Origin of the sequence: Sphingobacterium sp. xlx-130 (assembly GCF_011007405.1) — a bacterium.
Classification (GTDB): domain Bacteria; phylum Bacteroidota; class Bacteroidia; order Sphingobacteriales; family Sphingobacteriaceae; genus Sphingobacterium; species Sphingobacterium luzhongxinii.
Map to the genome: position 1 here is coordinate 230687 of NZ_WFKN01000003.1, position 57671 is coordinate 288357.

55 protein-coding genes, 3 tRNA genes and 1 pseudogene (2 of these 59 running past the window's edge) are annotated in these 57671 nt (G+C 37.8%); 30 read left to right on the forward strand and 29 right to left on the reverse strand.

From position 1 onward, the window contains the following. The 3 genes from G7B18_RS04265 to G7B18_RS04275 all read left to right on the forward strand — a co-directional run. A protein-coding gene (locus G7B18_RS04265; RefSeq protein ID WP_164108195.1) for a GNAT family N-acetyltransferase crosses the window boundary here: on the forward strand, window positions 1–277 show its 3' end. It extends 335 nt beyond the left edge of the window; the window shows 277 of its 612 coding nt (coding positions 336–612); its start codon lies beyond the left edge, outside the window; the stop codon is at window positions 275–277. A 146-nt stretch (window positions 278–423) separates the two neighbouring features. Further along, window positions 424–954, forward strand: coding sequence for a hypothetical protein (locus G7B18_RS04270; RefSeq protein ID WP_164108194.1), 531 nt, complete (start codon window positions 424–426; stop codon window positions 952–954). 78 nt (window positions 955–1032) lie between these two features. Then, window positions 1033–2064: a threonine aldolase family protein gene (locus tag G7B18_RS04275; protein ID WP_164122119.1), complete on the forward strand. Its 1032-nt coding sequence runs from the start codon at window positions 1033–1035 to the stop codon at window positions 2062–2064. Between the two features lie 116 nt (window positions 2065–2180). On the opposite strand, the gene G7B18_RS04280 is transcribed toward G7B18_RS04275, so the two are convergent. After that, window positions 2181–2438 carry a VOC family protein gene (locus tag G7B18_RS04280; RefSeq protein ID WP_240452768.1) on the reverse strand — a complete coding sequence of 86 codons (258 nt, stop codon included), beginning with the start codon at window positions 2436–2438 and terminating at the stop codon, window positions 2181–2183. Between the two features lie 44 nt (window positions 2439–2482). Next, window positions 2483–3457, reverse strand: a complete 975-nt coding sequence (locus tag G7B18_RS04285) for a YeiH family protein (RefSeq protein ID WP_205600161.1) — start codon at window positions 3455–3457, stop codon at window positions 2483–2485. Between the two features lie 472 nt (window positions 3458–3929). Between G7B18_RS04285 and gndA the strand changes: the two genes are divergently transcribed. Genes gndA through pgl form a run of 3 tightly spaced genes read left to right on the forward strand, consistent with a single transcriptional unit; the run spans window position 3930 to window position 7641 of the window. Continuing rightward, on the forward strand, window positions 3930–5333 hold the full coding sequence (gene gndA, locus G7B18_RS04290; protein WP_164108192.1) for an NADP-dependent phosphogluconate dehydrogenase: 1404 nt from the start codon (window positions 3930–3932) through the stop codon (window positions 5331–5333). Window positions 5334–5362: 29 nt separating this feature from the next. After that, window positions 5363–6874: a glucose-6-phosphate dehydrogenase gene (gene zwf / locus G7B18_RS04295; protein ID WP_164108191.1), complete on the forward strand. Its 1512-nt coding sequence runs from the start codon at window positions 5363–5365 to the stop codon at window positions 6872–6874. Window positions 6875–6906: 32 nt separating this feature from the next. Continuing rightward, window positions 6907–7641, forward strand: a complete 735-nt coding sequence (pgl, locus tag G7B18_RS04300) for a 6-phosphogluconolactonase (protein WP_164122120.1) — start codon at window positions 6907–6909, stop codon at window positions 7639–7641. A gap of 217 nt (window positions 7642–7858) precedes the next feature. Here pgl and G7B18_RS04305 read toward each other — a convergent pair whose 3' ends face one another. The 5 genes from G7B18_RS04305 to G7B18_RS19200 form a co-directional block, all read right to left on the reverse strand. Then, on the reverse strand, window positions 7859–8050 hold the full coding sequence (locus G7B18_RS04305) for a hypothetical protein (protein ID WP_164108189.1): 192 nt from the start codon (window positions 8048–8050) through the stop codon (window positions 7859–7861). Window positions 8051–8086: 36 nt separating this feature from the next. After that, window positions 8087–8704, reverse strand: coding sequence for a hypothetical protein (locus tag G7B18_RS04310; RefSeq protein WP_164122121.1), 618 nt, complete (start codon window positions 8702–8704; stop codon window positions 8087–8089). Then, window positions 8701–9006: a hypothetical protein gene (locus tag G7B18_RS04315; protein ID WP_164108187.1), complete on the reverse strand. Its 306-nt coding sequence runs from the start codon at window positions 9004–9006 to the stop codon at window positions 8701–8703. Before G7B18_RS04315 ends, G7B18_RS04310 begins: the two co-directional genes overlap by 4 nt. A gap of 85 nt (window positions 9007–9091) precedes the next feature. Beyond that, a complete protein-coding gene (locus G7B18_RS04320) occupies window positions 9092–9517 on the reverse strand; it encodes an OmpA family protein (protein ID WP_164108186.1) in 426 nt (141 codons plus the stop codon). Window positions 9518–9943: 426 nt separating this feature from the next. Further along, entirely contained in the window at window positions 9944–10075 is a 132-nt protein-coding gene (locus tag G7B18_RS19200) for a hypothetical protein (protein ID WP_262886611.1), read from the reverse strand. A gap of 65 nt (window positions 10076–10140) precedes the next feature. Here G7B18_RS19200 and G7B18_RS04325 point away from each other — a divergent pair, with 65 nt between their 5' ends. From G7B18_RS04325 to G7B18_RS04340, 4 genes and pseudogenes are all read left to right on the forward strand, one after another. Continuing rightward, on the forward strand, window positions 10141–10860 hold the full coding sequence (locus tag G7B18_RS04325) for a DDE-type integrase/transposase/recombinase (RefSeq protein WP_164122122.1): 720 nt from the start codon (window positions 10141–10143) through the stop codon (window positions 10858–10860). A 262-nt stretch (window positions 10861–11122) separates the two neighbouring features. Beyond that, window positions 11123–12445, forward strand: coding sequence for a hypothetical protein (locus tag G7B18_RS04330; protein WP_164122123.1), 1323 nt, complete (start codon window positions 11123–11125; stop codon window positions 12443–12445). After that, entirely contained in the window at window positions 12445–13047 is a 603-nt protein-coding gene (locus G7B18_RS04335; protein WP_164108183.1) for a hypothetical protein, read from the forward strand. Before G7B18_RS04330 ends, G7B18_RS04335 begins: the two co-directional genes overlap by 1 nt. A gap of 426 nt (window positions 13048–13473) precedes the next feature. Further along, window positions 13474–13837 (forward strand): annotated as a pseudogene (locus G7B18_RS04340) (transposase). 149 nt (window positions 13838–13986) lie between these two features. On the opposite strand, the gene G7B18_RS04350 reads toward G7B18_RS04340, so the two are convergent. From G7B18_RS04350 to G7B18_RS04395, 10 genes are all read right to left on the reverse strand, one after another. After that, window positions 13987–14059 (reverse strand) — tRNA-Lys (locus G7B18_RS04350). Window positions 14060–14876: 817 nt separating this feature from the next. Next, window positions 14877–14949: transfer RNA gene (locus tag G7B18_RS04355), tRNA-Lys, on the reverse strand. Between the two features lie 132 nt (window positions 14950–15081). Continuing rightward, a complete protein-coding gene (gene obgE / locus G7B18_RS04360) occupies window positions 15082–16083 on the reverse strand; it encodes a GTPase ObgE (protein ID WP_164108181.1) in 1002 nt (333 codons plus the stop codon). A gap of 21 nt (window positions 16084–16104) precedes the next feature. Beyond that, window positions 16105–16680: an adenylate kinase gene (locus G7B18_RS04365; protein ID WP_164108180.1), complete on the reverse strand. Its 576-nt coding sequence runs from the start codon at window positions 16678–16680 to the stop codon at window positions 16105–16107. Window positions 16681–16755: 75 nt separating this feature from the next. Beyond that, window positions 16756–16829: transfer RNA gene (locus G7B18_RS04370), tRNA-Arg, on the reverse strand. A gap of 188 nt (window positions 16830–17017) precedes the next feature. Then, window positions 17018–20224 carry an efflux RND transporter permease subunit gene (locus G7B18_RS04375; protein WP_164122124.1) on the reverse strand — a complete coding sequence of 1069 codons (3207 nt, stop codon included), beginning with the start codon at window positions 20222–20224 and terminating at the stop codon, window positions 17018–17020. A gap of 23 nt (window positions 20225–20247) precedes the next feature. Next, window positions 20248–21303, reverse strand: coding sequence for an efflux RND transporter periplasmic adaptor subunit (locus G7B18_RS04380; protein WP_164122125.1), 1056 nt, complete (start codon window positions 21301–21303; stop codon window positions 20248–20250). Window positions 21304–21317: 14 nt separating this feature from the next. Beyond that, window positions 21318–22640, reverse strand: a complete 1323-nt coding sequence (locus tag G7B18_RS04385) for a TolC family protein (protein ID WP_164108177.1) — start codon at window positions 22638–22640, stop codon at window positions 21318–21320. Continuing rightward, entirely contained in the window at window positions 22641–23249 is a 609-nt protein-coding gene (locus G7B18_RS04390) for a TetR/AcrR family transcriptional regulator (protein ID WP_164108176.1), read from the reverse strand. Between the two features lie 131 nt (window positions 23250–23380). Continuing rightward, window positions 23381–24037, reverse strand: coding sequence for an NUDIX hydrolase (locus G7B18_RS04395; RefSeq protein ID WP_164108175.1), 657 nt, complete (start codon window positions 24035–24037; stop codon window positions 23381–23383). Between the two features lie 141 nt (window positions 24038–24178). Here G7B18_RS04395 and pfkA point away from each other — a divergent pair, with 141 nt between their 5' ends. From pfkA to gap, 3 genes are read left to right on the forward strand one after another with little or no spacing between them, the layout of a single operon-like run. After that, window positions 24179–25162 carry a 6-phosphofructokinase gene (pfkA, locus tag G7B18_RS04400; protein WP_164108174.1) on the forward strand — a complete coding sequence of 328 codons (984 nt, stop codon included), beginning with the start codon at window positions 24179–24181 and terminating at the stop codon, window positions 25160–25162. 7 nt (window positions 25163–25169) lie between these two features. Then, on the forward strand, window positions 25170–26018 hold the full coding sequence (locus G7B18_RS04405; RefSeq protein ID WP_164108173.1) for a hypothetical protein: 849 nt from the start codon (window positions 25170–25172) through the stop codon (window positions 26016–26018). A 5-nt stretch (window positions 26019–26023) separates the two neighbouring features. Further along, on the forward strand, window positions 26024–27022 hold the full coding sequence (gene gap, locus G7B18_RS04410; protein ID WP_205600162.1) for a type I glyceraldehyde-3-phosphate dehydrogenase: 999 nt from the start codon (window positions 26024–26026) through the stop codon (window positions 27020–27022). A gap of 58 nt (window positions 27023–27080) precedes the next feature. On the opposite strand, the gene radC is transcribed toward gap, so the two are convergent. Further along, a complete protein-coding gene (radC, locus tag G7B18_RS04415; RefSeq protein WP_164108171.1) occupies window positions 27081–27767 on the reverse strand; it encodes a RadC family protein in 687 nt (228 codons plus the stop codon). A gap of 147 nt (window positions 27768–27914) precedes the next feature. Between radC and G7B18_RS04420 the strand changes: the two genes are divergently transcribed. Further along, a complete protein-coding gene (locus G7B18_RS04420; protein WP_164108170.1) occupies window positions 27915–28373 on the forward strand; it encodes a peptidylprolyl isomerase in 459 nt (152 codons plus the stop codon). A gap of 18 nt (window positions 28374–28391) precedes the next feature. Further along, window positions 28392–28796 (forward strand): DUF5606 domain-containing protein, encoded by a 405-nt coding sequence (locus tag G7B18_RS04425; RefSeq protein WP_164108169.1) that lies wholly within the window; start codon window positions 28392–28394, stop codon window positions 28794–28796. 530 nt (window positions 28797–29326) lie between these two features. Here G7B18_RS04425 and leuS read toward each other — a convergent pair. Continuing rightward, window positions 29327–32110 carry a leucine--tRNA ligase gene (gene leuS / locus G7B18_RS04430; RefSeq protein ID WP_164122126.1) on the reverse strand — a complete coding sequence of 928 codons (2784 nt, stop codon included), beginning with the start codon at window positions 32108–32110 and terminating at the stop codon, window positions 29327–29329. Between the two features lie 230 nt (window positions 32111–32340). On the opposite strand from leuS, the gene G7B18_RS04435 reads away from it, so the two are divergent. The 5 genes from G7B18_RS04435 (at window position 32341) to G7B18_RS04455 (ending at window position 36043) form a co-directional block, all read left to right on the forward strand. Then, on the forward strand, window positions 32341–33219 hold the full coding sequence (locus G7B18_RS04435; RefSeq protein WP_164108167.1) for a cell division protein FtsX: 879 nt from the start codon (window positions 32341–32343) through the stop codon (window positions 33217–33219). A gap of 68 nt (window positions 33220–33287) precedes the next feature. After that, the gene (locus G7B18_RS04440; protein WP_164108166.1) at window positions 33288–33521 is read left to right on the forward strand and encodes a DUF3098 domain-containing protein; all 234 of its coding nucleotides are present in this window, start codon (window positions 33288–33290) and stop codon (window positions 33519–33521) included. 12 nt (window positions 33522–33533) lie between these two features. Further along, the gene (locus G7B18_RS04445; protein WP_164108165.1) at window positions 33534–34328 is read left to right on the forward strand and encodes an undecaprenyl-diphosphate phosphatase; all 795 of its coding nucleotides are present in this window, start codon (window positions 33534–33536) and stop codon (window positions 34326–34328) included. Further along, window positions 34328–35059, forward strand: a complete 732-nt coding sequence (gene truB, locus G7B18_RS04450; protein ID WP_164108164.1) for a tRNA pseudouridine(55) synthase TruB — start codon at window positions 34328–34330, stop codon at window positions 35057–35059. The genes G7B18_RS04445 and truB overlap by 1 nt, the downstream gene beginning before the upstream one ends. Before the next feature lie 6 nt (window positions 35060–35065). Beyond that, window positions 35066–36043, forward strand: coding sequence for a bifunctional riboflavin kinase/FAD synthetase (locus tag G7B18_RS04455; protein WP_164108163.1), 978 nt, complete (start codon window positions 35066–35068; stop codon window positions 36041–36043). An 11-nt stretch (window positions 36044–36054) separates the two neighbouring features. Here the strand turns inward: G7B18_RS04455 and bshB1 are convergent, their stop codons facing one another. From bshB1 to G7B18_RS04470, 3 genes are all read right to left on the reverse strand, one after another. Beyond that, a complete protein-coding gene (bshB1, locus tag G7B18_RS04460; RefSeq protein WP_164108162.1) occupies window positions 36055–36774 on the reverse strand; it encodes a bacillithiol biosynthesis deacetylase BshB1 in 720 nt (239 codons plus the stop codon). Between the two features lie 366 nt (window positions 36775–37140). Next, window positions 37141–37644: a glutathione peroxidase gene (locus G7B18_RS04465; RefSeq protein ID WP_164108161.1), complete on the reverse strand. Its 504-nt coding sequence runs from the start codon at window positions 37642–37644 to the stop codon at window positions 37141–37143. Window positions 37645–37655: 11 nt separating this feature from the next. After that, entirely contained in the window at window positions 37656–38270 is a 615-nt protein-coding gene (locus G7B18_RS04470) for a DUF4294 domain-containing protein (RefSeq protein ID WP_164108160.1), read from the reverse strand. 185 nt (window positions 38271–38455) lie between these two features. Here G7B18_RS04470 and G7B18_RS04475 point away from each other — a divergent pair, with 185 nt between their 5' ends. The 8 genes from G7B18_RS04475 (at window position 38456) to coaA (ending at window position 47180) form a co-directional block, all read left to right on the forward strand. Continuing rightward, window positions 38456–40663: a RelA/SpoT family protein gene (locus G7B18_RS04475; RefSeq protein ID WP_164108159.1), complete on the forward strand. Its 2208-nt coding sequence runs from the start codon at window positions 38456–38458 to the stop codon at window positions 40661–40663. Window positions 40664–40740: 77 nt separating this feature from the next. Then, window positions 40741–41235 (forward strand): Fur family transcriptional regulator, encoded by a 495-nt coding sequence (locus tag G7B18_RS04480; protein ID WP_164108158.1) that lies wholly within the window; start codon window positions 40741–40743, stop codon window positions 41233–41235. A 244-nt stretch (window positions 41236–41479) separates the two neighbouring features. Further along, entirely contained in the window at window positions 41480–42754 is a 1275-nt protein-coding gene (locus G7B18_RS04485) for an adenylosuccinate synthase (RefSeq protein WP_164108157.1), read from the forward strand. A gap of 3 nt (window positions 42755–42757) precedes the next feature. After that, entirely contained in the window at window positions 42758–44044 is a 1287-nt protein-coding gene (locus G7B18_RS04490; RefSeq protein ID WP_164108156.1) for an anthranilate synthase component I family protein, read from the forward strand. 95 nt (window positions 44045–44139) lie between these two features. Further along, a complete protein-coding gene (locus G7B18_RS04495) occupies window positions 44140–45369 on the forward strand; it encodes a nucleoside recognition domain-containing protein (protein WP_164122127.1) in 1230 nt (409 codons plus the stop codon). A gap of 17 nt (window positions 45370–45386) precedes the next feature. Then, window positions 45387–45755, forward strand: coding sequence for a methylglyoxal synthase (locus G7B18_RS04500; protein WP_164108154.1), 369 nt, complete (start codon window positions 45387–45389; stop codon window positions 45753–45755). A gap of 6 nt (window positions 45756–45761) precedes the next feature. Beyond that, on the forward strand, window positions 45762–46166 hold the full coding sequence (locus G7B18_RS04505) for an OsmC family protein (RefSeq protein WP_164122128.1): 405 nt from the start codon (window positions 45762–45764) through the stop codon (window positions 46164–46166). A 57-nt stretch (window positions 46167–46223) separates the two neighbouring features. Continuing rightward, window positions 46224–47180: a type I pantothenate kinase gene (gene coaA / locus G7B18_RS04510; protein WP_164108152.1), complete on the forward strand. Its 957-nt coding sequence runs from the start codon at window positions 46224–46226 to the stop codon at window positions 47178–47180. Here the strand turns inward: coaA and G7B18_RS04515 are convergent. Next, the gene (locus G7B18_RS04515; RefSeq protein WP_164108151.1) at window positions 47167–48036 is read right to left on the reverse strand and encodes a mechanosensitive ion channel family protein; all 870 of its coding nucleotides are present in this window, start codon (window positions 48034–48036) and stop codon (window positions 47167–47169) included. The two genes, coaA and G7B18_RS04515, sit on opposite strands and share 14 nt — an antisense overlap. A 134-nt stretch (window positions 48037–48170) precedes the next feature. Between G7B18_RS04515 and G7B18_RS04520 the strand changes: the two genes are divergently transcribed. Then, complete coding sequence (locus G7B18_RS04520) at window positions 48171–49124, forward strand: acetyl-CoA carboxylase carboxyltransferase subunit alpha (protein WP_164108150.1); 954 nt, start codon at window positions 48171–48173, stop codon at window positions 49122–49124. Window positions 49125–49167: 43 nt separating this feature from the next. Here the strand turns inward: G7B18_RS04520 and G7B18_RS04525 are convergent, their stop codons facing one another. Together G7B18_RS04525 and G7B18_RS04530 are read right to left on the reverse strand one after the other, a co-directional pair. Then, complete coding sequence (locus tag G7B18_RS04525; protein WP_164108149.1) at window positions 49168–50418, reverse strand: thioredoxin family protein; 1251 nt, start codon at window positions 50416–50418, stop codon at window positions 49168–49170. 123 nt (window positions 50419–50541) lie between these two features. Then, complete coding sequence (locus G7B18_RS04530; protein ID WP_164108148.1) at window positions 50542–51258, reverse strand: class I SAM-dependent methyltransferase; 717 nt, start codon at window positions 51256–51258, stop codon at window positions 50542–50544. A 91-nt stretch (window positions 51259–51349) separates the two neighbouring features. Here G7B18_RS04530 and G7B18_RS04535 point away from each other — a divergent pair, with 91 nt between their 5' ends. Then, window positions 51350–52231, forward strand: a complete 882-nt coding sequence (locus G7B18_RS04535; RefSeq protein ID WP_164108147.1) for a LysR family transcriptional regulator — start codon at window positions 51350–51352, stop codon at window positions 52229–52231. A 55-nt stretch (window positions 52232–52286) separates the two neighbouring features. Here the strand turns inward: G7B18_RS04535 and rseP are convergent, their stop codons facing one another. The 4 genes from rseP to G7B18_RS04555 form a co-directional block, all read right to left on the reverse strand. Continuing rightward, on the reverse strand, window positions 52287–53594 hold the full coding sequence (gene rseP, locus G7B18_RS04540) for an RIP metalloprotease RseP (RefSeq protein WP_164108146.1): 1308 nt from the start codon (window positions 53592–53594) through the stop codon (window positions 52287–52289). Window positions 53595–53604: 10 nt separating this feature from the next. Next, complete coding sequence (locus tag G7B18_RS04545) at window positions 53605–54771, reverse strand: 1-deoxy-D-xylulose-5-phosphate reductoisomerase (RefSeq protein WP_164122129.1); 1167 nt, start codon at window positions 54769–54771, stop codon at window positions 53605–53607. A gap of 12 nt (window positions 54772–54783) precedes the next feature. Beyond that, window positions 54784–55575, reverse strand: coding sequence for a hypothetical protein (locus tag G7B18_RS04550; RefSeq protein WP_164122130.1), 792 nt, complete (start codon window positions 55573–55575; stop codon window positions 54784–54786). 418 nt (window positions 55576–55993) lie between these two features. Continuing rightward, window positions 55994–57671, reverse strand: partial view of a S9 family peptidase gene (locus G7B18_RS04555; protein WP_164108143.1) — the 3' portion only. It continues 449 nt past the right edge of the window; 1678 of the gene's 2127 nt are visible here — the last part of the coding sequence; its start codon lies beyond the right edge, outside the window; it ends in the stop codon at window positions 55994–55996.

Consider the following 57671-nt stretch of genomic DNA (forward strand, 5'->3'; position numbering starts at 1 on the left):
GAAATTTCAGGGAACAGGTCTGAACAAACATGCTAAATATCTATTGTTAAAATTTGCTTTTGATACACTCCACATGGAACGCATACAATTTAAAGCCGATAATGAAAACAAACGTAGTATACAAGCCCTATTGAGTCTAGGCTGCACCTTTGAAGGTTTGCTCCGAAGCAATATGTACAGAGCAGATCATACCCGGAGGGACAGTGCTGTTTTCAGTTCGCTACGAGCTGAATGGTACGATCACGCTGAAAACAAGTTATTCTTGAAATTAACATAGATCAACCGCATGAAATCACATTGTTTCAATTTCAACAGAACGAAATACGGATTCCCGTAAATTTTATTTAAAATAAAGCGTCACTTTTGTATTGGGGAAAATTATAAGAGATACAAAAGATTAGACACAAAGATTAATTTACAACTATGACGGCAAAAGAATTTGTGCTTAACATCAGAGCAAACCAGCCTCAAATTTCAAATCTGCAAGACAAATTTGAGACCGAATTATTAAATAACATTTTAAGTGATGCTCAAATTTCAGATTTAAAAACTAACTACAAAGACTATGGAAATGAAATATTAAATCTTATTTACAATTTCGATGTCTCCAGGTTAAACATTTTTGATATCACTTTTGATCCAGAACCTGAAGTATATGGAGATTATATATTCTTCGGTTGGGATACTATAGGTGATCGTTTGGGGTATCATATCCCGTCAGGAGAAGTTGTTATATATTATGTATATGGTGATTGTATCAACCTGAAATGTGCAAAAACAGACCAACAGTTTTTACAACTTTTTTTTGAACTGTATCTATTATTAAAAGGTAATTTTGAAAATAAAGATCAGGAATCAAAAACTAAAATCAGAGAACAATTTTGGTTAAAAACGACCTCTACCCTTCCAGAAGCATATTGGGATCACTATAAAAGATTCTTAACGATATCCTAGTTTATTTCTATTCTGGACTAGACAACTGTAAAGCTATCTTTCTATATTTGTGCTTATCCGGTCAAAGCGAATTCTAACATGTATAACTTTAAGAACGACTATTCAGAAGGAACGCACCCAAATATTTTAAATAAACTTGCCTCAACCAACCTTGTACAACAACTGGGCTATGGAGACGATGCATTTAGTTTAGAAGCTAAAGAAATTCTTAAAAAAGAGATTGAAAATCCCAATGCTGAAGTTTATTTCTTATCTGGAGGTACACAGACGAATCTGTTGGTATTATCTTGTCTGTTGAAATCTCATGAAGCAGTCATCAGCGCACTATCGGGACATATTTTTGCTCATGAAGCTGGAGCTATCGAGGCTACTGGACACCGAGTTATTACAGTAACAACAGAGGATGGCAAGCTTAAACCAACTGATATCAAAGTTATCATAGAAAACCATACCTTAAGACCGCATGTTGTTAAACCAAGAGTAGTTTATATTTCCAATTCGACAGAGATCGGAACAATATATTATAAAGATGAATTAGAGACATTATCACGCTATTGCCGACAAGAGGGACTTCTCTTATTCCTAGATGGTGCACGGATAGGAAATGCACTCATGGCATCAGATAATGACCTAACAATGGTTGACATCAGTCGATTGACCGATGTATTCTATATCGGAGCAACGAAAAACGGGGCTTTATTGGGTGAGGCGGTAATCTTCAATGATCCTATGCTCTATCCTGATTTTGACTACGCATTAAAACAAAAGGGTGCCTTATTGGCAAAAGGAAGAATATTAGGTATTCAGTTTCTCGAATTATTTCGGGAGGGGCTTTACTTTGAATTGGCAGATCATGCTAACAAAATGGCGATGAAAATCGTAAAGGCCGCGACAGAAGAAGAATTCATTTTTTTGACCCCTTCGACGACAAATCAGATCTTCCCAATTCTACCTAGACACATTATTGATGAACTACTTAAGAAATACCTATTTTTTGAATGGAAGAGAGTCGATAATCAACATTCCGCCGTACGTTTGATAACTTCTTGGGCTACCCCAGAAAAGGTAGTTGATGAATTTATTTCAGATCTAAGATCCATTAGACGTTAAAACTCTTGATGCAAAGCAATTCTGTTTCCTTCTGAATCTTCAATTTCGGCAACGAAGAAACCGTATTTATCTTTGGCCGTCTTGGTATACAATACACTTGCCCCTGTTCCTCTGCTTTACGAATCCCTATCATCAATATCTTTCGTCTTAAAATAGAGGATAGCCCGGTTTTTACTCGGTACAGATACATGTCCTTTAGCCAAAGAACCTGATACTCCTCCCTTCGAGTCTGTAAAAGGAAATAATGCCATCTCATAATCATCTATCAGCTCCCTTTCAAAGATAAAACCAAAGACATTGGAATAGAAAGATTCGACACGATCTAAATCCTTTATCGGTATTTCGAAAAATACTACAGGATTTGTTACTGACATTTTTTGTACATGTAAAAGAGTATATAAATATACAATATCTACATCTAACATTTAGCAAAAAAACAAAGGATAAATAACAAGGATGGTATAGCTATCAGTCCCCATAGTACAAGTCCCAAAATAAATGGTTTAGGACCTACAGACTTTATCACTTTGGCAGAAAGCCCAGCTCCGATTAAAAACAATACTGCTGTAAGTCCACTTTTGGACATGTACACGATATAAGGAGCGATCTTGTGTAGAGGAGCGACATAAGTATTGCCAATAATAGCTAATACAAAGAGGCCGATAAAGTAAGGGACCTGTATACGGTTTCCCTTGCTTTTAAAAACCAAAGCGCTAAAAAATGTAACAGGTATGATCCACAGTGCACGTGTCAACTTGACTGAGGTAGCAATCTGCAGCGCCTCCTCGCCATATTTGCTCGCTGCACCGACAACAGAACTGGTATCCTGAATAGCCACTGCACTCCAAAGACCAAACTGTTCTTGTGAAAGGTTAAAGAAATGTCCAACTATAGGGAAAACAAATAACGCAATGGAATTTAAAATAAAAATAGTAGCCAATGCTACACTAATCTGTCCTTCCTTGGCCTTTATCACGGGAGACATTGCAGCAATAGCACTCCCCCCGCATATTGCTGTCCCTACGGTAATCAAAAAAGCTATTTTCCTATCTATACGTAACAACCGACCTATAAAATAACCTAGAAACAGTATGGCGAACAAGGAAATAACCGTTAAAATAAAACCACTTTTGCTGGCATGAATTGCCGACTCTACGTCCATACCAAACCCCAGTCCTACGACAGATACCTGTAATAAAATATGGGTAAGTTTGTGTGTAAAATCTGGAAATGGATTGCCCAGCCATTGCGCTGTAAGAATTCCGATCAATAATGCTATTGGCGGCGATATTAGCGGCGATAAACACAAAAAGCCTAAACTGACAAAAATAAGCTCGTGAACAGATAGACTCTTCTTAAATATATCCTTTCGGAAAAACATGCGATTATTCATTAGTATATATTTTTTTTAAAACGGCCATATGGAATATCCAAACCGAGTATAACGAGCTCAGGAAGTAATTACATTATACACGAATTTATTACTGTTGGTGTGCATACTGCTCCGCGGTCATTGGTGTTTGTGCAGTTCTGCTACATGGATATTTCATATAGCAACTATTTTTATACAAAGTACAGGGCTATACAGCTGAAAAGAAAACGATAAAATCCCATAGGGTATAACGTTTAGTTATAACAAAACACGATGTTGATTCAGGAAAGGTATACAGAAATGATTTCTGCCTCAAGAAACAAAAACATTATAGTCGATCCCCCGACCTCGAAAGGAGTAAAAAACAGGTATTTTCAACGAAAAGATTTATATCTTTGATGATTAATTAGAGGGAGCTATCTGATGCAAATTCTCTCTCATTAAGTTAGTACGATCGAAACGATAAAAATCTGCATCAACAGATAAAAATTTTATGGAATTATATGATTTTGGTATAGTCGGTCTAGGTGTTATGGGAAGAAATCTCCTTCTAAACATGGCCGACAACAAATTTGCCGTAGCAGGACTGGACCTAGACTCTGCTAAAGTACAATCCTTACAAGAAGAAATTAATGACAACCAACGCGTAAAAGCAACAACTCAGGTAGAGGAATTCACGCAGTTGATCCGCAGACCTCGGGCAATCATGCTTTTGGTTCCCGCTGGCAAACCTGTTGATGGTGCAATAGCAAGTCTACTTCCTCATCTTGAAAAGGGTGATATTATCATCGATGGCGGTAACTCTTATTTTCCAGACACAGATCGTCGTTTCTTAGAGTTATCTCAAAAGAACATACACTTCTTCGGAATGGGTATATCAGGAGGTGAGAAGGGTGCACGTTTCGGTCCTAGCTTAATGCCAGGAGGGGACAAAAATGCCTACGAGCGTTTACGCCCAATTTTCGAAGCAGTAACGGCCAAAGTAAATGGTGAACCTTGTGTTGCTTACTTAGGGAATGGTTCTGCTGGAAACTATGTCAAAATGGTTCATAATGGGATCGAGTATGGTATCATGCAATTAATTGCAGAGACTTATGATCTTATGAAGCGGGGCTTGGGTATCAGTGATGCTAAAATCCAACAAACATTCGCAGATTGGAATAGTACCGAATTACAGTCCTTCTTAGTTGAAATTACCGGAGAGATCCTGAACAAATTTGATGAAGATGGTCAGCGTTTAGTTAATGTGATTTCGGACTGGGCCAAATCCAAAGGTACCGGTAAATGGACATCACAAAATGCTATGGATCTACAGGCTCCGATACCAGTGATCGATGCCGCTGTCACTATGCGTGATATGTCAAAATTAAAACCTGAACGTATACAAGCAGCGAAAAAATTAAATTGGACGGCAACCGGAAAAAGCATAGACGAAAATCTAGTTATCGAGCAATTAAAAGATGCTTTCTATTTTGCCATGTTAAATACCTATGCACAGGGACTGGCTCAACTTACTATCGCTTCAGAAACCTATAGCTACGGATTGAACTTAGAACAGGTTGCGAAAATATGGCGCGGAGGATGTATTATCCGTGCTGCAGCTTTAGAAGACTTTAGACAGGCCTATGATCGCAATCCTTCTTTACGAAACATTCTTCTGGATGACACTATAGCGCAAAACGTATCTTCGAAACAAGCAAACGCAAGGGACATTGTTAAATATGCGGTAGACTGCGGTATTCCATTTGCAGCGTATATGAATGCTTTGGCTTATTTCGATTCGTACCGTTCGGAGCGTATGCCTACAAATATTATACAAGCTCAACGGGATTACTTTGGCGCACATACGTATGAACGTATCGATCGTGAAGGTTCGTTTCATACGCAATGGGACTAAGATAAATTGATTACCTTTTTAATATTACAATGAAAACTAGTAAAAAAGCCAGACCTTCCATTATTGTTATTTTCGGAGGAACGGGAGATTTGGCGAAGCGTAAATTGATACCTGCTTTTTACAATTTGTTTTTGGACGATTGGATGCCTGAAAAATTCGCAATTATCGGATTAGGTCGGACGGAACTTGACAATGCATCTTACAGGCAGCATCTGCAAGAAGGGTTGACCGAGTTTTCAAGAACTGGAGCACCGGAGCAACAAAAGTGGGAAACATTCAATCCTAATATTTCCTATTTTCAATCAAATATCGAAGATATCAATTCCTACAAAGATTTAGCTGCCCAATTGGATGCTTTAGATGAATTGTGGGGCGAACGGGCAAATAGATTATTTTATCTATCAGTCGCTCCTCGCTATATTGAAGCCGCGACACTACATATCAATGAATCCGGTCTAGCTAGCCTACCTGATAAGGATCGTATCGTCATCGAAAAGCCATTCGGAAACGATAAAGAGACGGCAGTTGCCTTGAATAAATTATTGAGGCAGACCTTTCAGGAGAAACAGATCTATAGAATAGATCATTACTTAGGTAAGGAAACAGTACAGAATATCCTAGCTTTCCGATTTGGAAATGCATTATTTGAACCCCTATGGAATAGAAACTTTATTGATTCCGTTCAGATAACTGTTGCTGAGCAAGTTGGTGTAGAAAATCGTGGCGGGTTTTACGAAAGTGCGGGAGCACTTAAAGATATGGTTCAAAACCACCTCTTGCAGATATTATGTATGGTGGCTATGGAAGCTCCTGCTTCATTCAAATCTGAAGAGATACGTAACCGTAAAGTTGATGTATTAAGAGCGATACGACGTATCAAACCAGAGGAGGTACAACGTTATGCGGTAAGAGGCCAGTATGGCGAAGGTTGGTTACAAGGTAAAAAAGTACCAGGATACCGGGATGAAGAAGGTGTAAACCCAAAATCAAACACGGAAACTTTTGTTGCTGTCAAGTTCTTTTTGGATAATTGGCGTTGGCAAGGTGTACCTTTCTACTTACGTACGGGAAAACGTATGCAGGAGAAACACTCTTCGATCACCATACAATTTAAGCCTGTTCCTCACTCGACCTTCTCCAATGGTCAGGTTGATAATTTGATGCCAAACAAACTAACTATCAATATTCAACCTCAGATGGATATCCGTTTACGCTTTATGACCAAGCGTCCAGGCTTGACCATGGCATTGAACCCTTCGGAGATGGTTTTCGATTACGATACGTGTTCGACCCAATCGCCAGAGGCCTACGAGACATTACTGCTTGATGCTCTTAATGGTGATGCGACATTATTCATGCGTTCGGATCAGGTCGAAGAGGCTTGGGATGTGATCACACCGATACAGGAAGCATGGGAAAGTAGAAATACCCTTGACTTTCCGAACTATGCATCAGGCACTTGGGGGCCTGAAAATGCAGAAGCCTTGGTTGCTCAAAACGGTCATGTATGGGCTGTAAACGCACACCATAAAAATTCTTAGTTTCACTAGTCGTATATTAAAAGTTTGAAGAATTGATACAGATATTTGACAATACACAACAACTTATTGAAGCCGCTGCTACATTATTCATTGCAACCGCAAAACAGGCTATAGCTGAAAAAGATAAATTTACAGTAGCACTTACTGGAGGTTCATCTCCTATAGCTCTTCATAAAATACTTGCCTCCTCGGAATATCAAGCTTTGATAGATTGGCAAAAGGTTTTCGTATTTTGGGGTGATGAGCGTTGGGTACCATTTGACGATGAGCGTAGCAACACCAAGATGGCTTTTGACACCCTCTTAAATTATGTGCCAATCCCAAAGGATCATATCTACAAGATGTATTCTGAGACATTATCACCAGAGGAGCATGCTGTACAATACGAGGCAGAAATAAAAGCTATTGTGGGTGAAGATGGAGTTTTTGATCTCATCTTATTGGGTATGGGAGACGATGGTCACACTGCCTCCTTATTTCCGCACACAGATGTGCTTAATGAAGACAAAAAGTGGGTAGATGCCTATTATCTAGAACCTCAAAGTATGTATCGTATCACCTTAACCGCACCGCTCATTAATAAAGCCAAGAATATTGCCGTACTTACATTCGGTAAGAAGAAAACCGATGCTTTGTATGAGGTATTAGAGGGTGAACGCAATCCACAGGAATACCCGTCGCAACTATTGGCTCCGATCAATGGGACACTGGTATTTTTGACTGATAAAGCCGCTGCGAGTAGATTGAAAATTACATCTTCGAATTAAACGATTTTTTATAGCACAGATGGTCCCATAACTCATAGTTTTGGGACCATTTTCATATGTAAATAATTTGACTTTTAATTGTCATCCGCCAGCTGGCGGATCCAAACTATTTTCATTCGTGTTTGTGCAGTTATGCTACATGGATATTTCATATTTAACCACATTTGTATTTTTTCATGACCTCAATAGTCTCCTGCATTATCCTTCGCTGTTCTTCCTAGAGACTTGCATTATTATTTCGATAACCGGCTTTTGCTGTCTCCCATTTTGCTTCTAACTTTTCGAGATCGATGACTTTACCTTCAAGACAGCTTTTTTTCTCGAATGCCTTAGCTTTTTCTGCATCATTTTTATAAGCATCCTTCCTGATCGACTCCTGCAATTCACAGAGCTTGTATGCTGCTTCCATCCGGAGCTTTTTAAACGTAGCATATGCCTCGTATTTTCAGAAAGAAGCCTGCTTATCCTGCTTTTTCTGATAATCTACCTTTTCGTTTTTCAAATATTGCATTTGCTCTTTCTGCTGATCGTTTTGCCGCTTTTCTTCATCATGAAATTTCAACTTTAAAGACGCACAATCGCTTTTACTTGTTTCAGCAACCCTTTTAGCTTTACTGATCCTCTTCTGGATTTCATCTGATTCGGTTTCATTCTCTTCAAGATAAGTGATCATCGTGGTGTGCTCATCTTTTCTAAACTGTGTCGCATGAAAACATTTGCTCCCTGCTACTTTCTGGAAAGAAACCGTTTCCGATCCAATTTTACCGTCTGCATCATAACCCAAAATGAGGAAATTGCCCTTCGATATTTCAAGAAACCCGATTCCATAGGCGTCTAGAAATTGAAAAGACTCAAAAGTTTCCGGAAAATTATCGTTATCAAGTAGGTAGATTGCAAAGCCATCATCCGCTACATATTTTCTTCCCTTAAACTCGCCACCTGCAAACTCCCGAAATTCATCCTTATATAGAAATTTCTTTCCAGTAAGAATTCTTCCGTTACTTCCCGGCTCCGTATTGGAGGTTCGTACATGATACTTGATCCGACCAATTCCATTTTTCACGGAATTTTCTCACTACCATTGTAATAATAGTACAGATTTCCTTTAAGTGTCTGCAGAGAAGCATTAAAATTGGGGCTGTTAAGATCATAATTGTAACCGGACTTCCCATAGATATCAAAGCCAAAACCCAAGATTGCACCTATTTCTGTATTGATTAAAAAACATACAGTTGCATCTCTTCCGATAAAGTTCCCTTTAAAGCTAACTTTGTAATCAAAACAGATCTTATCGTCTGGTTCAAAAGGTTTCGCTTTCTCAGGCTGTTCAAAAACCTCTACTTTCTTTTTTTCCTGTGCGTACATGGATTGAATAAGCAATAGAAAGTAGGCTACTATGAAATATCGCGTAATTGACGTTTTTTAAGTTAAACTGTTGTGTATGTTGCATTCACAAGGTTAGAAATTCCACCCGTCGATTTTGAGCTTCTCCCTCGGCAGTCGCATTGCTTACAGCCAGCTCAATGGCTCCTTTTCCCGACGTCGATATCCTGTTCCTGTCGATATTAAAAGTCTCGTTCAGATACGTTTTTACCGCTATGGCACGTTGTTCCGAAAGCTTTTGGTTAGCAACAGCGTTCCCTAGATTATCCGTATGTCCTATAATTTCAATTTTCACAGAATTGTTCTTCTTCATATCGGCTATTTCCTTAAATACACCGTGCGATTCAGGCTCTATCCTTGCCGAAGCCGTAGCAAAGTAAATTCCCGAGGTAACATATTTCCCTTCTTTCAATAGCGTACTTCTGGCATCCATTCCTGCTTCAGCAATACGAAGGTTGCTTATGTAAAAAGCATCTGTGGGTTTCGGTATCAAAGGTGATGCCCTAAAATAAAAGTTGTTGCGATAGCTGCTATTGTCAAATCACTTTGGCAGATCAAACATCTTCTGATCATTCAAATACAAGCGAAGACGATTTCCGTTTACGTCAATACTCACCCTAATTTTATTACCTGCCATTTTATTAACTGCACATTCCTGAGTCGTTCCCCGTCCCGAATATAAACTGGTGGAATAACCGACGAACTCCTTCACGGATGGTGGAATTAGAAAGTAAAAAACACTTTTGTGTTGGATCGTGTTTTTTGCAGGATTGACCACTTCCGAAAACCCAAACGTAACAGGTGGTCTTTCTCCCGATACGGGATAAAGTAAATCAAATTCTATGGTAAATTTTTGCAGCAGCTTTCCATCTAATTCTAGGAAGCTGGTCGAATTATCTGGTACTTTCAGCCATTTTCCCTACTGGTTTTTAAGCGTAACGATTTCACCGCCTCCATTGGTGTTCCAGCGTACCGGGAAATCGCCGATGGCATCCTGCGCGAAATCATCGTAAAAAAGAATTTTTTCACCGGGACTGTAAATCGTCAGCATAATTTGGACATAATTTATTAAAAACTAAGAGAGTGTTTTCCTAAAAAACATTAACTTTATTCAGGATGGGAAGACCGAAAAAAACAATCCCGGAGAATTTTATCAAGGATGTACGTCGTAGTACCCGCAGAATCATTACAGCCGAGCAGATTAAAGAATTCGTTGTCAAGGTTGCCCTGGATAAGGTTGATTTATCGGCACTTGAGTTGGCTCGTCACATTACAGACGAACATCAGATTTTTATTTCTGAATCCTCTGTCTACAGAATCCTTAAAAACAAGGGACTGATAAGCGCTCCATACCATATTTTGATCAGTGCATCCGATGAATTCAAGGGTAAGACCAGTATTGTACATGAAATGTGGCAGACAGATTTTACCTATTTCAGGATAAAAGGCTGGGGAGATTATTATTTAAGCACCATATTGGACGACTACAGCCCCTACATTGTACATTGGGAGCTCTGTCCATCAATGAAACATGAGGACGTGATACGCAATGTAGACACAGCGATTGAAAAGGCGAAGTTAAAGACAAAGGTTAAGCCTAAATTATTGTCAGATAATGGATCGTGCTATATCTCTAAGGATCTTGGCAGGTATCTGACCGAAGAACAGGAAATGAAGCAGATCCATGGCAGAACCGCTCATCCACAGACCCAGGGAAAAATTGAAAGATACAACAGAACAATGAAAAATGTGGTCAAATTGAACAATTACTATTCACCAGAAGAGCTAAAAGAAGCCCTCCAAGAGTTTGGAACGTTATCACGAGGCCTTAAATAACCTAACTCCTGCTGACGTATATTATGGTCGTGGAGAACTGATATTAAAACAGAGAGAACGATTGAAAAAAATCGCCATTAGTAACAGATAAGCACAATATCTAAAACAAAAATTAATAGATTTATAAATAAGAAACACGCCTTAACAGTTTGTCCTGATTTGTTTGAAGACATACAGTTAACGATCTTTATTTTGCGGCAACAGGGGAAGTTGATTGGAATAGGAAAAATACATATACCTTAAATAATTTAGAAGTATTGAAGTGCCTTATCTGACTATTAATAATAATATAAACTTATACAACATTGTAAAAAGGTTTGTTGAAGATACAGATCAAACCAAAGAACTTCGAGTTGCTTACTCTTATAGTAATTTAATTTACTTTGAGAAGGAAAAAAGTGAAGTTAAGACCGATATAAATACTCGTATCATAACTTATATTCCAGAAGCAGGTTGTATAGAAGATTTAAATTACTATAAAACAGGCGAAAGAATGACACTAAACACTCTTGACAAGGCTTTTGTTGGTTATATTGAATATAAGAAACTTAACGGGGAGGTGATAGGCCTAGAATATTATATGAATGTTAGGATGATTGCTCGATATTCATTATCTAGATCAAGTAAAAATAATAAAATGGCTTTAGCAAATGTAAAGTCATCGGATTTGATAACAAGCTCAAGTTCAACCGGTACTTATCAACAATGTACTACCGTCTGTACACCGATATATGGTCAAGTCTGTACTTCTGTACCTGAGCACTCAGAAGGAGGAGAATCCTGCGTTACTAAAGTAATAGGGCAAAGTTGTAATGAGGTTTGTGTTGAAGTATCAAATCCAGAAAACCCTACACCTGGGGACGGTACTCCGACGCCCCCTACACCAAGTCCGCAGATAGTTGGATATATTAACGATATCTTTGATCCCTGCCCTGATATGGAAGTTGGCTCAGAAAATCATAATAAGTTCATTTCAGAAGTCCAAGAATTAGTAAGTAGACCCCCCTTTGATTGTTTTACAGAAAAAATGCTCCAATTTTTAGCTAGCAGGGCTAGCAGTAACGGAAAGATAAGTTTATGTATTAATAGCAATATAGGTGGAGGGACTTATAATGCGGGGTCCAAATCCCTGCAGTTTAAGAATATTTACGTGATTAATAGACAAATCATTTTTCACGAGCTCTTTCATGCGTGTCAGGATAAGATTTACCCGAATGGAATAAATCAATATACGGCATCTAACGGTAAAGTAGAAATAGAGTTTGAAACTCACTTATTTATAGATTTAGTTGGACGAATTGGTTCTGAGATTCCCACGGCGTCTAAATCCGAAGAATATAGGGGATTTTTAAATGGATTAACTACCGACAACAATGGTAATAGAAATTTATTTAATGCTAATAATTTTTTTGCTGATCCTACCGTTGCATCGAATAGTCAGTATAAAAAATACAAAGAAGAGTTTAGACAATATAAATCAATATATAATCCGGAGGCGATGGTGCCCTCTTTACCATATAATAATCTAAATATTATTCCCGCTACTATACAGCACTTTTTAGAAAACACTAATTGTTATCAATAATGAAAATTCTTCAACTTCTCTTACTTATTATCCTGTGCACTTCATGTGCTGATTACAAATATTTTTACAACCCCCTAAATACAAAAAATAAGAAATCGGAGGATAAAGAGTTGGAGGCACTTAAAAAAAAGCTAAGACAAGATTTTAAAATCATTGGTAAACGTTCAAATAAACTTTTCGAGAATGATAAAGATTATAGTTATGATCCGAATATCCTAAAAACAACTTATAAAGAGATGGTTGCATCTATTTTAATAGCGAATATTCCTGAAAATATAGATGATGAAAAACTAGATCCTAAACAGACTATTTTTGTTCGCTTGTATTTTAGTTCTAAAAATCTTAGACCGGTAGAAGTATATTTCGGAACACATATTATGAACCTTTTTTCTGTTTTCCCGAAGAAAAACATTGAAAACATTGAAAATGAACTAAAAAAAAGAGTTATAGCAGAAAAGAATTATGAAGCATTTGGGGAAAGCGAAGTCGAAAGACAGTTGGCCAGTACAAACTATGTCCAACATATTGCTGCTTTTAGAGCTAAGGAGCTAGCTCAAGTAAAACAAGGAAAGCTTGAATTTGATAAAATAACTTATTTATGACTTTTTATCGTTTAAAAAGTGATTCTATCTTCTCTTTAATGTGTTAGTCAAAGCTTTTTTCATTTTACATTAGATTATTACTGACATCCCTCCTTATCACCTAGAGGTATACACCCTTATTTTCCTCCGACCTTAAATCCGATCTCACCTTTTGAGATCTGCTTCGTCTTCTCTTCCTCCGCCTGCAGGCGGTCGATGTATTCAAATAGCTATTCGATATTTTGGTCGAGACCTTTTTGTTTCTTGACGATTTGTTCGACAGCATATTTGATTTCGGCAATTTCCAATTTTTACTTCTGTATCACTAGAAAGAAGTTATCTCATACGCGGGTACGCAAAGCAACACACACTTCCCCGGAGCAAAAGAGACCTTCTTCGTGGTATAAATGCCTTATCAGACTTTGTAGAGACCGGAGAAATCAGGAAATGCAAAAAGAGAGTAAACATCCTGGTCGATGGACAGAAAGTCAAAGACAGCTCGCGGAACTTCTGTTAATCCGCTTTCCAAAACTAAAGAAAGCCTACGACCTGGGAATTGCATTGGGAGATATCTTCAACAAGTGCAAGGATAAGAAAATAGCGTTTACAAAACTTGGGCTGTGGCACAATCAAGTGGGGAGCTCAAGAATACTATCGTTCGAGAGTGTAGCAAGATCCATACTTCGACAATAGAAGTACAAACGCGTCCACAGAGTCCTTCAATGCAAAACTTAAGGCGTTCAGGAGTATCTTTCGAGGTGTAAGAGATACTACCTTTTTCCTATATCGTGTAATGAAATTGTATGCTTAATAAAGATACCTCCCAAACTTTCGGTATGATCCTGGGTTCTCATCCCCGCATGGCCCGAACTCAAAATCCTGAACCTTCTTGAATCGAACCCTTGGGTTCGCCCCGAAAGGGCACAAAAAAAGCTCAATCTTTCGATTGAGCCTTTTTTGTGATCCCGCTGGGATTCGAACCCAGGACCCATACATTAAAAGTGTATTGCTCTACCAGCTGAGCTACGGAATCCTAATTCTTTATTTGAATTATCCTTCGTTTGAAGTGATGCAAAGGTAGAAAAAATATTTGTAATTGCAATGGTTTGGTAAAGATAAATCCAACAATTATTGCACTTATTTAAAACTAAATCATAAAAAAACAGCTATTAATCTGATACAAAATCACTTAAACCTATAAGCTACCCCTAGCCGAAAACATCTATTTTTAGGATTAAATGAACCAAGCGAATTGTAGATACGATAAGGTGTTAATGCTTGATAGCTTCCTCCTAAATCAAATCTCTTGAAATGAACGTTAATACAACTTGAAAAAACGAAATTTATCCGATTTACGTTCGTGTTTGCTAAATCTAATGCCTATCCCCCAAATCGAACAAAAAAACACAAAAGGGCTTACTGTAGGGGATGCTTCGAAAGCTCAATCTGCTGTGATTATTATAGAACCTCAGGATCCCATATCAAAAATGCCTTTCCTGCTCTTCTTGAGTAATCTTTAAGGCACATTTCCAATGTGTCTTACGCAAGGTATGGAAAATCAGATTTATTACGAACCCGTATCTAGTATATTTAAAACAACACCCGACAACAATACAATCAACTCCCTAAAGAAAAATGGTTATCGGCTGGTGTATATACCTGAAAATCCTTGCTTAAAGTGAGTAAAATCAAAAAAGCACAAAGAGATTTGTGCCTTTTTGTGATCCCGTTGGGATTGGATCAGCCCCGCATGGCCCGAACACAAAATTCTGAATCTTTCTTGAATCAAACCCTTGGGTTCGCCCCCAAACGGCACAAAAAAAGCCCAATCTTTCGATTGAGCTTTTTTGTGATCCCGCTGGGATTCGAACCCAGGACCCATACATTAAAAGTGTATTGCTCTACCAGCTGAGCTACGGAATCCTAATTCTTTATTTGAATTATCCTTCGTTGTTTGAAGTGTTGCAAAAGTAGGCATTTTCATCGTTTTTGCAAACATTTATCTACTTTTTTTATCAAATCCACTAAAAAGAACTCATTACTAAGCTTTTATTTTTAACCTTCATTAATAGCTTTCCACAACATATCCTTTAAAGGAAGAATATTCTTATTGGCTACGGAAGATATAAAAATATAGGGAACATCTTTCGGCAATTGAGCCTTCATTTCTTCCTCTAATTCTTCATCCAACATATCTGACTTAGTTATTGCCAATAATCTTGGCTTCACCAAAAGTTCGTCGTTATAAGAAGTTAATTCATTTAGAAGAATATTATATTCCTCTTCGATAGTACGATCGGTATCTGCAGGAACCATAAATAGAAGTACAGAATTACGTTCTATATGTCTTAGAAATCTAATTCCTAACCCTTTTCCCTCTGACGCTCCTTCAATTATCCCAGGAATATCTGCCATAACGAAAGACTTATTATCCCTATAACCAACAATCCCTAAATTAGGAACAAGCGTGGTAAATGGATAATTTGCGATTTCAGGCTTTGCTGCCGAAACAACAGATAATAAGGTCGATTTACCTGCATTTGGAAATCCAACTAAACCAACATCTGCTAAGACTTTGAGTTCGAGGATCACCCATTGTTCTATCCCAGGCAGTCCGGGTTGTGAAAATCGAGGTGTCTGTTGTGTAGAAGACTTAAAATGCCAATTTCCCAAACCGCCTTTTCCTCCTGCCGTCAGAATTCTAGTCTCTCCTTCTTCTGTGATTTCGAAAAGTATCTCACCTGTCTCCGCATCTTTTGCTACTGTACCCAAAGGAACTTCGAGAATCTCGTCATTTCCATTAGCACCGGTCCGCAATGCCGACCCGCCTGGCCCACCTGATTCGGCAATAATATGCTTTCTAAACTTAAGGTGTAATAACGTCCAGTGTTGTGTCGATCCTTTAAGGATAATATGCCCGCCTCGTCCGCCATCGCCACCGTCTGGACCGCCCTTGGCCGTGAATTTGTCCCGATGCAAATGCGAAGAACCAGCCCCTCCATGCCCTGACCTACAACACACCTTAACATAGTCAACAAAATTAGAACCCTGAGCCATAAAATTATTTATAATAACAAATTAAGCAATATAACTATCGATCACGTGAGATAATTCTGTGAAAATAGTGTCAATATCACCGATACCATTTACTTTAGATAGCTTATTTTGAGCCTCATAATAAGGTAGAACATGTATTGTCTTTCCGAAATATTCTTCAATACGCTTTTTCAACTTATCAGCAGCATCATCGGCACGACCGGAAATCTCCTGCCGCTTGGCAATGCGTTGTGTTAGCTCTTCTTCATTAACATCTAATGCTATAACTCCAGATATAGCGCTATCGTTATCTACTAAAAATTGATCTAATGCTTCAGCTTGCGCAACTGTACGTGGAAAACCATCAAAGATAAATCCTTTTGCTTCTGGATTCTTTTTAATCTCTTCTTCTAACATCGCAATCGTGATCGAATCAGGAACTAAATTTCCGTCGGCAATAATCTGACTTACCTGTTTACCTAAATCAGTCTGATTTTTAATATGTGCACGAAAAAGATCTCCTGTAGAAATATGCACAAGGTTATATTTACTGATTAGTTTTTCTGATTGTGTACCCTTTCCTGCTCCTGGAGGACCGAATAATACAAGGTTTAGCATAGTGTTGAGTAATTTTTGGTGACAAAAATAAAAGCCTAATTCGTTAAGAGAATTAGGCTTTTCAGTTAACTAATGTGCGCACCAAGGGAGTCGAACCCCTAACCTTCTGATTCGTAGTCAGATGCTCTATCCAATTGAGCTAGGAGCGCAGCGACCATCACTTCTTTAGGTATTACCTATTCCGTTTTGGTGATGCAAATATAGAAATTTAAAAACTTTATACAAACATTTTTCTTTGGTTATTCTAAAAAAGAGAGATAGTTTTATTCTACACCGCTAAAAAAATAGCGCGAAAGAACTTGAACTCCTCCCGCGCTATACACGAAACAAATGAATACTAGTGCTTTACATCCATTTCATCGACATAATCTTCATTCGGCACATAATCTGCAACGATTAATTCTTTATAATTAACATCTTGACCTTTGCTAAAACGTCGTTGTAAACTATCAAAAATTGAATAAACTACCGGTACAACAACCAATGTCAGGAACATCGAAGATAATAAACCTCCAATAATTACAATAGCTAAACCTCTATTGGTATCGGCAATCCCTCCTGTCGCCATAGCAATAGGAATCATACCAAACACCATGGCAATGGTAGTCATCAAAATCGGACGAAGACGGGCATGGTTTGCTGCAACCAAGGCATCATGCGTCGTCGCTCCAGCCGCCTTCTTATGATTTGCAAAATCAACCAATAAAATGGCATTCTTTGCAACCAAACCAATCAACATGATAATACCTAAAATTGTAAAGATATTCAAAGTTTGATTCGTCAGTGCTAGCAACAATAAGGCACCAATAAATGATAGTGGTATCGAGAATAAAACGACAAATGGTGTTGCAAAGTTATCATATAAGGCCACCATAACAAGATAAACCAATATAATAGAAGCTAATAACGCAACTCCCAATGTACCAAAACCTTCTTCCTGATTTTCCATATTACCACCCCACATCGTATCTACACCTGTTTTCTTCTCTAATTTATCAAACTCTCTTTTCCATTCTTCAGATACAGTGCCCGCTGGACGCCCAATCACCTGCGCTTTGACAGCTACTGATGGCGTTTTATCACGACGTTCCAACAAAGTAGGTCCCGAACCGTAGGAAATATCTGCAAATTGTTCCAACGTAATAGAAGCACCCTGATTGTTGATAAACTTCAATTTACGCACATCGTCTATACTGGCCCGTCCTTTATCATCGAACTGTATATTGATATCGTACTCGTTATCACCCGCACGGAACTTATTATCGGTATTCCCAGAGAATGCAATCTGCATCGTACTACCTACCGTAGCAACATTCAGCCCCAAAGAAGTCATCTTATCACGATCCACTTTGACATTAATTTCAGGGTTACCAGCTTCAGAAGACAACCTTACCTGGGACGATCCTGGTATTTTCTTCAAAATATCAGCAGCTTTGTTAGCAAAATCCAACGCATCTTCCATCGAAGTACCAATCACGGTTAAGTGCACCGGTGCCTGCTCTGCCCCCATAAGTCCCATATTGACGGTACGTACGATTGCACCGATTAATTCATTCTCCAATTCACGCTTCAACTCGGCAGAGTATACTTTAGAATTTAAAACTCCAACATATTCATCTTTTAAGATCACGTGAATCTCCGATTTGTACCGAGACCCTGATACCCCTCCCATACCACCATCGCTCGATTGTCCTACCGTAGTAATCAATCTCTTAACTTCGGGTTTTGATGCGATGAGGTTTTCTGCGCGTTGTGTTAACTGATTGGTTGTCTCTAATGAAGCGTCTTTTTCTAACTCAAGCTGTATCATAAATTCCCCTTTGTCATTTGCAGGAAAAAAGTCTCCCCCAATATAACCTAAGATAGGCAATGATAATGATGCAAAAAACAAGGTAACAGCAATAACCAACGTTATAATTTTATTCCCTCGAGTTCGTAAAGACCATTTTAAGATATCTGAGATCCAATGTGTGAATTTAGAAAGACCTCTTTCAAACCCTAAAATAATACGACCAAAGAAAGAACTTGAATTGATGTGCTCTAATCGACCAAAGCGAGAATATAACCAAGGCACTACCGTAAATGAAACCAGTAAAGATAGTCCTGTAGCAATAATAACAGTAACACAGAATTGTGCTAGAATATTAGCCACCAAACCTGTAGACATCGCTATTGGCAAAAACACTACTACAATTACTAATGTAATAGCCGTAACCGTAAATCCGATCTCCGCAGCACCATCATACGCTGCGCGTACCCTATTTTTACCCATCTCCATATGACGGTGAACATTTTCGATGACAACGATAGCATCATCAACCAAAATCCCAACCACGAGAGACAATCCCAATAAAGACATCAAATTTAAGGTGTACCCCATAAAGTAAAACCCAATAAAGGTCGCCACAAGAGACAAAGGAATCGCCACCATCGTAATAGCGGCATTACGCAAACTATGCAAGAAGAATAGCATAATAAAACCTACCAATATAACGGCTACTACTAAATCTTTCATCACATGATTGGCCGAATCCAAAGTATACTCACTGGAATCATTCGCAACTAGGACTTGTATACCTTCCTTGACATAATCTTTTTCAATCCCCTTAATGATATTCCCGTCTTTATCTTTTGTTGCTATCGTCGCCTGAACCAACTTAGATACAGCTACAGCATTTGCATCCGATTGCTTATACACTTGCATTAAGATCGTGTTTTTACGATCTAACCTTGCTACTTTTTCTAGCTCGGCTACCCCATCCTGAATATCTGCTATATCACGAAGAAAAACAGTCACTCCTGCAGGAGTAGTAATAGGTAAATTACGCAATTCTTCAACAGAACTGATCTTACCAGCAAGACGAATGGTGTTACGTTTCTCACTAGATTGTACACTACCTGTAGGAAAATCCATATTGGAAGCTCCGATAACCTGTTGAATCTGCGAAATACTCAAGCCGTAACCTTCGAGCTTCTCTGGATCAACCTTCACTTGTATCTCACGTTCTTCGCCACCGATCATATCAACCTTCGCTACACCATTAATACGAGCAAAAACTGGTTGTATTTTTTTATCCAACAGATCATACAATTCCTTTTCAGATAAATTAGAAGTAACTGCTAAACTCATGATTGGCATATCGTCCAGCGAGAACTTATTCAAGATCGGAGGATCGACGTCGTCTGGCAAATCGTTCAAAATAGAATTGATCTTCCGCTGTGCATCCGTAAGCAAAAAGTTAACATCCGCCTCATCGTTCAATGTCACAGCTACTACTGAGACACTTTCCATAGAGGTAGCCTCAATTTTTTTCACCATTTCAAGTGAAGATATCGCATCTTCAATCTTTTTGGTAACAGTATTTTCCACCTCAGTGGGAGATGCACCTGGATATACTGTTTGAATCAAAATAACTTTGATATCAAACTTAGGAATCAGTTCATACCCGAGTCGGGTATAAGAAAATATACCACCAAGGATCAAGATGATAAACATCACGATGATCAAACTTGGTCTTTTTATCGAAATTTCTGAAATCTTCATATTATTTAACGTCTGTTCAGATTTTATTTAATAATAGAGATTGGAGCCTGATCGAATACATTGATTTGACCAGAGATAATAACTTGATCGCCTGCATTTACCCCTCCTAACACTTCAATATAATCACCAAAACTTCTTCCTGATTTAACCGTCGTAGCTACGGCTTTACCATTTTTCACGACAAAAATCTTATTGTCACTTACAGAACCAAGAAAGGCAGTACGTGGTATCACAAGAACGTTTGCAGTAGCAGTATCACCGAATCGTGCTGTTCCGTACATACCTGCTCGTAATTCATTATTAGGGTTAGAAACTTCAATCTCTACTGGAAAATTCAAACTACCGTCTGACTTAGGTGCTATAAATATTATTTTACCGGTATAAGTCTTATCAGGGTACACACTAACTCCTACGTTTACAATCTGACCTACAGCTAATGTTGCTACATTTTTCTCATCTACATTTACACGTAGCTTTAGCGTACTCACATTCACAATATCGAAAGCCGCAGCGCCCGTATTCACATAAGTACCCGGCTCGATCTTGCGCGAATTTATAATACCTGAAACAGCAGTTTTTATCGTCACATCCCCAGCAGTTAATTTCGCGCTGCGCAAGTTATTTTTAGCATTTTCAAATTGAAGCTTAGCCTGGTCTAGTTGTTGTTGAGTGACTCCTCCTGTACTAAATGCACTTTCAAATCGCTGTACATTTTGTAATGCATTATCATAGTTGGCTTGAGCATTTGCAACATTAACATTCAACTTATCACCTTCTACGATAGCAAGTGTTTGCCCAGCGCTAACTCTTGATCCTTCACTTACTAAAACTTTCACAACACGTCCTGGTGTCTCAGCAGATACAGTAACTTCTTGCTTGGGCATAAAATTACCATTTACGACATATGCTAAATCCACCATTTGTATACGGGCAGTATCCACACGTACCGCAACTTTTTCATTTGTTACAGCAGCAGCAGCAGTTATCTCCTCGTTCTTTTTTTTATTCTTATTTAGCAAATAAATAATACCTACCAACAGAATTGCAATACTTATTATGGTTATTATAACGCGTTTCATATTATATTTTTAGATTACTTTTCGTTTACTAATGATTTTAATTTCCCTTTTGCTTTGATTAACTGAATTTCAGCAACTTTAAAATTCAGCAAAGAAGTATTGAGATTATTTTGAGCATCGGCAAGTGCTTTCTCACCATCCAATAATTCTGTCAAGGTAGCTAGTCCATTCTTGTAATTATTCTCTGTATCAGACAACACCTCTTTTGCTAAAACAACATTAGCCCTGTTGGTGTTGACTGTTAATAAGGAATTTTTAATCTGCGCTTTGGCATTTTCATTTGCTAAAGACAATCCCAATTTGGTGTCATCCAAAGCAACTTTAGCTTGTCGTATTTCAATATCAGCTTGGTTGATCTTTGCTTTTGTAGCTCCCCCCGTAAATATCGGAATAGAAAGGTTTAAACCTATGCTAGACGTTTTTGGCCACATAAAATTTCCTCCGACAGGAAACCCTTGACCGAAACCATTCCAACCGAAATCTGCCCCCAAAGACAATGTCGGATATAAACCAGCTACTTTTGACTTCTTCTGCAATTCGTAAAGCTCAATCTGTTTATTCATTAATAAGACCTCTGATCTAGATTCAACATCCATAGATTCCATGGTAATAGCCCCATTTATATCAAAGGTTTCTTCTGGCAATTCAATATCGTTTTCGATAGGCATACCTATAGCAAACTTGAGTGCATTTTCTTTCAGTTGAAGTGCGTTTAAAATTTGTTGCTTTTGTGACTCCAAATTATTTACTGCAACAACCAAACGATCTAAATCAATTTTCTTTTGTAATCCCGCTTTCACTAACCCATCCACAACATTTTTAGTTTTTGTGGTATTATCAAGATTAGTTTGAATAGTCTCAAGCTGTAATTGTGTTTGAAAAATATCGTAATATGCAATAGACACCTTCTCGATCAGCTGTTCCTCTGTCAACTGGGAATTCACCAAGTAAAACTCCTTAGTCGTTTTTGCGGCCTTTAAACCTGTAAAGACCGCTTGATTAAACAGCTGTTGATTTAAAGAGACCATAGCTGTAGAATTCCAAGGCTGCCCCATTTTTACAGTAGTCACTTGTCCACCCATATCAATCGGAATTTCTGGAATAATAACGTTGTATTTTAAAGCTCCTATACCATTTATCTGAGGCAGAGCAGCACCACGTACTTCATCAATTTGATATTCCGCATTTTCAAGTTCCAAAGCGGATTTTTTAGCATCTGCTTTGTTCTCCAGTGCATACTTTATAGCTTGTTGCAGAGTCAAAACCTCTTGTGCATCTGCATACCTACCAGCAAAAACACCTGCTAATAAAACCGCAATAATTCGTATCCTTTTCATTTAGTTGTTATTTGTGACGATTCTTTCCTCGAAAATTAATCTGATAGCTCTCTTTTGACTTTCTAGTATATGACCTACATTAGCTCTATTTGGAATTCCGGACATAATATCTTGTACATTATGCATAATACCAACAGATTTCATGATCTCGACAAAAGAAACACTAGCCTCTTCCACATCTCGGATCTGAACACCTCCCATTTTAACGGCTTTCGAAAAAAGCTCCCTAATAGCAGATATATCCCGTTTATATAAATTATCAATTACGGATCTTATTTCGACCCCCTTTATCCATTCTAGATTTTCATCGATATGAAGCATATAATATTTACTAAGATACGTCGCACGGAGTTCCACAATATCATATAAGGTCTGGATCAGATTTCCATTATACTTTTCTATAAGAACCCATTCCTTTTCATAAAGCTCATCCGCAACCACCGCTATCGCATCTGTAATCAAGGCGGACTTATCTTGGTAATAATAGTAAAGATTTGCTTTAGTAATTTTCATATCCTCAGCAATTTCGTTCATTGTGGTTTTATTAAATCCATAATGACAAAATCTTCTTAAAGCAACATCAACAATTTCCTCTTTACGTTTATCCATTTTTCAGTTTTACCTTCTGACTTTTGTTAAAAATTGTTCAAAAGTACAGAAAGAGCACCTGGAAACCTTAAGAATAGTAAAAAAAAACAATTCTCTGACAAAACAAAAAAGCTATAATTCGGGAATTTTATTTACACAAAAAGCTTATTAAACTTTTTCTTATCGATTTTGTAAAGACGAGCTGCTCGATAAGATACCCCAGTCTGATATTCATCAAGTTCTTTCAAATAACCTAAATTACTCATTTTTTTACGGAAGTTGCGCTTATCCAAAGACTCTCCTAATATAGATTCATAAATCTGCTGCAATTGCGTAAGAGTAAATTTTTCCGGGAGAAGTTCAAACGGAGCAAAAGAAAACGTAAGATTCGCTTTCAATTTATGCAAACCGATACGTAATATATCTTTGTGGTCAAACGCCAATTCAGGTACATTATTTACATCAAACCATTTGGCTTGCCGCATATAGTTCGTGACAGGTTTTACCTTATTTTTCACATCCTCGTAACGGACCAAGGCCATAAAAGCGACTGTCAGAATACGTCCTTCAGGGTGTCTTTTGACTCCCGCAAAGGCCGCTAACTGTTCTAAATAAATATCTTTTAGACCTGTATTTTCGTACGAAATTCTTTTCACAGCATCTTCCATCTCCTCTTCTTTGTCCACAAAGTAACCAGGAACAGCCCACCAATCTTTATAGGGATATTCGTTTCTTTCAGTAAGAAGAACTTTTAATTGTCCTTCATGAAAAGTCAGGATCAGACAGTCTACAGTAAAAAAGGAAAGCACAAACTCTTTATTTTAAGTAACAAATCAGCTAAATATTAGGCAATATTGCTTAAAAATTACAAAAGAAGCAAAAAAAATCGTTAAAAATTTAATAGTGTAAGAAATACACACTATATTCGTATTGCCTAAAATTAGTTTGATTTGAAAAAAATAACGAACATCGGTGTCTTTACTTCAGGTGGTGATGCACCAGGAATGAATGCAGCTATTCGCGCTGTTGTGAGAACCGCAATATACGAAAATATACAGGTCACTGGTATCTACAGAGGCTATCAAGGAATGATCGATGCAGAATTTATCGACATGAATCGTCGTTCGGTAAGCTCTATTATCCAAAAAGGAGGAACTGTGTTAAAATCAGCTCGCTGCCTGGAGTTCAAAACGAAGGAAGGTCGGCAACAGGCTTACGACAACATCCATACTCAGGGCATAGATGCGCTGGTGGCTATCGGGGGTGATGGTACCTTTACCGGTGCCGATATATTCTCCAAAGAGTTTGATATTCCTGTTATGTGTATTCCAGGAACTATCGACAATGACTTATATGGTTCGGATTACACCTTAGGATACGACACGGCCAACAATACCGTAATCGAAGCTATAGACAAGATACGTGACACCGCATCTTCCCATAGCCGGGTATTTTTTGTCGAGGTAATGGGACGGGACTCAGGATGTATAGCACTGAACGCTGGCGTAGGCGGTGGTGCAGAAGCCATCTTAATGCCAGAAGTCGACAGTGGTATTACGGAGCTTTTTGGTGAGCTTGAACTGGCTGAAAGTAGAAATAAAAGCTCCATGATTGTCATTATAGCAGAGGGAGATAAAAATGGTGGCGCTTATAATGTTGCAAAAATTGTTAAAGAAAAATTCAATCATCTTGACATCAAAGTTAGTATATTAGGGCATCTTCAACGCGGCGGTTCACCAAGCAGTTTTGACCGTGTTTTAGCAACAAGAATGGGATTCAAAGCAGTAAAAGAACTTCTTAACGGCAACAGTAGAGCTACAGTAGGTTTAAGAGGAACAGCAATTGTAACCACACCTCTAGAGGAAGCTTTAAGCAAAAAGGAATTCAAACTGGACGAAGAACTGCTGGCCATTGCTAACATAATGAACAAATAGTAGAGTCATGATTTTAATAATTTTCACTGGATCAAGATACGCAGATTGGCGCCTAGTCGACAAAGGTAAAGTTCTTCACGGATTTCGAACTGCAGGAATAAACTCGTATATTCAGGATGAAAATTTCATCAACCAGCTTTTAAATAAAAACACAGATCTGCTTTATAACGCAGAAAAAGTTCGCAAAATATTCTTTTTCGGAGCAGGTGCCTCATCAAAAGATCGTCAGGAAAAAATTGTACAGGTATTTTCTTCTTTTTTTAAAAATGCAAGAGTAAAAGCTTCACACGACCTTGATGCTGCTGCAATTTCTACGTTTGGTGATGAGAAAGGTATTGTGGGGATCATCGGGTCAGGCTCAAATGCAGCTTATTTTACAGGGAAAAAGATCGTAGAAAATAACTACGGCTTGGGCTATATACTGGCTGACGAAGGTTCGACGAACTGGTTAAGCAAACAGATATTACAGGATTTCCTTACAGAAGCTATGCCCAATGGATTCCGGGAGAAACTGCTGGAAAGACACAATATTGACCGCAAGACAATCCTGGAAAAAATATACAACACCCCGAATCCAAATATATTCCTCACCTCTTTTGCTGACTTCATACAGGAAAATAAAAACGACCCTTATATGATGCCTATTATAAAAAAAGGATTGGATTTATACATCAAAACCTACCTTATCCCACTAGCAGACAATTATCCGGACTCACCGATATCGCTCACTGGATCAGTGGCATACAACTATAAGGACTGGTTGATTGAATTGGGGAATGAATATCATTTAGGCATCGAAAAAATCGTCAAAGAGCCTATTCAAAATTTAACAAAGTATTATATAAATAAAAATTGAAAAAAATGAAAATTGGAATTAACGGATTTGGCCGTATCGGTCGTTTAGCATTCAGAGCAGCTGTAGGTCGTAAAGATATCGAAGTTGTTGGGATCAATGACCTGGTAGAGCCTGATTACATGGCTTACATGTTAAAATACGACTCAACTCACGGAAGATTTGATGGTACCGTTGAAGTAAAAGATGGTAACCTAATTGTTAACGGAAAAACAATCCGCGTTACAGCAGAGAAAGATCCGGCAAACTTAAAATGGAATGAAGTCGGCGCTGAAATTATTATCGAATCAACAGGCTTATTCTTAACACAAGAAACTGCGCAAAAACATATCGATGCTGGTGCTAAAAAAGTAATCATGTCTGCTCCTGCAAAAGACGACACACCAACCTTTGTAATGGGTGTAAATCATAACGAGTTGAAAGCAGAGCAAAATATCGTTTCTAATGCATCTTGTACAACAAACTGTCTAGCTCCTATCGCCAAAGTATTGAACGACAAGTTTGGTATCGTCGAGGGACTTATGACTACTGTACATGCGGTAACAGCTACACAAAAGACCGTAGATGGCCCTTCAATAAAAGACTGGAGAGGAGGACGTGGTGCATATCAAAACATCATCCCTTCTTCTACTGGAGCGGCAAAAGCTGTAGGTCTAGTACTACCTGAATTGAAAGGTAAATTAACAGGAATGTCTTTCCGTGTACCTACAGCGGATGTTTCTGTAGTGGATTTAACTGTGCGATTAGATAAGGCGGCTTCTTACGAAGAAATCAAAGCCGCGATGAAAGAAGCTTCCGAAGGCGAATTAAAAGGTATACTAGGCTATACTGAAGACGATGTAGTATCTACAGATTTCTTGGGTGATGCACGCACTTCTATCTTTGATGCAAAAGCCGGTATATCATTAAATGATAACTTTGCTAAAGTCGTATCATGGTACGATAACGAGTGGGGATATTCAAACAAGATCATTGATTTAGCTGAAGAGACAGCAAAATTCATTTAAGATTATTATAAAATAACAACCAAAACAGGGAGCTCCATATAAGCTTCCTGTTTTTGCATCAAAGCAATCCCTCATCCCTAAAACTATAATAACTACTATCCGTAAAAATCAAATGGTCATTGACGCGAATATCCATTACTCGAGCTGCTTCACTTACTTTTTGGGTCAGCACTTTATCTGCCTGACTGGGAGACAATGTACCCGACGGATGATTATGAATTAAAATAATCGAGTTGGAGTTACTTTGTAGGGCATAACGTAATATAATCCGTACATCGACAGGCGTAAAGTCATTCCCTCCTCTACCAATTAACTGCTCACTCAACACTTTACAGGCTGTATTCAGGTAAATAACCCAAAACTCTTCGTGTGGTAAATCCTGTAGATAGGGCCTAAAATAGGTAAAAACCTTCTTACTGCTATTCAATATAGCGGCATCTTGTTGATTTTCACTTTTGCGACGTCGGCCTAATTCCAAAGCAGCAACGATAGCAATAGCTTTGGCTTCGCCTATTCCTTTATAGCCACACAATTGTGGAACTTCCTTTTTGGATAAGTCGCCAAGATTATTTTTTGAATCGCTTAAAATCCGCCTGCACAATTCTACAGCTGTCTCTCCTCTTGACCCCGAGCCAATAAGAATAGCTAACAACTCAGCATCTGTCAGGGCACGTCTCCCCTGTTCTAATAATTTTTCCCTTGGGCGGTCCGATTCTGCCCATTCACGAATAACAAGTTTACTCATAGTTTATAAAAGTAAATAACTGATTTCCTTAAAATTACAAAAATAGAACAACTTAACAAACTTTAACTCGTCCAGATCAAACGGACAGGCACTTTCTTTGGCGAAAAAAGCCTATCTTTGTACCTCGAAAACAAAATTTATTTAGTAATGAGTAAAGCAATTATCAAGACAGAGAAAGGCGATATGACTGTAGAATTCTATACAGCAGACGCTCCGAATACCGTTGCAAATTTCGTTAAGTTGGCTAAATCTGGTTTTTACGACGGACTTGCTTTTCACCGTGTGATCCCCGATTTCGTTATTCAAGGAGGATGTCCTAACTCGAAAGAAGGTGCTGCAGGTGTACCTGGAACAGGCGGTCCTGGCTACAAAATAGACTGTGAGTTGACAGGAGAAAATCAATATCATGACCGTGGTGTTTTATCGATGGCACATGCAGGTCGTAATACAGGTGGTTCTCAATTTTTCATATGTCACAGCCGTAATAACACAGCTCACCTAGACCGTAACCATACTTGCTTCGGTAAAGTGATAGAAAATCTAGATATAGTAGATGATATCCGCCAAGGAGACCGTATTTTAGCTATTGAAGTAATAGAAGATTAATAACCTTAAACCCAAAAGATGAATTTAAGAGCTTTAGTATCAGTAACAGGTAAACCAGGTTTGTTTAAACTTATCGGTCAAAATAAAGGTGGTTTTATTCTAGAATCTCTAGATAGCGCAAAAATTAAATCTGTAGTCAATCTTAATACAACAAAAATGGCTACATTAGAAGATATAACCATCTATGGTGAAGAAGAAGAAATCCGCCTATTAGATGTTCTTGAGAGAATTAAAGCTGAAGGAGTAAACACACCCGATACAAAATCTGGCAGTGACATACTGCGAGATTTTTTTAGAAATGTAGCTCCTGGACACGATGAATCACGCGTGTATACCTCTGATATCAAAAAAATAATCACTTGGTATAATATCATAAAGGAATTTCCTTTATTTGAAGAAGAAGCTCCGGCTCCTATCCAATAAAAAATAAAAGGTCTGATATTCAAACATCAGACTTTTTTTTGAATCAATGGCACAAAAAAAATGCTTCGTATGGAAAGCATTGCATGTTAGACATTAAAGTCTTTAATAAAGGTACACTTATATTAACTTTTTTTAGTGTTATTTGCCTTGGTATCGGTGGGTCTTTCTACAAAACCCCAATTTGTCATATAAAACATAAGTGGATTCCGCTGTAAACTTGTTTTCTTTTCCTTTCTTTTTTTAATCATATTTTATCCTTTCATTTTGTTATGTATTAAACATCCCTCAATAAGCAGGCCAAATTTATAAAGTTGGCTACTTTTCTCTACTAAGATAGAAACCAAATAAAACTTTCAGGATCGTGAGGTGGTGATCAAAAACAGAAATGAAGCGAAGCCGATCCTAACGGGTGAGATCTTAAATACCAATACTAAAACAAACTCATGACAAAGATTCTTGATGACCACTTAGCATACACGCTTAAAAAAAGGGACAATTTTACGGTTGCCCCTTTTTTGTATTTAACTTGATTACACCACGATATTTATAATCTTGCCCTTGACAAAAATCATCTTTTTCACAGCTTTACCATCCAAATAACGCATGACATCAGCATTTGATAACACTATTTCCTCTACAGTCCTTTGATCTAAATCGAGGGATAGAGACAAGTTCATCTTCATCTTACCATTTATAGAAACTGGATAAGCAAATTCTGACTCAACCAAATACGTTGGATTAAATACCGGATAAACGGCGGAAGAAATTGATCCCGGCTCATTACCTAACAGAGCCCATAATTCTTCGGTGATGTGTGGTGCATAAGAAGATAACACAATAACAAAATCCTGTAATATTGTCTTTTTATTACACTTGAGCTCTGTCAATTCATTTACACAAATCATAAAAGCTGACACCGAGGTATTAAAAGAAAAACGTTCAATATCATCTTCCGCTTTCTTAATAATCTTATGCAACGCTTTATACTCTGCTTTACATGGTTCTTCAGTAGATACATTCAGATTACCTTCTGCATCGTGAAAGAGTCTCCATACTTTTTTTAAAAACTTATAAACCCCTTCAATACCGTTTGTGTTCCATGGTTTAGCCTGTTCTAATGGTCCTAAGAACATCTCATAGAGGCGCAAAGTATCCGCACCATAAAGAGCTATAATATCATCAGGATTAACAACGTTAAACTTGGATTTAGACATTTTCTCTACCTCAGTGCCACAGATGTATTTGCCGTCCTCTAAAATAAATTCAGCTTCGGCATAGTCTGGACGGGAAGCCTTAAACTTATCCGTATTCAGAACGTCATTATGAACAATATTCACATCTACGTGCAATGGAATCGTATTATAGGAATCCTTTAACCCTAACGAAACATACGTATTTGTCCCTCTACCTTCGTCATCTAATAAACGGTATACAAAACTGGAACGTCCTTGAATCATACCTTGGTTGATAAGCTTCTTAAAAGGCTCTTCTTCATTATGAAAACCAAGGTCTTTCAAAATCTTATTCCAAAAACGAGAATATAATAAGTGGCCTGTGGCGTGCTCTGACCCTCCTATATACAAATCAACAGCTTTCCAATAATCAACAGCATTCTTTGACACAAAAGCTGATCTATTTTGAGGGTCCATATACCTAAACCAATACCAAGAAGATCCTGCCCACCCCGGCATGGTACTCAATTCATACTCATATTGATCCTGATACTTCCACCCTTCGGCGCGCGCCAATGGTGGCTCTCCCGATTCCGTAGGCAAGTATTTATCGACCTCGGGAAGCAATAGAGGCAACTCTTCCTCCTTAATTAGATAAGGTATGCTGTCTTTAAAAAAAACAGGAACAGGCTCTCCCCAGTAACGCTGGCGACCAAAGATAGCATCACGCATGCGGAAATTAACTTTTGCTCTACCTAAACCTAACTCTGAAAGCTTAGCTATAAGTGCAGCTGTGGCTTCTGTATAGTTCATCCCATTTACAAAGCCTGAATTAATGTACAAGCCGTCCTTATTGGGATCCGCGGCTTCTTCGATATTCTGACTGTCTGAAATAGCAACTATCGGCAGATTAAAGTGCTTCGCAAATACGTAATCACGTTGATCACCTGATGGAACTGCCATGACAGCCCCAGTGCCATAACCTGCTAATACGTAGTCCGCGATCCAGATCTGCACGTCTTCACCTGTTATCGGATGCTTAGCATATGATCCCGTAAACACACCTGAAACGGTCTTTGTATCTGCCATCCGATCTAACTCAGACTTTTTAGAGGTCTTGTCGATGTAAGCTTCAACTTCGAATCGTTGTCCATCTGTAGTAAGTGAAGCTACCAAATCATGTTCTGGTGCCAACACGATAAAACTAACACCAAAAATAGTATCTACTCGTGTAGTAAACACCTCAATATCCGAATCAAGCTGTGGTACAGGGAATTTGACCAATGCTCCTACCGACTTACCAATCCAGTTGCGCTGCATCTCGATCAAAGGTTCTGGCCAATCAATCGTATCTAACCCTTTAAGCAATCGATCCGCGTATGCTGTGATTCGCATAGACCATTGCATCATTTTCTTCTGTTCCACGGGAAAGCCTCCTCTTTCAGAAAGGCCGTTAATGACTTCATCATTGGCCAAAACGGTTCCTAGAGCTGCGCACCAATTAACAGTACTCTCTCTTAAAAAAGCTAATCTATATTTTAACAATTCTTTTTGCTGCTCTTGCTCCGTAAACGATATCCATTCTCCGGCAGTAAAAACACGCACATCCTCATCACACTCAGCATAAACGCCTTGAGACCCTTTGGTCTCAAAATGAACAACAAGCTTTTCGATAGGCACGGCACGATCTTCATTCTTATCATACCAAGCATTAAAGGCTTGCATAAATATCCATTGCGTCCATTTGTAATAATCAGGCTCTGAAGTGCGTATTTCGCGCGACCAATCAAACGAGAATCCAATATTATCCATCTGCTCACGGTACCGTTTAATATTTGCTTCAGTAGTGATGGCAGGATGCTGCCCCGTCTGTATAGCATATTGCTCAGCCGGTAAACCAAATGAATCATAGCCCATTGGATGCAACACATTAAATCCTTTAGTACGCTTGTAGCGGGAAAAAATATCAGAAGCAATATACCCAAGTGGATGGCCTACATGTAGCCCCGCTCCTGATGGATAAGGAAACATGTCTAACACATAGTACTTTGGTTTTTCGGTTGATTCTGATGTTTTAAAAGTTGCGTTTTCTGCCCAAAAGGCTTGCCACTTCTGTTCTATTGATTTATGATTATAATCCATTTCGTACAAAAAAAGAATTTTACAGGAGTTGCGAAAATAGCGATTTAAAGTCACTTTTAATACAAAATTTTTTATTGTCCATAATAATTTCAGATATTAGTTGTAATTATTAAGTGAGGATAGGACGATAAAAAATGTTAAATATATACTCCTTCAATTAGGTTATTATATTATTTATTCCTAAAATCATCTTAATTCTTTACTTTCGCATCAAATAATAAAAAAGGCTTATGTCAATAGTAGATCAAGGCTCGTCTCATAAAAGAACTAAATCTGTATATATTTCAACCGTTATCAGTATCGCATTGGTATTGTTAATGACAGGTCTTTTGGGCCTAATACTGGTTCATGCTAAAAACCTCTCCAAGTACGTAAAAGAGAATATCGTTCTTAATGTCATCGTCAATGACAAGATAAATGAGGGGGATGTCTTATCGCTTCAAAAAGATATTGAAAAAGATGGATATGTGTTACGCACTGAATATGTAAGTAAAGAACTTGCCGCTAAAAACCTCAAAGAAGATCTTGGTGAAGATTTTATAGAATATCTAGGCCATAACCCACTCCTACCTTCTATTGATATCTATTTAAAGGAACAATATGCCAATTCGGACAGTATACAACCTTTCATACAAAAACTGGCAAAAAATAGCCGTGTAAAGGAAGTCGTGTACCAAGAGTCACTGATCGACATGGTAAATAAGAACATACGGATCATCTCTATAATCGTGCTTGCTTTCACCGTAATTCTATTGGTTATTGCCGTAGCATTGATTAACAACACAATACGATTAGCAATCTACTCACAAAGATTCCTGATAAAAAGCATGCAGTTGATCGGTGCGACGAAAAACTTCATCCGTAAACCTTATATTATGTATGGGGTCGTTCACGGCTTGATTGGCTCCCTAATAGCGATACTTTTACTTATATTTACACTACAATTTGCGCAAAAGCAAGTACCAGAATTAGTTTTCTTACGCAACTGGTATGAATTTGGAGCTATATTTTTAATTGTTGTTATCTTAGGTATATTGATTTCCGGATTGAGTACTTATTTTGCAGTAACCAAGTATCTACGTGCTAAGTCACATAGTTTATACCGTTAATTTGTAGCAACAACCAACTTTAAGAATAAGATTTGTAAGTCATTACTTCATCACATAACTAAAAAAGAATGTCACAAAAAAATCCTATAGCAAATAATGAAAAACAGCAGAGTTCGTTTGTCTTTCAAAAAGTAAACTATCAACTTTTCATTGTCAGCATTGTTATCGTAGCCATTGGTTTTTTATTGATGATGGGCACTGAAGATATTTATAGTTTTGCAAAGATCACGCTAGCACCTTTAGTTGTAATTCTAGGTTTTGCAATGGGTTTTGTTGCAATACTCTATAAGCCTAAAAAATAAAAGAAGCTAAGAATGAGTTATTTTGAGGCTATTATTTTAGCCATTATTGAAGGACTTACGGAATTCCTACCCGTATCTTCTACAGGTCATATGATTATTGGCTCAGCTTTAATGGGGATCGAACCTTCTCCATTTGTCAAACTGTTTACCATAGTCATTCAACTTGGCACTATCCTATCCGTACTTGTACTCTATTGGAAACGCTTCTTTAAATCGTCAGATTTTTACTATAAATTAGTTGTTGCAGCCATCCCAGCCTCTATTCTAGGTATTGTACTGAATGATGTGATTGACTCATTATTAGAGAGTCCGCTGATGGTTGGCGTAATGCTCGTTATCGGAGGTATTGTGCTCTTGTTTGTTGACAAGTGGTTTAATAAACCAACAGTTGAAAACTCAGACAACATCAGTTTTAAGCAGGCTTTCTTAATCGGGTGTTATCAGTGTTTAGCACTTATCCCGGGAACATCTCGATCGGCGAGTACTATCGTTGGGGGGATGACACAACAACTTACGAGAAAAGCAGCAGCAGAATTCTCTTTCTTTTTGGCTATACCAATGATGCTAGGCGCTTCTTTGGTAAAGCTATTAAAATTCTTTAAAGAAGGTCATACTTTTACTGGCGATGAGATCAATCTCTTAATTGTAGGAAACATCGTAGGATTTATAGTCGCTATAATTGCGATTAAAACATTTATTGATATCTTGACGAAACATGGTTTCAAAGCCTTTGGCTGGTACAGGATTATTGTAGGTGCGATTATTATAGCTATGCTATTGAGTGGCCATAGTTTACAGATTATTTAATGGAAGATATTCAGCAATCAAACACACACTTTTCCTTTGCAGAAGGAGAAGTATTACTTGTAGATAAACCACTTACTTGGACGAGTTTTGATGTCGTAGGTAAGTTAAGAAATACCATGAAACCGCTTAAACTTAAAGTAGGTCATGCGGGAACCTTGGATCCGTTGGCATCCGGTTTATTGATTATCTGTACGGGCAAGTTGACAAAAAAAATAGACTCCTTTCAGGCCGAAGACAAAGAATATACAGGCACTATAACTTTGGGAGCCACAACTCCCTCTTATGACTTGGAAACCGAAGTCGATCAAACATTTGATATTTCAGGAATTACAGAAGACGAAATCCTAACAGCTGCAAAAAGCTTCTTGGGCGAAATAAGTCAGTATCCTCCAGCACACTCTGCTTTAAAGATAAATGGTGAAAGGGTCTACGAAAAAGCCAGACGAGGAGAAGAAGTAGAGCTAAAGCCTAGGACTGTAGTTATACATGCGTTTGACATTGAAAAAATAGAATTACCCCTTGTATATTTTCGTATAAAATGTTCTAAAGGCACTTATATACGTTCTATAGCAAATGACCTTGGAAAATTATTAAATAACGGTTCTCACCTTTCGTCTTTAAGACGAACGATGAGCGGTGAATACCATGTCGATAAGGCGTGGGATCTAGAGGAATTAATACAAACCATTAGAGCTCAAAAAGCATCAATGGAACTAGAAAATCGACTATAATTTCTAATGAAAATCTATAGAAACCTTGATGAATTTGCTCCTCTTGAAAATGCAATAGTTACTATTGGTACATTTGACGGAGTACATATCGGACATCAAAAAATATTAAAGAAGCTCGTTAATTGTGCAAAAGAGTTTGGTGGAGAATCCGTGTTATTAACATTCTTTCCTCATCCGAGACTTATTATCAATCCTGATGATGAAGGACTTCGTCTTATTAATGATATTGAGGAGAAAACACATCAGCTGGCATTAGCCGGCATAGACCATCTCATTATAACACCATTCACCAGAGACTTTTCTAATCAGAGTGCCGAAGAATACATTCGAAATGTATTGGTCAATAAGCTAGGTACTAAGTCTATAATCCTAGGCTATGACCATCATTTTGGAAAAGACAGAAAGGGATCGATCAAAGATTTAATCCATTTTTCGACTATTTTTGACTTTCAGGTTCAAGAAATCCCAAAACAAGATATTGATGATGTAGCCGTCTCCTCTACGCGTATACGTGAATCATTGATTAAGGGAGATATCCTCACTGCTAATAAATATCTGGGTTATCCATTTGAACTAACAGGGACGGTGATTCGGGGCGATCAAATCGGAAGACAAATAGGATTCCCAACCGCTAACATTCATGTTCACGAGGCACACAAGCTTATTCCAGCATACGGGATTTATGCTGTAGAAGTCGAGATTTACCCAAAAGTACCTTCTATTGACCTAGGAACCTATCAAGAACCGAAGCCAGAAAAAACAGCGCAAGGAATGTGCTATATTGGCACAAGGCCTACGGTAGATGGGATGAATAGGAAAATTGAAGTCAACCTATTGGACTTCACAGAAAACTTATATACAAAAACTATCCGCATCAAATTCATGGAGTTTATCCGACATGACGAACGCTTTGATTCATTGGATGAAATGCAGCAACAGATTAAAGTTGATGAAAAGAATATCAGAGCCTATTTCAAAAAATAGGCTCTGATCATTTAAATCAATTCAAAAAGATCATTTACACCAAGTAGTTTACGCGACGTAAATCCTTCTCCATAGGATACCTGTATATTCCGGCCAAACTCTCGTGCTCGAGCTTTTGTGTACTCCATAAAATCGGGTTTCGAGATATAGGTCTGTGGTCCATCCTCTTCCGTGAGTGAATTAAATTGAGTTTTGTAGGCTAAAATCGATTTTTCTTTTAATTCCCAATAGCTACTGATATCTAAAATAATATCAGGTTGTAAATATTTATCTTGAATCAACTGAAGTTGCAACCGAGGTCTAAATGCCTTTTGATTTACGCCATCTAGCTGCGTCTCAACACGTCGAAGGCCGGATAAGAATAACGAATCATTAACAAGCTTACTTGCGCGTCCATGATCTGGATGTCGATCATCAATCGCATTGGTAATAATAATCTCTGGCCTATATTTGCGAATAATACTGATAATAACACGCTGAGAATCTTCCTCATTGGCAAAAAAACCGTCCCGAAGACCTAGATTTTCGCGTACCGCTACACCCAATATCCGTGCAGCTTCTGCGGCCTCCTCTGCCCTGGTCTCCGCCGTACCACGAGTACCTAACTCACCTCTAGTCAAATCAATAATACCAACCGTCTTTCCTTCAGCCACATATTTAGCGATCGTCCCCCCAGCACCCAATTCGGCATCATCTGGGTGCACGCTCATAACCATTAAATCTAATTTCATATGTGTATAACTTGCTTTTAATAATCATATGGAATACTCATGGGTGTTTGTGCTTCGCTAAACATGAGTATTTCATATGTATATAACTTGATTTTCAACTGCCATTAACTTATCCCAAATAGTCGGGATGGAATATCCAAAATATATTCATTCGTGTTTGCGTAGTTTCCGATACATGGACATTTCATCTGTTTGTATTTTTTAGTTGTCAGCCAAAACTTATAACCGACACGATGTACATTATTTGCCTTACCCTTATTATGTTTTTAGCATTTAGAGCAAACTTAGGTAAATTATATTTTTTATTGATAGGCTTAATGAAATAGACGTATTGTCTTAGTTCTTTTATGACAAAGCCATGAAAGATTAATCTTGTTTCACTGCTAACAATTCCTGGATTTTACGTTGCACCCGAGCAGACATTGGACTGGTCACTGTATAATAAAAATCGACCACCCTTCCATTGCGATCAACAAGATATTTATGAAAGTTCCACAGGGGCTTATTATGTAATACCCCATTCAGATCTTTATTGGATAAGAATTGATACAACGGGTGAATGTAATCACCTTTAACGTGTATTCGTTTAAACACAGGAAATGTAACTCTCTCTTTTATTTTACAATAGGTTTCTAAATTAACCCCTGTGCGAGGTTCTTGATTTCTAAAATCATTGGATGGAAAAGCCAATATCTCAAAACCTTGGTCTTTATACCTTTGATACAACTGCTCCAACGTTTTAAACTGCCTACGAAAATAACATCCACTAGCCGTATTAACGATGAGGACAACCTTACCAGAAAAATCCTCTAGTGATCGCTCTTTTCCCGAAAATTCAAGAACTTTAAAGCTGTAAATATTGTTCTCCATATAAAACATCTTTATTGATAGGGTTTGTTAATAGGTCTTACTCGTTCATATTCACGAATGATGTTTTCCACTTCAAAATCCTCAGCAGGATCATAGGTACTTTTCAGATTATGGCCAAAAACACGAGCTACCCCTTGATATACGAAAGCCGTGATACTTCCTTTCATATCTTTGACCAAGTCATAACTGGTATTACCAGTTTGTCTTTCGATGAGTTTAATTAAAATCTTTCCTTGTGAGACCGAAAGGTTCTTTACTTCATTCGTAATTTTCTCTTTTATCTCTTGCTCACAAGCCTTTATCAGAGCTTTCTCTTCCTTCTTACTGTCTACCAATGCCAAATCTCTATCCAACTGCTCATATCTCTTTTGTGCATATATAGCATAAGGCAGTACCCGAAGAACATTTCTTTTCAACCTTAAATACCTATTTTTTTCCTCTTCACTCTTCCATTCTCTCCTAGCACGAATCACCACCTCTTCGATTGGAAACCAAGGAGCCTCTTCTCCCGATTGCAGTCTAGTGGTTAAATAGTAGCCAACTATTTCCGGAGTGCCCGCACCATAATGCGGTAATGTCAAAAGTGGCCTTTGCTCTTGCGCCATAGCAAAACCTCCCCATACCATAAGGAAAATTAAAATCCTTGTAAATCCACAGCTACACATTGCTTTTTTGACCATTGACTAATTAAAAAATTCTTCTTTTTTTGTATATTTATATAAATAAAAACAAAAACAAATAGGGCATATCAAACCCTAACTATAAAATTACAATTTTTGATTGAAATTACGAAAATAATTAAAAGGTTCTTATGGCAGATTATGTGATTGATATTGAGGCGGAAAACAAAGAAATAAGAAAACGGTATAGGGCTCTATTGCGGGCTTGTAAACCTACCTTACAAAAAGGCGACAAGCAGGAAATACGGAAAGCATTTGATTTGGCGCTAGAGAGTCACAAAGACATGCGTAGAAAATCAGGAGAGCCTTACATCTATCACCCTATTGCAGTAGCTCAAATCGCCGCAGAGGAAATCGGATTAGGCACCACTTCCATTGTCTGTTCGTTATTACACGACGTAGTTGAAGATACAAGTCTAACATTAGAAGATATAGAAGCGTTATTTGGAAAAAAAGTCACCAAGATCATTGATGGCCTCACCAAGATATCGGGCGTCTTTGACCCAAACAGTTCAATGCAGGCTGAAAACTTCCGAAAAATGTTGTTAACGCTAGCGGACGATGTGCGGGTTATTCTGATTAAATTAGCAGATAGGTTACATAATATGCGTACGATGGAATTTATGGCGCGCCATAAGCAGCTTAAAATAGCTTCTGAAACAAGCTACCTTTATGCACCATTGGCGCACCGCTTAGGCCTCTATGCGATCAAATCTGAACTGGAAGATCTCTCGATGAAATATACCGATCCAGATACCTATAAGTTTATCGCCAAAAAACTGAACGAAAAGAAAGCGGAACGGGAGCGATTCATTTCAAACTTCGTAGCACCGATCGAAGAAATCCTGAGGGAACAGGGGATTAAAGCCGAAGTGTATGGCCGACCGAAGTCCATACATTCGATATGGAATAAGATGCGTAAAAAATCAATTCCTTTTGAGGAAGTCTATGACTTATTTGCTATTCGGGTGATTATAGATTCGGAATACGAGAAAGAGAAGACTGAATGCTGGAAGGTATACTCCATCATTACTGATTTGTATAGACCCAATCCTGATCGCTTGCGAGATTGGGTATCAACACCGAAAGGAAATGGCTACGAATCGCTCCATACCACAGTAATGGGACCAAAAGGTCAATGGGTAGAAGTGCAGATACGTACTAAACGGATGAATGAAATAGCCGAAAAAGGATTTGCGGCACATTGGAAGTACAAAGAATCCAACTCGGATAATGGACTCGATCAATGGATTCAAAAAGTAAGGGATGTTTTAGGAAGTCCGGAGCAAAATGCATTAGACTTTTTGGATGATTTCAAAATGAATCTATTTTCGGATGAGATTTTTATTTTTACACCGAAGGGAGCATTAATACAACTTCCAAACGGAGCAACAGCACTCGATTTTGCTTTTGAAATACACTCTGATATCGGTGCTACATGTATCGGCGCCAAGGTAAATCACAAATTGGTACCGCTAAGTCACCCCCTTCAAAACGGAGATCAGGTAGAAATAATAACCTCGAACAAGCAAACTCCAAAAGAAGATTGGCTTAATTTTGTGGTAACAGCAAAAGCTAAATCTAAAATTCGTTCTTCCTTAAAAGAAGAAAAAAGAAGAGTAGCCGAGGAAGGAAAAGAGATATTGGAAAGAAAGCTCAAGTCACTGAAAATAACCTACAACACAGATAATATTAATAAGATAGCTAATTTCTTTAAATACCCGAGTTCGCAAGAACTATTTTATAATGTGGCTAAAGGAAATATCGATATCAAAAACCTGAGAGAATATGCTGCCAGTGAAAAAATACACGAGAGCAACACCAATCAATTCTCTTCCCATATATCAGGGTTAGTTGATAAGATCAATAAAAAAGAAAACGACACCATTTTAATCGGTGATGATCTACAAAAAGTGGACTATACATTAGCTCCTTGTTGTAATCCTATCCCAGGCGATGATATATTTGGCTTCCTGACAGTAAACGACGGAATAAAAATACACCGTACCTCCTGCCCTAACGCCTCCAAATTGATGGCCAATTATGGTTATAGAATCCTGAAGGCACAATGGGCATCATCGCAGATAGAAACATCCTTTCTGACAGGAATCCGTATTATAGGGATCGATGATGTCGGACTTGTCAATAAACTAACCACAGTCATATCGCAAGAATTTAAGGTAAATATACGGTCGCTGTCTATATCGAGTAATGAAGGCATATTTGAAGGAAATATCATGGTTAACATCAACAACCTAGATCAATTAGACAATCTAATTAACCACCTGAAACTAGTTAGTGGTATAACTAGCGTAACGAGATACGAATTTGAAAATTGATCATATCAGTATCAGAATTTTTTAATATGCTAGAATTAGAACAGAAATTGGTAAATTTGTTTAAGTGTTAAAAGAAGATGAATCAAGCTGAAAACTACAGTACAGTTAAAAAAATATTTGAGGCTTACTTAGAGAATAAAAATCTGAGAAAAACTCCAGAGCGTTATGCAATTTTAGAGGAGATCTACTCCCGTACAGATCATTTTGATGTAGAATCGCTCTATATTCATATGAAAAACAAAAAATACCGGGTCAGTCGAGCCACAGTTTACAATACCCTAGAACTCTTGGTATCTTGCGATCTAGTGACCAAACATCAGTTTGGTCGTAATATGGCTCAGTTTGAAAAGTCCTATGGCTACAAACAACACGACCATGTTATTTGTATAGAATGCAACAAAGTGGTTGAATTTTGTGATCCCCGAATCCATCAGATTCAAAGTATGATTGGTGATCTTCTAAAATTCGACATCAAGCATCACTCTCTAAACTTATATGGGGTGTGTCAGGATTGCCGAGAATCTAAAGGCAAAGAACAGAAAAAAGTAGGTAAGGAAGTAATTTCAAATTAATTCTCCATCCTTTATTTTAAATAGTATTTTTGTTCGGAAAATTGAGTAATCAATTTTCCGAACTTTATTTTATTGTAGTATCTATTAATGGATCTACATTTGGTAAGGGCTATTTTTCAGTATTATTCTGAAAATGATTTTTATAGTCAGTTAACACCTTAAAAAAGGTGTTTTTCTTAGACTAAGGTCAAGGTCTTATTTTTATTTTTTGAAAATTTCAATTTTAATCTCAAAATAATACGTTATGCAAGTTGATGTGCTACTGGGCTTACAATGGGGCGACGAGGGAAAAGGAAAGATAGTCGATGTACTATGTCCTCAATATGATCTTATCGCTCGTTTCCAAGGAGGTCCTAATGCAGGACATACGTTAGAGTTTGACAACAAAAAGTTTGTTTTAAACACTATCCCTTCAGGTATTTTTAACCCAAAAACTTTAAACTTAATTGGAAACGGTGTAGTAATCGATCCAATTATTCTTAAAAGAGAGTTAGATAACCTAAAGTCTGCAGGTTTTGATCCTGTAGGAACAGGAAAATTAGTTTTAGCGCGTAAAGCGCACCTAATTCTTCCAACGCACCAACTTTTAGACGCGGCATCGGAGTCCAAAATGGGTGAAGGAAAAATCGGCTCCACTTTGAAAGGGATCGGCCCCACCTATATGGACAAAACAGGTAGAAATGGTCTTCGTGTAGGGGACACTACGTTACCTGATTTCATGGAACGCTATGAAAGATTAAAAGAAAAACACTTGAATATCTTATCACATTATGGTGAAGTTCCTGATTTCAAAGAACGTGAAGACGCTTTCCTAGCCGCTATCGAATTCTTAAAGACAATACCTCATGTAGACTCAGAACATTTAGTCAACCAATACTTAAAAGAAGGAAAAAAAGTATTAGCTGAAGGTGCACAAGGTACATTGCTCGATATCGATTTCGGTTCTTATCCATTTGTAACTTCATCCAATACGACAACAGCCGGTGCTTGTACAGGATTAGGTATAGCTCCTAACAAAATAGGTGACGTACTAGGCATTTTCAAAGCTTATTGCACCCGTGTTGGAGGTGGACCTTTCCCAACAGAGTTAGATAATGAAGTTGGTGAACAACTACGTCAATTGGGCCATGAATTTGGTGCAACAACAGGGCGTGCTAGACGGACAGGATGGATTGATATCCCTGCCTTAAAATATGCAATAATGCTGAACGGCGTAACGGAATTAGTAATGATGAAAGCAGATGTACTCGATACATTTGAAAAAATATATGCTTGTACACATTACAGATATAACGGAGAAATTATTGACTATATGCCTTACGACATAAATTCAATCAAACCAGAACCGATCTTAGAGGAAATCGAAGGTTGGAATCAGGATCTAACAGGGATACGCTCGCAAGAAGAAATCCCTGCAGCACTGGCAAATTACATTGCTTATTTAGAAAAAGCACTTCAAGTGCCTATCAAATATCTATCTGTAGGACCAGACCGTACACAAACTATTGCTTTGAATTAAGCCATGGCTAAAGCCATATTTGAAGTTGATCACTTATTTGAAGCTAAAGCTCTAGAATGGGCTCAACAATTCGAACAAGTGTGTTATTTTCAGTCCAATGGCTACAAGGACGCTTACTCCTCTGTGGCATCTCTATTGGCAGTAGATGCTAAAGCCGACTTCGAAAGCGATGGTACACAAACCTTCGCTAAGGTAGAAAATTTTAAAACCAAGTATCCACAAAACTGGATGCTTGGTTTTTTTAGCTACGACCTCAAAAATGAGTTAGAGGCACTAACTACTTCGCAGCCGGATAACCTGGGCTTTCCAGAGGCCTATTTTTTTATCCCAAAAACAGTATTAAAGTTTTCGAATTCAAGCTTGGAAATCGAGTCGAATAATCCCGAAGAAATATTTCAATCCATTGACAATTTTTCGTTTATGAACCAAGACTTTACACGAAAAAGATCGGCTATTCGTGTAAAAAAAAGAATGTCCAAGGAGGTCTATTTTAATGCGTTTGAAAAGATGATGTATCATATCAAACGTGGTGATATCTATGAAGTAAATCTCTGTCAAGAATTTTATGCAGAACAAGCTATACTAAATCCTATAGCTACATACAACAAATTGAATAGAATATCTCCTACACCATTCTCGACTTTTTTTAAACTGAGAGATAAGTTTGTCCTTTCCGCATCACCGGAACGTTTTCTTGCAAAAAGAGGACATACATTAATTTCGCAACCTATTAAAGGTACAGCACCTCGGGGAGTGACTGAGGAAGAAGACGAATGTCTTAAAAGTGAATTACGCAACAACCCCAAAGAAATTGCCGAGAACGTAATGATTGTCGATTTGGTACGCAATGACATGACACAATCTGTAGAACCTGCCAGTGTAGATGCAAGTCGAAAATTGGAAGTACATACCTTTAAGCAAGTACACCAACTAATCTCCACGATAACAGGACAACAAAAAGCAGACATTTCGGATATACAAGCTTTAAAAAACCTGTTCCCCCCTGGGTCGATGACAGGTGCTCCCAAGATTAGCGCCATGCGCTTATGCGATTTGTATGAAAAAAGTAAAAGAGGTATTTATGCTGGTACAGTTGGATATTTTTCACCAGATGGGGATTTTGATTTTAATGTAGTAATACGCACAATTTTGTACAATCAGAGCCAACAGTATCTATCTTTTCATACCGGGGGAGCTTTGACTTATAGTGCTAAAGCGGAAGAAGAATATAAAGAATGTCTTTTGAAAGCTAGCGCAATAATAAGAGCACTTGATAGCGAGTTAAAATAAGAATACACTTGTATTAAACAGTTTTTACTGTTCTAAATTCCTTTTTGGAAGAATCTTTCATAAACCTTACATTTACAACCGAAAACTATAATTATATGGCTCTAAATTACGTTTGGGTTTCGTTTTTCTTGATCACTTTTGTGGTAGCTCTGATAAAACTTATCGGCGGCGACACGGAGGTCTTCCAAAATATTGTCAAGGCTTTATTTGACAGTGCAGCAGGTGGCGCTACCATCTCATTAGGCTTAATAGGAATGATGACCTTTGCATTAGGAATAATGAAGATAGGAGAAAAAGGTGGAATGATTACCATATTTGCACGTATTGTAGGTCCATTTTTCAACAAGCTTTTTCCAGAGATCCCCAAAAACCATCCTGCCTTGGGATCTATTTTAATGAACTTTTCAGCTAATGCTTTGGGTCTAGATAATGCAGCGACCCCCTTGGGACTAAAAGCCATGAAGGAATTGCAAGAACTGAATCCACGAAAAGACACAGCGTCTAATGCACAGATTATGTTCATTGTTTTGAATGCATCAAGCTTAACCTTACTACCCATATCTATCATGGCTTATAGACAGGAGGCTGGAGCAGCACAACCGTCTGATGTATTTCTCCCCATCCTGATTGCTACTTTCTTCTCGACATTAGCGGCTCTATTCATGGTTTCCATTTATCAAAAAATAAACTTATTCAACAAAACAATATTATTATACTTGGGTAGTCTATCTCTTGCAATTGGTGGACTTCTTTACTATTTTTCAACCTTACAACAACAGCAAATAGAAGTAATTTCTTCGGTGGTGGGGAATTTAACCCTCTTTTCGCTGTTTGTTTCTTTCATAGCTCTCGCTTTCTACAAAAAAATCAATGTGTATGATGCTTTTATTGAGGGAGCCAAAGAAGGTTTTGGTGTCGCAGTCAATATCATTCCTTATCTAGTTGCTATATTAGTAGCCATAGCCGTTTTTAGAGCATCAGGAACAATGGATTACCTCGTAAACGGTATTTCATTCTTAATTGCTAAGTTAGGTTTTGATACTTCTTTTGTGGAAGCACTCCCAGTGGCATTCATGAAGCCACTTAGTGGCTCTGGAGCGCGAGGGCTGATGGTAGATTTAATGGCCGCTAAAGGTCCAGATGAATTTGCTTCCCGTGTAGCCTGTGTAATTCAAGGATCTACGGAAACAACATTTTATGTTTTGGCCGTTTATTTTGGATCTGTAGCTATCAAAAACACAAGACATGCGTTACCATGTGCATTGATTTCTGAATTTATTGGTGTGATTGCTGCTATAATAGTAGCTTACATTTTCTTTGGATAATATCTTTTAATTTAAGCATGAAAACAATTGCTCTAATAGCTCACGATGGAAAAAAAGCCGAGATGGTGGCTTTTGTTAAAGACCGTATCGAACACCTAAAAAAAGCTAAACTGGTAGCGACTGGCACTACGGGTACCTATGTAAAGCAGACAGGTTTAGAAGTAGAATTGAAACTGAGTGGACCTAAAGGAGGCGACGCACAGATTGCTGCTCTTGCTGCAGAAGGAAAAATTGATGGTATTATCTTTTTTAGAGATCCGCTAGGTAAGCATCCGCATGAACCAGATATTCAAATGCTGATGCGTATTTGTGATTTGTACAATGTTCCTCTCGCGACCAACCCAGGTACCGGATCTTTGATTATAGAAGGATTATTAGACGAATAAAAAAACATGAACGACGAAGTTAAAGTAACTATTGGTAAAGAAAAATACAAAACAGAAGTACAAATCAATCAACATAGTTTTATAGCTGATGAACCTACCGAAGTGGGTGGAACTGATCTTGGTCCTAAACCTACTTCCCTCCTCTTATCGGCACTAGGTACCTGTAAGGCCATGACCATGCGGATGTATGCTGATCAAAAACAATGGCCTTTAGAATCTGTTGAAATCAGATTATCTGCTGAAGTGATCAAAAGCACACTACAGCAGACCACGTATATTCGCTGTACCATAAAACTGATTGGTGATTTGGATGAAATGCAAAAAGAACGGATTTTCAAAGTCGGTGACAAATGTCCCGTTCAAAAGATTCTAAGCAACCCTATTGTTATCGAAAGTAATATACTACAATAAAATTACAGTTAATTTGTATTAGGGGTATTATATTTGCACCATCAAAAGAAGTCACTAATGTCATCATCACAAGAGGAACTCGTATTAAGTAGTCCGTACCAGCAATTTGAAAGAGAAGAGTGGAAGGATCTAAATGGACAATTTAACCTGAATCTGGAATCTACAGACATCAATTTGTTACACGCCCTTAATGAACCTCTAAATATGAAGGAAATCGAAGAGATTTATTTCCCTTTGGCACATCTGATCGAACTACATATAAAAAATTATGACAGGATAAGAGATAATAGTAACTCTTTTTTTCAAAGGAATCAACAAAAACTGCCTTTTATAATCGGCATCGCGGGCTCGGTGGCAGTAGGAAAAAGCACAACCGCCCGGGTCCTCAAAAAAGTACTATCATTTCTCCCAAATAAACCAAAAGTGGAATTAGTGACCACTGATGGATTTTTATTCCCCAATAAAGTCCTTGCTGATAAAAATATAATGAATCGAAAAGGATTTCCTGAAAGTTATGACACAAAAAAACTTCTGCATTTCCTTTCCGCAATCAAATCCGGAGTTCAATCTATCTTCGTACCGATGTATTCGCATCTGGAATACGACGTACTTCCCAAAGAAGACCAAGAAATTAATCAACCTGACATATTGATACTGGAGGGTATCAATGTATTACAGGTAAACTCCCAAAAAGGTCAAAACAACAAGGTGTTTGTATCCGATTTCTTTGACTTTTCAATCTATGTTGATGCATTGGAGCAAGATATTATTTCCTGGTACATTAATCGCTTTGAATCGTTAAGAGCAACAGCCTTTCAAGATCCAACGTCTTATTTCCATAAATATGCAGATATGACCTTAGAGGAAAGTCGCGACATGGCCACTCAGATATGGAATGAAATAAACAAACCAAACCTTCATGACAATATTCTACCAACGAAATATAGGGCCGATTTAATATTGCAAAAAGGATCAAACCATTTTGTCGAGAGTATTAAAGTTAGAAAGATTTAGCCTGTCTGTGCTTAAAGTCTAAGATATATTTCAAAATTTCATTTTCTATACTTTTATGAAGTTTATTGCTGCTACTGACAGCATAAAGCTCCATTTTGTATCGGACAAAATCTTTCCCTATTTCAACCACTTCCAAATCGAGCTCATTGGTGGGAGCTAAATTGGGATGATTTGTTAAAGTAGAACGAATATCACTTTCTAATTGATCAACTGATATGGGAATCGCTAATGGCAACTCAAATTTTACCGTAAATAAATTGGAGCGATGAGCCGATAAATTTACCATTGGATTGGTAAAAACAAGATTATTAGGTATCATCACAATATCATCTTCATCATTTTGCAATTCGATATTTGCAAACGTAATATCGACTATCCTTCCCTTTTGATCACCGACTTTAATCCTGTCCCCTACAGAAAGTTGTTCAGAAAACATAATAAATAATCCGCTCAACATATTCGTGATATAATCTCTAAATAATACCGCTATAGCCATCGCTACAATAGTAAGACTGGTAAGAAATTCTATGGGCTTGATCCCAAATGCTATCATCAAGGCTATGACAACAAATACCGCATTTAACATCGCGGTTAGACGATTTATCCCCAATACAAAATTGCCACGTACTGCCACCTTTGCATGACGGGCATTATAAAAAGAGATAATAACAAAGCGTGCAATTGAAACGATAATACTGGGCACAAGAAAAAAATAAACTCCTCTTAAAACCTGATACCACCACATAGTCTCATCTTCCTTAGTAGTATTAAAAAAAAGCGTGATCGTAACGGTTAAAAGAACAATCTTTATAACGAACGTAAACGGAAATTTGCTTGTATTAGTCTTTTCTACCATTTTTCTGATTTCTCTAAAGATGCCTAATCTACTAATTTTTGAACAATTGGCGATACTATTTAAGCACAAAACTGTTTTAGAATCACCAAAAAATACACTAACTTAGCCCTCCTAAAACGAAACCGTTTTTAAATATGGAAACAACATTTGATTTTGAAAAGCCGATTGCAGATTTGCAAACTCAAATAGAGAAGGTTCATCAAGTAGCAGAGAAAACGAAAGTCGACATGAGTGCTACAATCCGTGAACTCGAAGAAAAACTTACTGAAACAACAGTCGATGTATACAAAAACATGACCGGTTGGCAAAAAGTGCAGATGTCACGGCATCCGGACAGACCACAGACATTCGACTATATTGATATGATCTGTGATGAGTTTATTGAATTGCATGGTGATCGGACAGTAAAAGACGATAAGGCTATTATTGGAGGTTTTGCTTCCATTGGAGGTCAATCGGTTATGGTTATCGGGCATCAAAAAGGTAAAAATACTAAGGAGAGACAATACCGAAACTTTGGTATGGCCAATCCAGAAGGATATCGCAAAGCGCTTCGCCTAATGAAAATGGCCGAGAAGTTTAACAAACCTATTGTGACACTTATTGATACAATGGGAGCTTACCCAGGTCTGGAAGCAGAAGAACGTGGTCAAGGAGAGGCTATCGCACGTAACCTCTTAGAGATGTCCGTACTTAAGGTACCTGTAATCTGTATCGTAATTGGCGAAGGAGCTTCTGGCGGGGCATTGGGGATTGGTATAGGCGACCGTGTGTATATGATGGAAAACACTTGGTATTCTGTTATATCTCCTGAATCTTGTTCTTCTATTCTATGGAGAAGTTGGGATCACAAAGAGCGTGCTGCTGAAGCATTAAAATTAACCGGAAAGGATATGCTCGCTAATGGATTAATCGATGGTATTATCCCCGAACCTCTGGGCGGTGCTCACCAAAACCCGGAAGAGGCAGCAAATCATTTAAAAACACAGATTTTAAATGATTTGGAGATATTGAAAGCGAAAGCGCCTGATGTACTTGTCACAGAGAGAATAGACAAATTCAGTAAAATGGGCGTTGTCCATGAATAAAAAAAAGCCTCTTTCGAGGCTTTTTTTTATTCATACGACATTCTTAATCCCAAGTCGGTTCACCTGCTTTCATTTTATTAAGTATAGCTTGATAATTTTCCTTTTCGCTTTCCGAGGCTGCTACTAAAGCCTTCTCCTGCCATTTAATGGCATTGGCTTTGTCACCTGATTTGTACAAAAGATTTGCATACGTATCCAGATAAGCCGCATTCTCTCCCGCCTCTAAAGATTTTTTACTCCAGGCCAATGCGGATGTGATGCATGCTGCATCATCACAGTTTTCAAAAATTGTCCAAGCAAATGAGTTCAAATCTTGTGGAGACAACCGTTTACTACCCACTTTAACAAATTCATCAACGGCATCTTTAAAAGCCGGCCAATTCTTTACTCGACCATAATATTGAGCTTTAGCTCTAGCCAAAGACGATGTCATATCTACATAGGGATGAACTTGTTCTATTTCTTTCTGCAAGGCAACAAAATCAACGGAAGGCGTTTCAGCTTTCCCTATTTTAGGCATAACAAGCTCGTAGACTAATATTGAAGATAAAATATCATTACTACTACCTGGTTTTTGAGTTTCCTCAAGCAATGCATCTACCTTTTTCATGTTATCTTTAATAATACCATATGAAGCGCTCTTACTAGAAGTTGCGCCTTGCAATAGTAAGTCAATATTGTCTGACGTCAAAGCTCCTTCAACACCTACACTCTCAATAAAAGCAGTAATTGCTTTACTGGACATAGCTTCATCATAGGCAGACTGTGCGGCTTTCGCCAAACTTTTCGCTATCGCGGCGTCTTTGGGGTTAGCCTCAAACTTTTTGACCAATGTTACGTACTGTGTCTCTGGATTGAGTCCTTCCTTCGCTCTTGCGATAAAGGATTCCGCCTCTCCGCCTCCTACCATACGATGTACGAGCTCACCATTTGGTGAAAAAATAAGAAAAGTAGGATATGCCCTGACACCGTAATCTTTAGCAAATCGAGTAGCCTCGCTATACCACGACTTGACTTCTTCAGTATCTTTTTTAGTCTGATCCATCTGAAGTTTTAGATTTACAAAATTGGCATTAAAAAAAGTGCCTACATTTTCCTGTGGAAAAACATTTTCTGCCATCCAGATACAAGGGCCACACCAGGTCGTAAAGCAATCCACAAAAATATGTTTATTCTCTGCTTTCGCTTTGGCTTTGATTTTTTCCCAATTGCCGTTGTGTTCAAAATTAATCCCTTTTTCTTGACCCGTCACGAAAAGAGGGATGATAAAAAGAAGTGTCAATAATTTTCTCATAATGTTTAATTAGTTTATAGAGATGATGATAACCTCTGATTTATTCTACAATTTAAATCAATTTATTGGACAAACGAAATGATCAATAGACACTTAACAAAAAATAACATTACACAATTGCATTTACTTAAAAGCAACAAAGCTTCCAAAACACAAGTTTTTGTGTAAGATATCCACTTTAGAAAATCCGACTTGCCGTAACAAATCAACCTGAAACATCAATGATCGGGGACTATCCTCCTTTTCTATATAATCAAAGACAAGATCACGATAAGATTCATTACGTAGAGATGTCAGATAATCTCCATACTTTTCCTTATAAATAAGTTGTTGCAGCGCAGGAGTAACTTGCTCCACAAGATCAAAAATCCAAATACTCCCCCCTTTTCGTAACAAACGATAGAACTTGGTAAAAGCCTGTTTCCAATCTTCGTCTTCACGAAGATGGTGGAGTACAGCAGTAGCGATAATGGCATCAAACGACTCTTCTGGGATATCTATATTTCTGAAGTCTCCTTGCAAACAGATCACCTTGCCCCCTTCATTAAGCTCTTCTACACGTTCGCGTGCTTTATCGAGCATAGGTTTACTTAAATCAACAAGAGTAATGTCGAGTGGTTTAATATGTGTCAATAGCTTAACATCATAATTACCAGCTCCACAACCGATATCCAAGACCGAAGCCAGTTTGGGATAAGCTGCCACTATGCCCTCGGCAAATAGTGTCATATTAAATGTCGCATCGAGCGTAGTCGCTTGCCCTGTTTCCAAGTTTGAAAAACGTTCGACATCTTGATCAAAACGTTCTTCAATTTCTTTCAATGTAGACTTTCTGTTCATCTTTTGGTTCTTATAACAAAATCAAATCTACAGAAGCTTATAATACCTTAAAAATACTATTTTTGTTAATCATCAATACCCATTAGGTATCATGGAAATTAGACACCTCCGATATTTTAAGATCTTAGCCGAAGAATTGCATTTTGGAAAAGCTGCCAAAAGACTTTTCATTTCTCAACCCCCACTTAGTCGACAGATTAAAGAGCTGGAAAAAGAACTGGAAGTTCAGTTATTTTTAAGAAGTAACAAAAGAGTAGTGTTGACAGATGCAGGAGAATATTACTTGACAGAATGCGAACATATACTAAGTCATTTAGAAAAAGTAAAATACCGCTGTAAACAGATCCATCTTGCCGAAAGTGGCGTCTTTAGTCTCGGTTATGTTAGTTCCATTTCTAAAAAGAAAATATCCGAAATACTAAAATCTGCAAAAGAACAGTATCCGCTGTTGCAAATACATCTTTTTGAGATTTCATCTCAAAAACAATTAAAGGCTCTAGAGGAAGGTAAGCTCGATATAGGTATTATACGAGCTCCTATTACTCGTTCGGGATTCTGCCAAGTGCCTTTATATGAAGATGGTTTCGTTTTGGCAACACCAAGCTCTAGGGCTCACTTACAAGCCATAAATAAGATCAATTTTAACAACGAACATTTTATAACATATAATAGTGACTATGCTCCTATTTATTATCAAAAAGTATTAGAGATATGTGGTAGACTTAACTTTACACCTTCGATAATTCATGAATGTAATACGATGCAATCGATATTAGAATTAGTCGGTCATGGAGCAGGGCTAGCTATAGTACCAAAATCAGTTCAACAAGATTACGATAGTTCTCAAGTATACTTCGTCGATATTAAAAACATTACGGATATCAACACTCAAATTCTTATGACTTACGTAAACTCCAATCCAAGTCCTGTCCTGATCTCCCTAATAGCACTTATCAAGAACTACCTAAAATAAAAGAGCCTATATATATTATACAGGCTCTCCATAATTTAATATTCTGTTAAAAACTTTACCACTTTAAAATATCATTTCCAAAGGTAAAGAGCATCAGTGCGATCAGTATAAAAAATCCCACCATCTGGGCCGTCTCTAAAAACTTATCACTTAATGGCTTTCCTTGAACCATCTCAACCAATAAGAAGATTACGTGTCCTCCGTCTAACGCAGGGATAGGCAAAAGATTCATAAATGCTAAAGCCATGGATAGCGTACCCACTAGTGTCCAAAAACGCATCCAATCCACCTCTTTCCCAAACATCTTGGCAATACCTACCGGTCCAGATAGAGCCTTATCTGCACGAACCTCCCCTTTGAATATTTTACCAAACCCTTTAATATTATCCGTTATTACCGAAAAAGCTTTGTTGACACCAATAGGAAGAGATTCCGCAAAAGTATAGTTACGCCTCACTACAGGCTGGGAATTAATAAATCCTAAAATCGATGAAGTATCAGCAGCAGCAATCAACCGCAAAGAATCTACTCCACGTATCACCTCCAGCTTAATCTCCTTTCCTTTGTTCTTGGCTACTTCATCTTGAAAAACATCTAACCGATCTACCTTAACACCATTGATCGCAACAATACTATCCCCTTTCAATAGGCCCATCTTTTCGGCTCGGGATTCTCTATAAACAGAATCTATAGGTAGCATTTTGAATAGGGGAGTTACAAACTCATTCCGTTTATGTTCGGCTATTTCATTTAGCATAGTAGCAGGTAGCACAATATCCAATGTCTTTCCAGCTCTTTCGATCTGCAAGGTCGCGTCTCCCATTAAGACATCAGAGGTCATCAAATCCTTGTAGAATAAATTTGCCCTATTACCGTTTACAGCAATAATTTTATCCCCATCTTTAAGTCCTATATTTTGTCCTATAATACCGGGTTTTATACCATACAATTTTGTATTATCAAAATCAGCCTCTCCATACTTGAAAGTAATCATCCAAAAGACAACTATACCCACAATCACGTTAACAATAATTCCACCTAACATAACGATAAGACGTTGCCAAGCTGGTTTAGAGCGAAACTCCCACGGTTTAGGTTCTGTTTTCATCTGTTCCGTATCTATAGACTCGTCTATCATACCGGATATCTTAACATAACCACCTAAAGGTAACCAGCCTATACCATATTCGCATCCTTTATAATTGAACTTGAACAGTTTAACACCCCAAGCATCAAAAAACAAATAGAATTTTTCAACTTTGATACCGAACATACGGGCGGCCAAAAAATGCCCTAGTTCGTGTAATATAATTAAAATAGACAGTGCTAAAATCACCTGTCCTATCATTACTAATGTTCCCATCTATTAAATTTTAGTTTCTCAACTTACTTATTAAATCTCGTGCCACAAGCCTACTTTCTTTATCAAAAGTTATGTAATCCTCTAAATTAAGTTTTTCAAGGTTACTAATCTGACATAATGTCTCCTCTAAAATATCCGACATCCCTAAGAATGACACTCTATCCTGTAAAAAGGCTTCAACCGCAATTTCATTTGCCGCATTTAATACACAACATCTGTTTCCTCCTTCATGCAATGCATTATAAGCCAATCCTAGATTTCTGAAGGTACCGAAATCTGGCCGTTCAAAAGTTAGCTCAGCATAATCCATAAAATTAAAACGTTTAAAATCATTCTTTAATCGCTTAGGATAGGTCAGCGCATATTGAATGGGTAGCTTCATATCAGGCACTCCCATTTGAGCCTTCATAGAACCATCTTCAAATTGTACAATGGAGTGTATAATAGATTGTGGATGTACAATAACATCAATTTGGGAAAGATCCAGATCAAACAGCCATTTGGCTTCAATTACCTCCAGTCCCTTGTTCATCAACGAAGCGGAATCTATCGTGATCTTTGCCCCCATAGCCCAGTTTGGGTGTTTCAGGGCCTGTTCGCGTGTTACTTGTGCAAGATCCTTGGCGGTCTTTCCCCGGAATGGCCCTCCTGATGCCGTAAGATATATTTTTTCAATCGCATTATCTTCACCTACTAGACATTGAAAGATAGCAGAGTGTTCTGAATCTACAGGCAACATATTGACTTTATGCTTATGAGCAAGATCCATGACAAACTCACCAGCCATTACGAGCGTCTCCTTATTTGCTAAGGCAATATCTTTACCACACTTTATAGCCTCTACCGTAGGTCGCAATCCAGCTGACCCAACAATAGCATTCAGAACGACGTCAACCCCCACCAATGTAGCGGCCTCAATCAATCCCTCTTCGCCGGCAAGTACTTTACATGCCGTATTAACTAAAGCAGTCTTCACTTGACTGTAGTACTCTTCTTTGATAATGACAACGACTTCTGGCCTAAATTCCAATGCCTGCTGAATCAGCAAATCGACACTATTACTAGCGGTCAATGCAGCCACTTCAAGCTTATCGGGGAAAGATCTAACAACATCGAGGGCTTGAGTCCCGATACTACCAGTTGATCCTAATATTGCTACACTTTTCTTCTTCTCCACTTATCCTTTTACTTAAATAATATTTTTCAATAATTCTGGATCATCACTCCCTTTATACTCCTTCATCATATCGACATAAGCCACTGCCATAACCAAACTCACCGAAGGAATGACGATAAAGGTATTCAATAAGCTCGAGATCTTAGCCAATAGCGGAGAGTCAAAATATTCAAATGTTAATTGCAGAATATAAGCCGAAGCTAGAACCAACATCAATATCAATAGATTTACAACATTTCCCTTTGTAAAAGCTACACTCAGTCTTCCCGCTCTAAGTACATTGTAATTCTTTTCTAAAATAAAAAAAGGAAAGAAAGATATACGAATTAAAACCAACATCATGACAATACCTGTCAACAATGGGTTGATCTCCCACAAAATAGTATCCATATCTACATTCATGTACAACAAAGGCATACATACAATAGAACAGCCCAAGTAAATCAAACTGGTCAAAATAGAATAAGTAATGAGTCCCAATAAAAAGTTAAAAAACTGCTTTACAGACGGGATATAAGTCACTAATTCCGCATGTTCCACATGATTGGCAAGTAGTATGGCTCTTTTAATCAAGATCAGTTGTAACCCAAAAAACAAAACGACAAAAACCAAAAGCAATAAAACCTTTACAGCGCTACCTGTACTGTCGCTAAGATATGTCGCCAAAAATGTAGACAGATTATTGGTCACAAACAAGAGAAAACATAATCCTGCGACAGAGACGTAGTGTTTTCTCAAAATATTCAAAGCTCTGAAAAACACATCATTTGCTTTAAACGTACTTTCCTTTAAAAATTCTAACATATAAACGGATAATACTGCAAAGATGATATATTTTTTGGATTACATCAACCGAAACCAAATCTTTTTAACCACTTCTATTCTAGAGAATATTGCTATTGGAACATAAGTTATCCATATTAAAACAAACATATTCTCGAACGGATCGAAATACACTGCTGTAATCACTTAAGACAATAGCTTTAGAGCACAACCAATCAATATCCAACTACTTCACATCAGTATCCTGAGAAACTCGCTAGCTTTATATAAAAACAATATCATTTTTGCTCCTCAAAAAGATCAGTAAAAAGATACACCACGTTACTTTCCAGATATATACTATCACCTTTTAAAAACGCATCACTTTTTAGACAAAAGTGATGCAAAACGGTGAGTATAGATTCATTAATTTAAATTCATTTATAACGAAATAAAAACCTTATTTAAATTCCTTTGGTAAAGGCTTTTCTAATAAATATTGATAATAGAACCTAGCGCGTTCTCTGAAGTCGTAAGCCACTTTAGATTTATTCCATCCGTGTCTACTTCCAGGATAAATCATTAACTCAAACGGAACATTACGATCAGTCAACGCGTCAACTAACTGTATGGTATTTTGCATATGCACGTTATCATCCATATCACCATGCATAATCCTTAAACCACCTTTATATTTGTCTACATAAGTAAGAATTGACCCCTTTTTATACCCTTCGGCATTATCTTGAGGCGTATCCATCCAACGTTCTGTATAATGCGTATCGTATAACTCCCAACCTGTAACAGGCGCGCCGGATATACCATAATCAAAATAATCGGCTCCTTTTGTCAATGCCAAGCAAGTCATATACCCTCCATAACTATGCCCTGTAATCAACAACTTGTTTTTTGCAACCCAAGGTTTGGATTTTAACCATTTGGCAACCGTTATATAATCCAACAGCTCCCAATAGCCAAGATTTCTGTGCATGAGCGCTACTCCTTGTTTACCAAAATGCCCGGAAGCACGGTGGTCACAAGCGATCTGGATAACACCTTCATTTGCCCAATGTTGATTCGATGTACCTTTCCAAGTATTTTTGACAGTACCTGCATCTGGCCCACCATAAATACTCATGATAACAGGATACTGCTTTTGCTCATCAAAATCTGTGGGATATGTCATAACTACAGGAAGGTCGAACTTACCATCTTCGGACTTAATCGTAAAATACTCCGTCTTACCAATTTTATAGTTATTAAAATCTGTCGACTTAGCGTCTGCTAATTCTTTCAATACCTTACCTTGGTTATCCACTAAGGCCACCTTAGTTGGTGTACTTACGTTGGAATAGTTTGTAATGAAATACTTCCCGTCTGGAGAGACGCTAATATTGTGGGTGAAATCACCAAAAGTCAATCGTTTCAGATTCCTTCCAGAATAATCCACTCTATATAAATCCATCGTCGCCGAATTTTCTTTTCGGGCTGTGAAATAAATAACCTTGTTCTTTTCATCAATACGTGCTAAGGAAGTCACTTGCCAATCTCCCTGCGTAATAGGATTTAACAACTTTCCTTCTAATGTATATAAGTAATAATGTGCCCAACCCGTCTTATCAGATTTCAAGATATAATGTTTATTATCGCCTAGATAAGTAATCCGCTCATCATGATCTAAATTAATCCAGGTAGCCTGCGCCTCATCATAAATTTCCTTCTTCAATCCGGTATTAGGATCTACTGCGTAAAATTTCAAGTTATTCTGATCCCTATTCATCCATTGAACCATGATAGATTCACTGTTAAAGCTCCAATAGGGTTGTCCAAAATATTGATCGTCCTTTTCATTAAATGCTGCCCAAGTAACGGCCGATCCTTCCGCTTTCACAAATCCCACCTTTACTTCGGGGTTATTCTGTCCTGCTTTCGGGTACCTAGTTTCTTCCAAGTAACCATTTTGACCTTTTGAAACATAAATAGGAAACATTGACACTTTAGAATCATCAAAACGCATAAAAGCTATTTTTTTGCTGTCAGGGGACCACCAAAAGGCCTTGTAGTTGGTAGCTCTCCCTAGTATTTCTTCGTAATAAACCCAAGAGGACCAACCGTTATATATTACATCTGTGCCGTCA

Bases quoted from the DNA above. Each gene is read 5' to 3' on its own strand.
- G7B18_RS04505 (WP_164122128.1), top strand. From the start codon at position 45,762: ATGAACGACGAAGTTAAAGTAACTATTGGTAAAGAAAAATACAAAACA.
- G7B18_RS04305 (WP_164108189.1), bottom strand. From the start codon at position 8,050: ATGGAAGCAGCATACAAGCTCTGTGAATTGCAGGAGTCGATCAGGAAG.
- G7B18_RS04475 (WP_164108159.1), top strand. From the start codon at position 38,456: ATGGCAGATTATGTGATTGATATTGAGGCGGAAAACAAAGAAATAAGA.
- G7B18_RS04425 (WP_164108169.1), top strand. From the start codon at position 28,392: ATGAATTTAAGAGCTTTAGTATCAGTAACAGGTAAACCAGGTTTGTTT.
- truB (WP_164108164.1), top strand. From the start codon at position 34,328: ATGGAAGATATTCAGCAATCAAACACACACTTTTCCTTTGCAGAAGGA.
- G7B18_RS04455 (WP_164108163.1), top strand. From the start codon at position 35,066: ATGAAAATCTATAGAAACCTTGATGAATTTGCTCCTCTTGAAAATGCA.
- G7B18_RS04420 (WP_164108170.1), top strand. From the start codon at position 27,915: ATGAGTAAAGCAATTATCAAGACAGAGAAAGGCGATATGACTGTAGAA.
- G7B18_RS04270 (WP_164108194.1), top strand. From the start codon at position 424: ATGACGGCAAAAGAATTTGTGCTTAACATCAGAGCAAACCAGCCTCAA.
- G7B18_RS19200 (WP_262886611.1), bottom strand. From the start codon at position 10,075: ATGCTGACGATTTACAGTCCCGGTGAAAAAATTCTTTTTTACGATGAT.
- G7B18_RS04480 (WP_164108158.1), top strand. From the start codon at position 40,741: ATGAATCAAGCTGAAAACTACAGTACAGTTAAAAAAATATTTGAGGCT.
- G7B18_RS04335 (WP_164108183.1), top strand. From the start codon at position 12,445: ATGAAAATTCTTCAACTTCTCTTACTTATTATCCTGTGCACTTCATGT.
- G7B18_RS04435 (WP_164108167.1), top strand. From the start codon at position 32,341: ATGTCAATAGTAGATCAAGGCTCGTCTCATAAAAGAACTAAATCTGTA.
- G7B18_RS04315 (WP_164108187.1), bottom strand. From the start codon at position 9,006: ATGTACGCACAGGAAAAAAAGAAAGTAGAGGTTTTTGAACAGCCTGAG.
- G7B18_RS04520 (WP_164108150.1), top strand. From the start codon at position 48,171: ATGGAAACAACATTTGATTTTGAAAAGCCGATTGCAGATTTGCAAACT.
- gndA (WP_164108192.1), top strand. From the start codon at position 3,930: ATGGAATTATATGATTTTGGTATAGTCGGTCTAGGTGTTATGGGAAGA.
- G7B18_RS04365 (WP_164108180.1), bottom strand. From the start codon at position 16,680: ATGCTAAACCTTGTATTATTCGGTCCTCCAGGAGCAGGAAAGGGTACA.
- G7B18_RS04525 (WP_164108149.1), bottom strand. From the start codon at position 50,418: ATGAGAAAATTATTGACACTTCTTTTTATCATCCCTCTTTTCGTGACG.
- bshB1 (WP_164108162.1), bottom strand. From the start codon at position 36,774: ATGAAATTAGATTTAATGGTTATGAGCGTGCACCCAGATGATGCCGAA.
- G7B18_RS04530 (WP_164108148.1), bottom strand. From the start codon at position 51,258: ATGAACAGAAAGTCTACATTGAAAGAAATTGAAGAACGTTTTGATCAA.
- G7B18_RS04385 (WP_164108177.1), bottom strand. From the start codon at position 22,640: ATGAAAAGGATACGAATTATTGCGGTTTTATTAGCAGGTGTTTTTGCT.
- G7B18_RS04375 (WP_164122124.1), bottom strand. From the start codon at position 20,224: ATGAAGATTTCAGAAATTTCGATAAAAAGACCAAGTTTGATCATCGTG.
- G7B18_RS04485 (WP_164108157.1), top strand. From the start codon at position 41,480: ATGCAAGTTGATGTGCTACTGGGCTTACAATGGGGCGACGAGGGAAAA.
- rseP (WP_164108146.1), bottom strand. From the start codon at position 53,594: ATGGGAACATTAGTAATGATAGGACAGGTGATTTTAGCACTGTCTATT.
- G7B18_RS04280 (WP_240452768.1), bottom strand. From the start codon at position 2,438: ATGTCAGTAACAAATCCTGTAGTATTTTTCGAAATACCGATAAAGGAT.
- G7B18_RS04275 (WP_164122119.1), top strand. From the start codon at position 1,033: ATGTATAACTTTAAGAACGACTATTCAGAAGGAACGCACCCAAATATT.
- G7B18_RS04465 (WP_164108161.1), bottom strand. From the start codon at position 37,644: ATGGAGAACAATATTTACAGCTTTAAAGTTCTTGAATTTTCGGGAAAA.
- gap (WP_205600162.1), top strand. From the start codon at position 26,024: ATGAAAATTGGAATTAACGGATTTGGCCGTATCGGTCGTTTAGCATTC.
- obgE (WP_164108181.1), bottom strand. From the start codon at position 16,083: ATGGCTCAGGGTTCTAATTTTGTTGACTATGTTAAGGTGTGTTGTAGG.
- G7B18_RS04490 (WP_164108156.1), top strand. From the start codon at position 42,758: ATGGCTAAAGCCATATTTGAAGTTGATCACTTATTTGAAGCTAAAGCT.
- G7B18_RS04445 (WP_164108165.1), top strand. From the start codon at position 33,534: ATGAGTTATTTTGAGGCTATTATTTTAGCCATTATTGAAGGACTTACG.
- G7B18_RS04500 (WP_164108154.1), top strand. From the start codon at position 45,387: ATGAAAACAATTGCTCTAATAGCTCACGATGGAAAAAAAGCCGAGATG.
- G7B18_RS04495 (WP_164122127.1), top strand. From the start codon at position 44,140: ATGGCTCTAAATTACGTTTGGGTTTCGTTTTTCTTGATCACTTTTGTG.
- G7B18_RS04535 (WP_164108147.1), top strand. From the start codon at position 51,350: ATGGAAATTAGACACCTCCGATATTTTAAGATCTTAGCCGAAGAATTG.
- G7B18_RS04515 (WP_164108151.1), bottom strand. From the start codon at position 48,036: ATGGTAGAAAAGACTAATACAAGCAAATTTCCGTTTACGTTCGTTATA.
- coaA (WP_164108152.1), top strand. From the start codon at position 46,224: ATGTCATCATCACAAGAGGAACTCGTATTAAGTAGTCCGTACCAGCAA.
- radC (WP_164108171.1), bottom strand. From the start codon at position 27,767: ATGAGTAAACTTGTTATTCGTGAATGGGCAGAATCGGACCGCCCAAGG.
- leuS (WP_164122126.1), bottom strand. From the start codon at position 32,110: ATGGATTATAATCATAAATCAATAGAACAGAAGTGGCAAGCCTTTTGG.
- G7B18_RS04325 (WP_164122122.1), top strand. From the start codon at position 10,141: ATGGGAAGACCGAAAAAAACAATCCCGGAGAATTTTATCAAGGATGTA.
- G7B18_RS04285 (WP_205600161.1), bottom strand. From the start codon at position 3,457: ATGAATAATCGCATGTTTTTCCGAAAGGATATATTTAAGAAGAGTCTA.
- G7B18_RS04440 (WP_164108166.1), top strand. From the start codon at position 33,288: ATGTCACAAAAAAATCCTATAGCAAATAATGAAAAACAGCAGAGTTCG.
- G7B18_RS04550 (WP_164122130.1), bottom strand. From the start codon at position 55,575: ATGTTAGAATTTTTAAAGGAAAGTACGTTTAAAGCAAATGATGTGTTT.
- zwf (WP_164108191.1), top strand. From the start codon at position 5,363: ATGAAAACTAGTAAAAAAGCCAGACCTTCCATTATTGTTATTTTCGGA.
- G7B18_RS04380 (WP_164122125.1), bottom strand. From the start codon at position 21,303: ATGAAACGCGTTATAATAACCATAATAAGTATTGCAATTCTGTTGGTA.
- G7B18_RS04405 (WP_164108173.1), top strand. From the start codon at position 25,170: ATGATTTTAATAATTTTCACTGGATCAAGATACGCAGATTGGCGCCTA.
- G7B18_RS04390 (WP_164108176.1), bottom strand. From the start codon at position 23,249: ATGGATAAACGTAAAGAGGAAATTGTTGATGTTGCTTTAAGAAGATTT.
- G7B18_RS04470 (WP_164108160.1), bottom strand. From the start codon at position 38,270: ATGGTATGGGGAGGTTTTGCTATGGCGCAAGAGCAAAGGCCACTTTTG.